Origin of the sequence: uncultured Mailhella sp., from assembly GCF_963931295.1 — a bacterium.
GTDB lineage: Bacteria > Desulfobacterota > Desulfovibrionia > Desulfovibrionales > Desulfovibrionaceae > Mailhella.
Map to the genome: position 1 here is coordinate 2,125,001 of NZ_OZ007001.1, position 56,602 is coordinate 2,181,602.

A 56,602-nucleotide genomic window follows, 5' to 3' on the forward strand; every position below is an offset into this window, starting at 1 on the left:
GACTATATTGTTTTGTTTGATTTTTTGCTTTTGAATGCTGCGCATGCCGTGGAAGGCAAAATGGCCATCTTGCGTTTTTTTGTATAATAACGTAGTCTGATTGTTTAGATAAAGTAAATATTTCATGACGTTACAAGTCGGTAGGAGGACGGATGCTTGCTTATTTGGAAGGGCGGGTGCTGGAGCGCACCGAGAACGGCTGCGTGCTGGTAACGGCCGGCGGCATAGGCTACGAGATTTTTCTGCCGGAACATGCGCTGACTCAGCTTCCTGCCCAGGGCGGCTCCGCGGCTTTTTATACGAGCTTCATCGTGCGCGAGGACGCGCAGGAACTGTTCGGCTTTCCTTCCTGGGACGAGCGGCAGACCTTCAATCTTTTGACCGGCATCAATCGTGTGGGCGCGCGCACGGCTCTCGCCATACTTTCGCGTTATCGCCCCGATGATCTGCGCCGTATCGTTGCCGACGATGACGCCGCCGCCCTGACGCAGGTTTCGGGCATCGGCAAGAAAACGGCACAGCAGATTTTTCTGGAGTTGAAATATAAGCTGAAGGGCGAGGCTCCCGTTTCCCTGTCCGCCGCGGCGGCGGGGCGGCCTTCCGTGTATCGCGACGCACTGACGGGCCTGGCCAATCTGGGATATGACGAGGACACGGCCGGGCAGGTGCTCAGAAAGGTGCTGGAGAGCGATCCGGAGCTTGACGTGGGCGAAGCGCTGCGCGCCGCATTGAAGGCGCTGGCCAGAGGAAAGAAGTAAATGGCAGAATTCGTACCCAAGAGCATGGCGCAGGACAGCGCCGATGAAAATATCCGTCCGCAGCGGCTGGAAGACTTCATAGGTCAGGAAGAGCTGCGCGCCAATCTCCGCGTGTATCTGAACGCGGCGAAGGAACGCGGTCAGTCCATGGATCACGTGCTGTTCTACGGCAATCCGGGACTCGGCAAAACCACGCTTGCCCGCATCATGGCGGCGGAACTCGGCGTGAATCTTGTGGCCACGTCCGGCCCGGTGCTGGAGCGCAGCGGCGATCTGGCCGCCATTCTGACCAATCTTTCCCGGCATGACATCCTGTTTGTAGATGAAATCCACCGCATGCCCATCAGCGTGGAAGAAGTGCTGTACCCGGCCATGGAAGACTTCACGCTGGATCTCATCATTGGTCAGGGCCCTGCTGCGCGCACGGTGAAGCTCAACATCGAACCCTTTACGCTGGTGGGAGCCACGACCAGACTCGGTCTGCTCTCTTCGCCGCTCCGGGATCGCTTCGGCATCATCAGCCGTCTGGAATTTTATTCGCCGGAAGAACTTGCCCGCGTGGTGCAGCGTTCAGCGCGCATTCTCGGGGTGCAGGTGACTGAGGAAGGCGCGCTGGAAATCGGACGCCGTTCCCGCGGCACGCCGCGCATCGCCAACCGGCTCTTGCGCCGGGTGCGGGATTTTGCCGCCGTGTACGGAAACGGCGTGGTGGACGGCGAACAGGCCCGGGCCGCGCTGGTGCGCCTCGACGTGGACGAAGCCGGGCTCGATGAAATGGACCGCAAAATTCTTACCGTGCTCATCGATCACTTCAACGGCGGGCCCGTGGGCGTGAAGACGCTGGCCGTGGCCTGTTCCGAGGAAATCCGCACCATCGAGGACATCTATGAGCCCTATCTCATTCAGTGCGGATTCCTGAATCGTACGCCTCGCGGTCGCGTGGCCACGCCCAAGGCCTATCGTCATCTTCATCGTCTGTACGGAGGCACCGCGCAGGGAAGCCTTCTGTAGGCTCTGCCGCCTCCATCCGAATATTTTGTGCTTTGCGCGCGTCAGCGCGCCGTCCGTCGCGTCCGACGGGCGAGGAGGAAAACATGTCCGAAGTCAAAGCCCGCGTCGAGCTTCTGGCGCATACGCCCGAGCCGCTTTCCCTCATTTATGCCGCCTTCCGTCAGTGCTATCACGCCGGCGACGTGGCGGACATGTGGCCGCGTCTGCTGGCCGGGGACATATCGCGCGAAAAGCAGGCCGCCTTTGTGGAAAACATCATGGCGTCCGGCCACGCCAGCCCCATTGAGCACGTGAGCTTTACGTTTGCGCTTTCGGGCGTGTCGCGCGCGCTGACGCATCAGCTCGTGCGTCATCGCATTGCGAGCTATTCGCAGCAGAGTCAGCGTTATGTGGACGCTTCCGACATGAATTACGTCATGCCGCCCGCCATTGCCGCCAATCCGAAGGCGCGGGAGCGTTTTTTGAACTTCATGGATGAGGTGGGCAGCGCCTATCGCGATCTGAAGGCCATGCTTGAAGAGGATGGCCGCGGTTCGTCTTCCTGCGAGGACGCGCGTTTCGTGCTGCCGCAGGCGGCGGCGTCCAGCATTGTGGTGACCATGAACTGCCGCACGCTGCTCAACTTCTTTGAACATCGCTGCTGCACCCGCGCGCAGTGGGAGATCCGGGGCGTGGCGCGGACCATGCTGAGCCTCTGCCGCGAGGTGCTGCCGGAAGTGTTTCGCCACGCGGGCGCGCGATGCGAAAGACTCGGCTACTGCCCGGAAGGGGAAAAGTTCACCTGCGGGCGTTATCCTTTGCCGGAACGCCGCTCGTAGCGATTTGAGGGGGAGTTTTTCCCCTCTTTTTTTAGCGGCGTCGTGTTCGGAGCATCGCCGTCCCGGCCTCAGAGGCTGCTTTCGGGGCGTCTCGCGCGCTTTTGACGCGTGAATCGGGAGAGCGACGCGGCAGGGGCGGAAAGTCTGGAAACGCTGTCCTGCGCGCTGGTTGCGGCACGAAGGAACGGGCGCGGAACGTCTTGCCACTGGCGGCGGGAGCGCCTTGCGGCAGGCGAAGGGATGGCTTCGGAAGAGGCAAGGCCGTGGTCAGCGATGTACGGCATCGTTTTTTCATGGTTTTCCGCAGGCGGAAAGTCCGTGACGCGTGTAACGCATGTCTCCGGGAAAGAAGCGCATCGTGCGCACAATCCAGCGTGGGAACGGGCGTTTGCGCGAGAAAAGGCGGTCAAGGTGCGTTTTTTGCGGCGCAACACGCTCGGGACGTGAAAGCGGGCGGGCAAACCGTTGTCTGATGGTGTGGACATGCCGGACGCGTTGCGCGTTCGCGTGGCGTTTGCCCGGCGTTGACGGGAGTCTTGTCCGGACCGGAACCGCGAGCCGGAGGGGGCGAGGAATGACGGCGTCTTTTGCGGCGGCCTGCGCGGAAGCGGAGCAGGAGTTTTTGCCGTTTTGCGGAAAGTGGCGAATCGTCGGGAACATGTGTCTGCGGGGCCTCGTGCGTAACGAGGTGCGTCGGAAGTCATGTGCGGAGCGCGACGCCCCGATGCGCGACGGAAAAAATCGTTGAAAAAATCAGACGTGCTTTTTGCGGGGCGTTCCGGAACGCATAAAAGCGCGCGCAAGGCTGTTATTCGGCGCTTTCAGGCGCGTTTTTCAATTTTGTGTATAATGTGTCGCACGGCGGGAAAACGTGCGGCAGAAGGCGTGCAGGACATAAGTTTACTCTTTCTCACATAAGTTCACCGTATTGCTTCCGACAAAGACGGAAGACTCGGCCGACGCCGATGGTGCGCGCATTCATAAGCGCCTGTTTCCGGCAACGCAACGGGAGCGTTCATTCTGTACGCTCGGCGCTTCAACGGAGCCTGGTTCTGAAATATACTCGTCATGTTCTGCACAAGTGCGCGCTCTTGCAGAGAGGAATTCTTTTTAGAATGAAGGCGATGAACGGGAAATCGACAGGCGTTTTGTCTTGATCGTTTCATTGCATGGAGGCCTCTTTGCGCCGGACGTCCTTTTCTCTGAATTCCTGATGCCGACATCGTTTTTCTCATTTTTTTTCTGGCACAGATTTGTGAAATCTGTGCCTGTGAGAGCTCGCATTCCATTGCGGGACTAGGCAAAGCGGAATCACGGCTCTGTTATTTTGCAAGCCACGCTTTTTTCTTTGCTTCATTTGACAGACGGAGAGATTGCGTTTACATATGAAATATTATTTTCTTATAAGGAGGCCCCGATGGAAGATTATCTCAAGCATGCTATAGAACTGGTCAAGGCACAGGCGTCCGTCCGTGTCATGTCCGAAGATGAAATGGCGGAAATGATTTCTTCGCTGGCGAACAAGCTCAAGAAGCTCGACTGCTGCGAAGAGACTGAGGAAGCCTGCCCCGCTGCGGAAGCTCCCGCCATTGATCCCAAGCGCTCCATCAAGGAAAAGAGCATCGTCTGCCTTGAGTGCGGCAAGACCTTCAAGGTCATTACCAAGAAGCATCTTATTCTCCACGGTCTTGACGCCGCTTCCTATCGCGCGAAATGGGGCTTCAAGAAGGGAACGCCTCTCACCTGCAAGGAACTGCAGCGTGCCCGTCGTCAGAAGATGAAGGACATGAAGCTTTGGGAAAAGCGCGCCATGGCTCGAGAAGCGGCGGCGAAGTAGGGCAACGTCCCCATGCATTTCTTTCATCATTCCTTTCACAGGAAGGCCGACTTCGGAAGGAGCCGGCCTTCCTTGGGGAATCGGGCGGAAGCGGAAACCGGCTTGGCGCGTCGGCTTTCGGCATGACGACGCAAAGCCGCAGTCCGCGTTTCGCAGCCCGGCGTTTCAGGACGCCGCAAATTCAGTCGCAGGATCGAAAGATCGGCGGCTTTTTTTGTCTTTGCTGCGTGTCGCAGGGGCGGTGGAATTCAGTGTCGGGAAAGGTGCGCCGCAAGACTGTGCGTGAGGGTAATGCAATATTGCGCGCGGGGGAGAGGCAAGATTGAGTCTGTGAACGGCAGACGCGCAGCAACGAACGCGGTTCTGTGAGGACGTGTTGCCTGCGCGCATGCCTGACGGCATTTCGGGTGGGCTTTTTTTTGCGCGCCTTGCGTGCAGGACGCTCTTTCAGAAGTGGCGGCGCTGAGCGTCTGTCCCGGACGCGCCGGGCTCTGCGCCTTCTGGAGCGCATCCGGGCGCGGCTAGGCTCCCGCGATGAGGTCGGCGGCTTTGTCGAGAAGGAAGGAGAGCGCCGCGGCCAGGGCGTTCAGCACGTCCTTTGCCGCTTCCTGGAGCACGGGCAGACCGGCCTTTGCGCCTTTTTCGGCGGCGCCTGCCAGCGATTTGGCCATGTCCGCCGAGCGCTCCGCCAGCGTTTTTCTGGGGAAGAGATCGGGCGCGATGGCGTGTCCGGCCTTGTTCACGGCGTCGGTGGCCTTGTCGCCGAGCGCCTGTCCTATGGTTTCCAGCTTGTCGAGAAACTTGTCGAGTTCCTCCCGCGTGAGACCGCCGTTGCGGTTGCGGGTGATGACGGGCTGAATGTCCTTTTCAAAGATGACGGCGGGAAGTTTGCCCTTCAGGCTCTGAAGCGCGGATTCGTCCACCTTGCGGAACGCGGAGGCGGGCACGGGAACTTCCGTCTGCTGCTTCTGATAGACGTAGAGCGCGCAGACGGCGATGACGATGACGATGAGTATGTTTTTCAGCATGCGCATCCTGAAAAAAGGCCCCGACCTCGAACGGAGGCGGGGCCTTTGCTGTTACTTCAGCCGGATTTCTATGTGTACCCCGTATTTTTCCTCAAGGGCCGCTATGCGGTCGCGTTTGCGGTTGAGCAGGTACAGGGCGAGTTCCGTATCGCTTTCGTAAATGAAGGTGGAAGGTTCGGAAGACTTGTCGTTCTTCTTGTTCTTGCCGCTGTCGAGGCTGCGGCACAGCTTGCTCTGCAGGTCGCGCAGGGCCTGGAGCGACTGCCATTCCATGTTGCGGCGCACGCCCGTGCCGTGACAGTAGGGGCAGGGCTCGCAGGAAATGGAAATGGCCGAGGTGCCGGTGCGCTGACGCACGAGTTCCAGAAGTCCGAAGGAACTCATGTGGCCCACGTCGTGACGGGCGCGGTCCTTGCGCATGGCGTTTCTCAGGGTGCGTTCCACTTCGCGGCAGTGGTTCTTGTCGCGCATTTCGATGAAGTCGATGACCACCTGACCGCCGATGTCGCGCAGGCGCAGATGACGGGCGATGGCTTCGGCGGCTTCCATGTTGGTGCGGAACACCATGGCCTCGAAGTTGGTTTTGCCCTGCGTCTTGCCGGAGTTGATGTCGATGGCCATGAGGGCCTCGGTCTGATCGAACACGAGGCGACCGCCGGAAGGCAGCACCACTTCGCGGCTGGTCACGGTTTCGAGCTGCTTGAGCAGATTGAAGCGTTCCCACAGGCTTTGACGCTGATCCTTGTGCAGCTTCACGATGTCTCCGGCGCGATCCGGGAAGATGAGTCCGGCGATTTCTTCCACGCGGGCCTTGGTGGCTTCGTCGTCCGTCCAGATTTCCACGATGTCGTCGGAGAGGTAGTCGCGCACAGAGCGGGTGGCGAGGTCGGCTTCCTGATAGATGAGGCAGGGCGACTTTTCCGTGGGAGCCTTTTTCTGGATGTCTTTCCAGAGCTTTTTGAGGTACTGCAGATCCTGCTGAATGCTGGCCTTGCTTGCGCCTTCGCTTGCGGTGCGGATGATGACGCCCATGTTTTCGCCGGGCTGAATGCCGTTCAGCAGATCCTTGAGACGCGCGCGCTCTTCGGGATCCTCCACCTTGCGGGAAACGCCGATCTGTTCCTGACCGGGAGTGAGCACGAGGAAGCGTCCGGCAATGGAGATCCATGTGGTGAGGAACGCGCCCTTGGAGCCGGAAGGTTCCTTGACCACCTGCACGAGCACTTCCTGACCGACCTTCAGCACCTTCTGGATGGGCGGATACTTGGGGCCGTGAGAGGCGTCGTGCGGCACGAGATAGTATTCCGGATGCACTTCGTCGATCTGGAGGAAGCCGTTCTTGCCGTTGCCGAAGTTGACGAAGGCGGCCTGCAGATTGGTGTCGATGTTGTTGATGACGCCCTTGTAGATGTTGCCGCGGATTTTCACCTGATGGGCCATTTCCACGAAGTATTCGGTAACCTGCCCGTCTTCGGTGATGACGACTTCCACCTGTTCGTCGGGCACGACGCTCACGTAGAGCACGCGGCGCGGATGCGCGGTCTCTTCAGTTTCGGTCTTTTCGGCCTTTTTCTCGCTCTTGGCGGCGGGAGCGGGGAGGTCCTTCTGATTTTTCTTGTTCTTGCGGTTCTGGCGGCCTTCCTTCTGCGAGGAGGAAGAGGGCATGTCGATGCGGTTGCCGTTGACGGCGGCGTCGAGCGCGGCCAGATCCTCTTCGGCCATGTCACTGGAGGAGAGGGGCAGCGCCACGGGCTGACCGGGCAGGGCGGGCTGCGGACCGTCGTCCTCGGGAATGAATTCTTCCTCGCGGTTGCCGAGGGCCACGCCGAGCACGCTGTCGTTCAGCATGGCGGCGTTGAAGTCAAAGTCGTCCGGAATGACGGGAACGTTCTGCTGATTGCGGCGATTGTTGCGGTTCTTACGGTTCTTACGGTTGCCGAAGGGATTGTCGGAGGTCATGGCCTGCGGCTGATCGTAGAAGCCCTGCTGATAGGAGCCGGGCAGATAGGGCGAGCCGTTGAAGGCCGGCTGGGCGTCGCGGTTCTTGCGGTTGCGTCGCGAACGGGAATAGGGACGTCCGTCTTCGGAGAATTCTCCGGGATAGGGCAGAATGTTGGTCACGATGTCGTCGTCGAACCATTCGGGCTGGGGCTGCCCGGTTGCGGCGGGTTCGTCGGCGCGGTTGCCGATGTTGTCGTCGTCGGTGCTTTCGGGTTCGGCGTTCCGGCGGGGCTTGTCAGCGCGGTTGCGGCGCTGCCGACGGGTGTGCTCAGCTCGTTCGGCCTTCTCCTCGGCTTCGGTTGCCGCGGTTTCGTCGTCGGCATTTTCGGGCGTCATGGAGAAGGGGGGCAGCATGTCGTCGAGCACGAGCGCGGAGCCCAAATGAATGATCTGTTCGTCTTCATCGGGCGTCTGATCGGCCTTCTTTTCCGCGTCGGCGCTGCGGGCGCTTCTGCGGGGAGAGCGGCGGGAGCGGCGCTTTTTTTCGGCGGAATCTTCGGCATCGGCCTTTTCGGACGAGCCTTCGGCAGGCTTTTCGGAGGCAGCGGCGGCAACGTTGTCTTCCGCGCCGACTGCGTTTTCCCGGGCCGGAGCCGCGGCGCTTTCCGCCTCCGGAGTCGGGGCGGCCGTGAGCGGAGTTTCCGCAACCGGAGCTTCAGATGTCGGAACGTCGGAAACCGGCGCTTCGGCGGGAACTTCTGCATCCGCAGCCTTGGCGGCCGATTCGGAGATCGCGGCGCGGGGTTTTCTGGTGCGGCGCTTTTTCTCGGGCGCAGCGGTTTCGGCGGCGTTTTCGGGCGTCATGGAGAAGGGGGGCAGCATGTCGTCGAGCACGAGCGCGGAGCCGAGATGAATGATCTGTTCGTCTTCGGCAGGCGTTTCGGCCTTCTTTTCCGCTTCGTCGCTGCGGGCAGCGGCGCTCTTGCGGGTGCGGCTCTTGCGGGCGGCAGGCCTGGTTTCGCTTGTTTCCTCGCTCTGTGCCTCGGAAGCGGCGGCCTTCTTCGTCGTGCGGCGACGGGGCTTTTTTTCTTCCGTGGCTTCGTCCGCAGCAGTTTCTTCCGCAGCTGTGCTTTTGCGGGTGCGGCGGACGGTCTTTTTTTCTCCGGCGGCCGGCTTTTCTTCGGAAGCGGCGGCCTTTCTGGTGCGGCGGGTTTTTGTGGTCTTGATTTCTTCGTTATTCTCTTCGGGAAGAACGGGGTTCTGACTCATGTGATCCTCAAAAAATGTGATACGGCGTCAGCTCTCCAGTCTGCGGAGTGCGACCCTTACGCCCGGGCGTGCAAGCGTAAGCAAGGCGTAGCCCCCGGCGGAAAAGGGGCCGGGATTGGCGACGATGGTGCGTCCGACGCGCTGTATTCCTGCTGATTCGTGGATATGCCCGCACAGGCAGGCGGCGGGCTGATATTCCTCTATGAAATCCCGTATGGCGGTGGAGCCGACGTGACGGCCGCCGTCGATACGGTCACAGACCGTGTTGTACGGAGGATTGTGGGCCACGAGCACCAGCTCTCTGTAGCTGGCGGCGCGGCGGGCCAGATCCTCCAGCCATTCCGAAAAACGTGCCTCTGGAAATTCCGACGGCGTTCCAAAGGGGCTGAACGTAGAGCCGCCCACGCCGAGGAGGGCGACGTCCGGGCTCAGTTCCCGCACGTTGCGGTGCAGGTTGATGCCCTTGGCCTCAAGCCAGTCATTCACCTCGGCGCGATCCATGTTGCCTATCTGGGCAAGAATGACGGGATGCACGGCCTGAAAGGCCTCGATCACCGTGCGGGCGGCGGCAACGCCTCCCAGCGTGGTCAGATCGCCGGTGAGAATGACTCCGGCCGCTTGTTCCAGTTCGGGGATTTCCCTGACACGGCGGATGCAACCGTGGATGTCGCCGAGCACGATCCAGAGCTGTCCGGCATCGGGCTGATCTCCGGCGTTCGCGGAGTCGGCAAAACGCGTGAAGCGCGCCGACGGAGAGCAGCAGCTCGGAATGTACGGAGCTGATTCCGGAACGGGGCTTGGCATGTAGGGAAGGTCCTTTTCCGCTGGAGCGGACGAAAATACCCGCAGAACGTTTCTGCTGGACGCAATATAGACTATTTTTTTTCGTTTGACAAAGGGGGAGGAGAGGGCAAATGCATGAAAATGCGCGGCGCGCGGCGTTTTTTCGCCATTTACTCTGGCAGGTTATTAATGTTGTATTTTCTTCGGAACGGGCGGATTAAAAAAGCGGAAGGCGTATTTTCGGGAACAGAATCCGCATGGAATCTGCAACTTCTTTTTCCCGCGGACGTTTTTCCGGAAACGTTTTCAGTGGCGAGAGCGTCCGCGGCATGCCGGGCGCGGGAGAGAACAGGATCAGCGCCTGCTGAAACGCCCGGAAAGCGCGTCGGCTGTTCGGGCGGAATGCGCACTGCCGGAAACTTTTGGAGAACCGCATGGATGTCGAACACATGAACAAGGATGAGCTGCGCCGGGCGATACGGCGTCGGCGCGTCGAGCTCTCCTGCGGAGAGAAGGGGGCCGCGCGCTCAAGGCGCATGCAGGAGCGGCTGCTTGCCGACGAGCTCTGGCGGCAGTGCCGCCGCGTGGCGCTGTTTGTTTCCGTCAAGGGCGAACCCGACACGTCGCTGCTTCTCGACGAGGCGTGGAGAAGCGGCAGAACCGTGTTTCTTCCGCGTTGTCGGAAGGGCGAGAAGGGCGTCATGGATTTGATTGCCTGCGCCGGAGCGCAGGAGCTTGAAACGTCCGGCTTCGGCATTCCCGAGCCGGTCATGACGGAGCGCTCCCGTCTGCTTTCCGCCGCAGATCTGGCGGACGGGCCGCGGACGTTGATCGTCGTGCCGGGCCTGGCCTTCGACAGGCAGGGATTCCGGCTGGGCTACGGCGGCGGCTATTACGACAGGCTGCTTGCCGAAGCGCGCTGCGCCAGCGTGGGACTGGCCTTTCACGAACTTTTGTTGAACCGTCTTCCCCACGACGAGTGGGACAGGCCCGCACGGGCCGTGTGTACCGAGGAGGAACTGCTTTGTCTCTGACCATGCTTCCCTTTCAGTTTCCGGGCGTGCCCGGCGTGGGCTGCGCGTTCAGCACGCGCGGCTTCGGCACGGTGTCCCTTTCCGGCGGCGATGCCTCGTCCGCGTCGCGTCGCGCGTCGATTCCCGCGCTTCTCGGCGTGGAAGCCTTTGCGGAGGTGCATCAGGTTCACGGCGTGCGCACAGTGTTCGAGCCGAAGGCGCAGAATCCCCATGCCGTGCCCTGCGAGCAGGCCGACGGCATGGCCACGTCCCGCCCCGGACTTGCGCTCATGATTAAGACCGCGGACTGTCAGCCCATTCTTGTGGCGCACGAGTCCGGTCGCTTCGTCATGGCCGTGCACGCGGGCTGGCGGGGCAACAGACAGGAGTATCCGCGCCTTGCGGTGGAAGAGTTCTGCGAGCGCTACGGCCTTGATCCTGCCGAGCTGTGGGCCGTGCGCGGGCCGAGCCTCGGACCGGAGGCCTCGGAGTTCGTGAATTTCGCGCAGGAATGGGGGCCGGAGTTTCTGCCCTGGTACGATGAGGCGAGGCGCACCGTGGATTTGTGGATGCTGGCGCGGCATCAGCTGGAAACGGCGGGACTCCGGCCCGGCCGCATTCTCGGCATTGACCTGTGTACCTTCGACAATGCGGAACTGTTCTTTTCCTACAGGCGTTTCAGACGATTCGGCGTCGAGGACGGCAGACAGGGCAGCTTCATCTGGATACGCGCCGAATGACGTGGACGCGCGCTGAATAACGCGTCGTTTTTGCTCCGTTTCCGGTCGGATGTTAAATTTTTTTGCTGTGCCTTCGGCGCGGCGATGAGATTTTCGGCCGAAACGGCAACGATGCGCGGGAGACGGCTTCCGGCATGCGGCGTCCGAAATGTTTTGCCGCGCAGAATATTTCACGCCGCGCCCCTGTTCCACAGCTCGAAGTTCCGGCAAAATGACGGATAATCTATCAAAAATATGATGGAAAATCTTATAATCTACCGTTAAATAGAGGTTTATTTTTTTTACAAAGCACGATACCCATACACCGACGCAGTATTTCCGTTGCCGGAGAGAGGCCGGCTTCGGGGGACGTTTTGTCGTCTTTCGGGCGGAATGCGCGTCCCATTCCGGCGCAGCCGGAAAATCCATCTCCTTGCTGAGGATTTCATGAACGTATCTCTCAATGTGATGCGCGGGGTCTTTTGTGCCGTGCGCAGTCAGGCCAGAGTTGCCGCCGCAGTCCTGCTTTCGTTCGGACTGGTGGCGGGTTCCGTGTCCGGCGCTCATGCCGAAGGTTTTGCCATTACCGAATGGAGCGCGCGAGGCATGGGCCTCGGCGGCGGCGCTGCCGGCGGCATGGTGGCCCGTGCCGACGATCCTTCGGCCGTGGCCTACAACCCCGCGGGCATTACGCAGATTCCCGGCACCGCCACCCAGATGGGTCTTGCCGTTTCTGCGCTGAACTTCGACATCAGCCGCGCCGACACCGGCAGAACGGTGTCCAGCTCCGATCAGGTGTGGCCCATTCCGCATTTCTATCTTACGCATCAGATCAGCGACAACTGGTGGTTCGGCGTCGGCACCTTCACCCGCTACGGCTTGGGTTCGCAGTTCCCGGACAACTGGGCGGCCCCCGGCAGCAAGACGCCTGCCACGTATCCCGTGATGACTCCCCGAGGCCTGATGCGTGTTCCCGCCGCCAGCGGACTCAAGTCCGTCACGCTGCTTTCGAGCACCATCAACCCCAACATCGCCTACAAGATCAACGACGTGTTCTCCGTGAGCGCGGGCGTGAGCTACACCTGGGGCTACCTCAGCCTGAACCAGCAGTATAATGTCAATGCCGGGATGCTGGGTTTTGGAGTAGGCCAGGCCGACGCCCGCATCCACTCCGAAAACGGCTACGCCTTCGGCTACAACTTCGGCCTGCACGCCCGCTTCAACGATCAGTGGAGCGCGGGCCTGACCTATCGCTCCAGAGAAGACATGACCTTCAAGGGACAGACCCGCTTCCGCTTCTCCGGAAGTCCGGTCGTGACGGGGCTCATGGGACAGAGCCTGCAGACCTGCAATGCCGACGGCAAGCTCACCATTCCCGACGTGGTCACCCTGGGCGTGATGTACAAGCCCCTGCCCAACCTGAGCTTTGAAGGCGACGTGGCCTACACCGTGTGGAGCCGCTTCCGCAACCTCACCATCAACATGCACAGCGACCGCACGCCGCAGTTCTTCGAGCAGAAGAACTGGCGCGACACCTGGGCCTTCACCTTCGGCGTGGAATACGCGCCCATCGACTGGCTGACCCTGCGCGCGGGCTTCACCTACGAAACCTCGCCTCTGCAGGACGACAACTGCTACGACTATCTCGTGCCCTCCAACGGCCGCAACTACTACACCCTCGGCGCGGGCTTCAAGTATGAAAACTGGACACTCGATCTCGCCTACATGTACATCGACGTGCGCGACATCAACTACAAGCAGCGCGTCGATGGCCACGGCATGACGGCTGCTTACGAAGGCAAAGCGCACAACAGCTACGCCCACAACTTCGGCGTGACGCTGGGCTACCGCTTCTAGCCTTCGCGACAGGACGCTTTTCAGGCTCCCTTCCTCGGAAGGGGGCCTTTTTCATGCGTTATCGCCCTCTGGCCTTTTTGCGCCGTTCAGGTAGAATGGCCCGGCGTCGGCGGCTTTTGCCTCCTTCGCCTTCTGCACCATGGCCGCACTCGGAACTTTTCCATGGTCAACCTTTTCCCCCGGAGTCGAGCATCCGGGAGTTTCCATGGAGGAATCCGATGAAGGAACGTTCAACGATTCAGGACAGGCCCTTTGTCGTCTGTCACATGTCCATGTCGCTGGACGGCAAGGTGACGGGCGATTTTCTGCGCCTTCCGCGCTGCCGGGCCGCTGTGCAGGCTTACTACCGCATTCACCGCGACTACGGAGCCAGCGCCTTTGCCTGCGGCCGAGTGACCATGGAGGAGAGCTTCACGGGCGGAGTTAGGCCCGATCTTTCCCGTTTCGACGGCTCCGTCGTGCTTCCCATGGATCATGTGGCCGACGAGAACGCGTCTTTTTTTGCCGTGGCCTTCGACAGGCACGGAAGTCTCGGCTGGAAGGGGTCTTGCATTGAGGACGAGGATCCGGGCTACGACGGGGCGCACATCGTGGAAGTTCTGTGCGAGAGCGTGCCGCAGGCATGTCTTGCCTGTCTGCAGGAGAAGGGCGTGTCCTACATTTTTGCGGGCAAGGACGACATCGACATTGCGCTGGCGCTGTACAAGCTGAAGAGCATTTTCGGCATACGCCGCTTGCTGCTTGAAGGCGGCAGTCTGCTGAACGGCGCGTTCCTCCGCGCCGACGTCGTTGACGAGCTGAGCCTTGTCATGATGCCGGTCACGGCGTCGGCCGGGGACAAAAGTCTCTTCGACTCCGGCGTGACTGCGGAATTCCGCCTTGAAGACGCGCAGACGCTGGACGAAGGAGAGGTCTGGCTGCGCTATCGGCGGACGCGCTGACGCTGCGCTCATGCCGTCGGCATTTTTGGGCCGACGACGTTTTTCGGCGGCTGCGGGCGCGTGTTTTGTTGCGCCCGGGCGGCCTCCGGCAGGACGCGCTGCCGCTTCAAGTCGACAATCAAGGATTCGGGGAGAAGGAATGCTTCTGGAAATGGGTCTTATTGCGGGGGGCATTCCCGCAGGGTGGGCGCTGCGCCGTCATGCCGCGGTGGTGCGCGTGGTGAACGCGGCCCTCGGCTGGACCGTGCGCATCATGCTGTTTCTGCTCGGTCTTTCCATCGGTCTCGACGACGCGCTGCTCGGGCAGCTGCGGAGTCTCGGCCTGTACGCGGTGCTCATCAGTACCTTTTCCGTGGCGGGCTGCTTTGCGGCGGCGCGTTTTCTCGGCAGGCACGTGTTTGCGGAGTATGCCCCCGGCGAATCGGGAGGCAGGGCGTCGGAAAAGGGCGGAAGCGCGGGTTCCTTTGTGGCGCTGGGCTTTTTTCTCGCCGGAGCGCTTGTCGGCTGGCTGCGCGTTCTGCCGCAGGGCCCGGCCGCCGGAGAGGCCGCGGTGTGGGTGCTGTACCTGCTTCTTGTGCTTGCCGGCATGACCGTGGGCTTTGATCTGAAGGCTCTCGGCATCATCCGCGAGCTTCGCTACCGCATTCTGCTCATTCCGCTGGGCGTGGTGGTCGGCACCTTGTGCGGCAGCGCTCTGGCCTGGCTTGTCCTGACCCGTTTTTCCGCGCTGTCTCTGCCCGAAGCGCTGGCCGTGGGCGCAGGATTCGGCTACTACAGCCTGGCGACGGTCATCATCACGCGTCTTGGAGATCCGGCGCTCGGTTCCGTGGCGCTGTTGTCCAACATGATACACGAGGCGCTGGCCCTGCTGCTGCCGCCGCTTCTTGTGCGGCTGACCGGGCGTCTCGGGCCGGTGCTGGCGGGCGGCGCGGCGGCCATGGACACCTGTCTGCCGGTCATTGCGCAGGTGAGCGGCGAACGCTGCGCCGTGCTCGCGGTGTTTTCCGGCATGTGCCTCACGCTGTTTGTGCCGATCATTGTTCCGCTGCTCATGGCGTTGCGCTGAGGCTGATGGCGTCAGGTCAGGGCGCGACGTTTTCTGCAGGGCCGTAATGTTCTGCAACTCGGCAGCATTCCATGAGAAAACAGGACGAAAAAAGGTCGTGCGTTTGAACGCGCGACCTTTTTTCATGCTGTTTGGAAGATTACAGAACGTCGATGAGCATCTTGGTGGCCACCACGTACAGGAAGCAGGCAAAGAACTTCTTGAGCTTGGGCACGGGCAGTTTGTGCGCGATGCTCGCGCCGACGGGAGCCGTGAGCATGCTGATGGCCACAATGCCTACCAGCGCCGGGAGATAAAGATAACCGAAGGCGTAGGGAGGAAGTTCGGGGTTGTTCCAGCCGTTGGTCACGAAGCCGAGGCAGCCGGCAAAGGCGATGGGAAAGCCCATGGCCGCCGAGGTGCCCACGGCGCGGCGCATGTCCATGTTGTGCCACACGAGGAAGGGCACGGAAAGCGTGCCGCCGCCGATGCCCACAAGGCTGGAGACCGCGCCGATGATCGCGCCTGCGCCCGTCATGCCGGCAAATCCGGGCAGGCTGCGGCTGGCGCTGGGCTTTTTGTTGAGCAGCATGTTGGTGGCCACGTAGTAGAGGAACACCACGAAGAACATCTGCAGGTAGCGCGCCGGAATGCGGGCCGCCACAAAGGAGCCGCAGTAGGTGCCAACCAGAATGCCGAGGGCCACGCAGCGGAAAACGTGCCAGTCCACGCCGCCGTGCCGGTGATGCGCCATGGCGCTGGATACGGACGTGAACATGATGGCGCCGAACGAGGTGCCGATGGCCATGTGCATGGCGACTTCCGGCGAAATGTTCAGCCATTGAAAGGAAAAGACGAGCATGGGCACGACCACGGCCCCGCCGCCGATGCCGAGCAGACCGGCCAGCAGGCCGGCAATGGCGCCGAGGACGCAGTAAAGGAGTATTGCGGTTATCATATCTCTCTCCTGATGATAAGGACGAGTTATCATAACGGCTTGGGGCGGGACGTCAATGCGTTTTCCCTGCTGCCTGTCCGCCGGGAGAGGGAAGCATCGTCGCTTCGTTCATGGGTGAAAGCGCGGCGGTCGAGGCGTTTTGTCTGCCGGTCGGCTTTTTCGCGATACGGCGCCGAGCGCCCTTTCTGCGGTGAAAGACCGCCCGAACGTTTTCCGGACGGCGCAGGCGCAGCCCTGTTCAGGATTCGAGAAGAGCGGCGACGATGCCGAGGGCCCGGGCCAGATCCTTGCGCCGCAGAACGCCGCCGAGCGCCAGGCGCACGCCGTTTTCCCGGGGCGCGTGGCCCATGAGAAAATGCTCGCCTTCGGCCACGAGCACGCCTTTTTCGAGCGCGGCCTTGGCAAAGGCCCTGCCCGTCCAGGAATCGGGAAGTTCAAGCCAGCAGAAGAATCCCGTGGCGCGGGACACGAGCGGATACCCGTCCAGAATTTCGCGGGCCGCGGCGTTGCGCGCGGCGGCTTCTTCGCGTTTGGCGGCGAGGGTTCTGTCCGCCGTGCCGTCGGAGATCCACTGGGCGGCGAGCTCGGCCATGAGCGGCGGCACCATGGATATGGTGTAGGAGAGGGTGCGTTCCAGTTCGTCCAGGGTGTGCTGCGGCGGGCACAGATAGGCCACGCGCAGCCCGCCGCCCAGAATTTCGCTGGTGGCCGCAATGAAGCAGGTTCTTTCCGGGGCCAGCGCGGCAAAGGGAAGCGCTGGCGTCGGCGGATTCAGGGCCAGGGCGTACACGTCGTCCTCAATGATGAACACGTCGTGCCTGCGGCAGACTTCCACAATGTCCTTGCGGCGGGATTCGGGCATGCGCGTGAGCGTGGGATTGCGGCAGGAGGGCATGAGATACACGGCCTTCACGCCTCCGGAGCGGCAGGCGCTCTCCAGCGCGTCCGGCAGCATGCCGCACGCGTCGGTGCGCACGGGCGCAAGCGGCAGACGCAGCCGCCAGGAGAGTTCGCGCAGCAGCGGATAGCTCAGGTTTTCCACGGCTATCCTGTCGCCGGGCGTACACAGGGTGGCGAGTATGGTCATGAGCGCGTGCTGAGAGCCTGCGCACACCAAAAGATCGCGGCCCGAGGCTGGCACGCCGTAGCGCCGCGCCCAGAGCGCGCCTGCCTCGCGGTGTCGATCCATGCCCGCCGGGCGATGGTAGCTCTGAAGCTCCGCAAGTTCTCTGTCGCTCAGGCGGCGCAGAAGGTTGCCGAGCGCCTTGTGCAGCGAAGGATTCAGCGACTCGAACGGCGCAATGAAGCCGAGATTCCAGCGCGGCTCCGCGCTGGAATCTCCGTCGGACGGCGCGGCGGCCTCGGCGTCCGGCCACTGCGTGGACGGCGGCAGCGGCGCCGGAGGCGGCATGACGTCCACATCCGAGCCTGTGGAACTCACAAACGTTCCCCGCCCCGTCACGCCGGCCACGAGTCCTCGGCGCGCCGCTTCGGCATAGCCGTGGGTGGCGGTTCCCGTGGTGACTTTAAGCTCTGCGGCAAGGGCCCGCTGCGTGGGCAGAGCGTCGCCGGGCTTGAACAGCCCTTCGCGGACGGCTTCTTCCAGCGCCGCGGCCACGCGCTGATAGCGGCAGGGCGCGTCGGCCTCGTCGTAGAGCGTGCGCAGTCTGCGCATTTTTTCTTCCTGCATCCTGTTCTCCCGGTTGCGCCGGACGGCGTGACGGCGCTGAAATGTAGCAATGTTTTTTGTATGCATGACAATATTAATTGTCACCGTATTGCCGCATTTTCTGGAAAACGGCAAGTCGGAAGCGTAGTACCGGATCTGCCGAAAGGCGGAAAAGCGCAGCTTTTTCCGCGCTGACGTTTATTCAAGGAGAATCATCATGGAAAAGAATACGTTTCGACTCAAGAGCGGTCTTGCGGAAATGCTGAAGGGCGGCGTGATCATGGACGTCACCACGCCGGAACAGGCGGTGATCGCCCAGGAGGCGGGTGCCTGCGCCGTCATGGCGCTGGAAAAGGTGCCGGCCGACATCCGCAGGGCGGGCGGCGTGGCGCGCATGGCCGATCCGGCCGTGGTGAAGAGCATCATGGCCGCGGTGAGCATTCCCGTCATGGCCAAGGTCCGCATCGGACACATCGCCGAAGCGCGCATTCTGGAGCAGCTCGGCGTGGATTACATCGACGAGAGCGAAGTGCTCACGCCCGCGGACGAGAATTTTCATCTGAACAAGCGCGAATTCAAGACGCCCTTCGTGTGCGGCGCGCGCAATCTGGGCGAAGCGCTGCGGCGCATCGCCGAGGGCGCGGCCATGATACGCACCAAGGGCGAACCCGGCACCGGCAACGTGGTGGAAGCCGTGCGGCACATGCGCATGGTCACGGGCGAGCTGAGACGCCTGCTTTCGCTGCCGGAAGAGGAAGTGCCGGGCTTTGCCAAGGAAATCGGCGCGCCGCTGGAACTGCTTCACATCGTGCGCGAGAAGGGCGCTCTGCCCGTGGTGAACTTTGCGGCGGGCGGCATATCCACGCCTGCCGACGCCGCGCTTATGATGCAGCTCGGCTGCGACGGCATTTTCGTGGGCTCGGGCATTTTCAAGTCGTCGGATCCGGCGCGCTTTGCCAAGGCCATTGTGACCGCCACCACCAACTACAACGATCCGGCCGTGCTTGCGGAAGTGTCGGAAGGGCTCGGCGAGGCCATGCCCGGCCTTGAAATTTCGACCATTGCCCCGGAACAGCGCATGCAGGAGCGGGGATGGTAGACGAACTTCACATCGGCGTGCTGGCGCTCCAGGGGGCGTTTCGGGAACACTGCGCGGCGCTGGAGCGCTGTGGGGCGAGGGTGACGCAGGTGCGTCGGCCGCTTTCTTCGTCGCCGCTCGCCGGGCTTGAGCAGTTCGACGGAATGGTGCTGCCCGGCGGCGAGAGCACGACCATGGGCAGGCTGCTTGTGGATGAAGGCCTGCTGGAACCCCTGCGGCTCTGCGGAGTTCGGGGCATGCCCGTGTACGGAAGCTGCGCGGGACTCATTCTGCTGAGTCGCGAGGTGGAAGGGCCGGACGGCGCGCTTCTGGATCAGCCCCGGCTCGGCCTGCTTGACGCCCGGGTGAGGCGCAACGCCTTCGGACGGCAGACCGACAGCTTTGAAACCGTGCTGAACGTGTGCGGCGTGGCCGACGATGAGGAGGCGGTGTTCATACGCGCGCCGATCATCGTGTCCTGCGGGCCGCAGGTGGATGTGCTCGCCCGGGTGGAAGGGCCGCTCGGCATGAGCCCTGCGGCAGTACGGCAGGAAAATGTGCTCGCCACGTCGTTTCATCCTGAGCTCACGAGCGATCTTCGTTTTCATGCGTACTTTCTGAGCCTGTGCCGCGCATGGCGGGAGTCCGGCGGCGCAGTGTAAGGCGTTTCTCTCGCGTAAGGCCCCGGGAAATCCGGGGTCTTTTCGTTTGCGAAAGAAGGGCAAAGGGCATACAAGAGAAGGAGGCTTGAAACGGCAAAACATTTCAGGAGTTTCCCATGCCCGTGATAACCCTTCCCTTCGGACCTCTGGAAGCGAACTGCTACATCGTGCACAACGGCAAGGACGCCGTGGTGTTCGATCCTTCCATTGAGACCGATCTTGTGCTGAAGAGCATTTCCGACAACGGCCTCACGCTGCGCGCCGTGGCGCTCACGCATCTGCACTGCGACCACTGCATCGGCTGCGCGGACATGACCCGCGCCACGGGCATGCTGCCGCTGGTCGGCGCGGAAGACTGGGCCGAGCGTTCCCTGCTGCTGTGCAAGGGCATGTGCTTCGGCATGAATCTGAAGCCCTTCGAGGCCGAGGTGCTCGCTCCCGGCGAGGTGACCTGGGGCAGTCTTTCGTGCCGCGTCATGCACACGCCCGGTCATTCGTCGGGCAGCCTCTGCTACTATTTCCCCGATCTCGGCCTCGTGCTCACGGGCGATCTTCTGTTCTTCCGTTCCGTGGGGCGCACCGACCTGCCCGGCGGCAACGGCGACGATCTGGTGAAGTCCCTGCGCGAGATCATCTACAAGCTGCCCGGCAACGTGATGGTTTATCCCGGTCACGGCCCGGAAACCAGCGTGGGCTACGAAGCCGCGCACAACTGCTACTGCACGCTCTGAGGCTTCGCCCGCTGCGCCGGGCGTTGCGTCCGGCGCTGCGCCGAAAGCCCCGCGTTTCGCCCCGAGCAGGGGCGGCGCGATGCGCTGTGCCGGGCGCAAGGCGCATGTCGTCGCAACGCGTGCTGCTTTGAGAAAATGGCGTCCTGATTCCGGCCGGTAGCGGCGCATTCAGGCGAAGGCCCGTCTTTTGGGCGAGGAAGTCGCCGTTCTTGCAACGTGCGGCGGAGCCTTGGCAGAGAGCAGGAAAAGGGAAGGGGAAAAGGTATGATCGAGCCGGTGTTTCTGGCGTCGTGCAGTCCTCGCCGGGGCGGCAACAGCGATGCCGCCGCGCGTTTGGTGCGGCAGGCTCTCGGCGCGCCGTGCAGGGATTTTCGCATTGCGGACGAGGGCGTTCGGCCCTGCGTTTCCTGCGGCTTCTGCGACGCGCATCCCGGCCTCTGCGCGCTCGACGCGCCGGGCGACGGCGCAGGGGCGCTTTTTGACGCCGTGTGCCGCGCGCCTTTGAGCGTGCTGGTTTCGCCCGTGTATTTTTATCATCTGCCGGCGCAGGCCAAGGCGTGGATCGACCGCGCGCAGCGCTTCTGGAAGTGCGCGGACAAGCCCGGAGGCGGACGCCCGGTCACGGCCGTGCTCATCGGCGCGCGGCCTCGCGGCGACAAGCTCTTCGAGGGCGCGGAGCGCACGCTGCGCTACATGGCCCTCGCTCTCGGGCTGGAATGGGTGGAGCCGCTTCGTCTCTACGGCCTCGACGGGCCGGATGATCTGGCGGGCCATGCGGAGGCTTCGGCGCGCGTGGTCGAATTTGCCGCAAGTCTTTCCCGTTTTGTGCTGCCGTGAGGGGCGCGAATTTTTTTCATGCGGCCGACCGGGCGCTGCGATTTCTGGGGCTTTTGGAGCGGCGCTGCGCGGCCTGCCGCGAGCCCTTTGAACCGCCTTCGGCTCCGGATTGGCCCGTGCCTGAGGTGGAAGACGTTCTGGCGCAGCTCTTCTGCCCCGACTGCCGGAAAAGACTGCGCCCGCGCACCACGGGATTCTGTCCGTACTGCGGAGAGCCCTCTCTTCTGGAGGATGCGCCCTGCATGCCCTGCGATCACTGTCTGCGGACGCTGCCGCCGTGGCAGGAATTTCTTTTTTTCGGCGTGTACGACGATCTTTTGCGCGATCTGGTGCTGCGGGCGAAGTTCGGCGGATCGCTGGCCGTGCTCGACGCGCTCGGCCGGGTGTTTGCGGCCGTATGCGCGAATCACTACGCGGTGACGAGCAGGCCGGACGTCATTGTGCCCATGCCGCTGGATCGGGCCAGACTGTGCAGCCGGGGTTTCAATCAGTGTCGGGAAATGGTCAGGCGCGCGTCTGCGGCTCTCGGCGTGCCGGTGCGCGTCGATCTGCTCGTGAAAACGATTTCCCTCACGCCGCAGTCGCTGCTGAACAGGGAGCAGCGCAGTCTCATGAAGCAGCCCTTTGAAGCCTCGGACAAGGTGAAGGGGCTGCACGTTCTGCTTGTGGACGACATCTGCACCACGGGAGCCACGATGGAACGGGCCGCGGAACGGCTTCTGGAAGCGGGAGCGAGACGCGTGGATGCGGCCGTGCTGGCGCGCGCCTCCCGCCATGCGCGAAGCGTTGCCGGGCCCGCCTTGCCATGAGGGCCTTCGCCTGCTATGCATAACGCCGGAAAACGCCGCTTGTTTAAGGATATCCCATGTCAGAACTTCCCATTCGCCCCGACGCCCCGTGGCTGGCTCCGCTGGCCGGCTGGTCCGATCTGCCCTTCCGGCTGCTCTGCCGGGAAATGGGCGCCGCCGTGTGCTGCACGGAAATGGTGAGCGCCAAGGGACTGGTCTATGGAGGGCGCAATACCGAAGAGCTGCTTGCCACCACGCCCGAAGAGGGCGATGCGCTGGAAGACGGCAGCACGGCGTGCGATCATCCGCTGGTGGTGCAGATTTTCGGCGCGGAAGCGTCGTTCATGGAACAGGCCGTGCGCATTCTGCGCGAGCGGGGATTTTCATGGTTCGACGTGAACATGGGCTGTTCCGTGCCCAAGGTGACCAAGACCGGCGCGGGCGCGGCCATGCTGCGCGACGTGCCGAACGCTCTTTGCGTGGCCGAGGCCGTGGTGCGGGCCGCCGGAGCGGGTCGCGTCGGATTCAAGATCCGCCTCGGCTGGGATGCCGAGCATGAAGTCTATCTGGATCTGGCCCGTCGTCTTGCCGATCTCGGCGCAGGCTGGATCACGCTGCATCCCCGCCACGCAACGCAGGGATTTTCCGGCTCTCCCCGGCATGAGGCCGTGGCCGAGCTGGCCGAGGCGCTTTCTGTTCCCGTGATTGCCAGCGGCGATCTTTTCACCGCGGCGGACGGCATACGCGTGCTGCGGGAAACCGGCGCGTCGTCGGTCATGTACGCCAGAGGCGCGCTCAAGAATCCGGCCGTGTTCGCCGAACACGCCGCCATGATCCGCGCCGGAGCCATGGAAGGGGAACTGCCTCCTTCTTCCGGCATCGTCTGCGACAGCTCCCGGAAGCTCGACGCGCAGCACGCCTGCGACGTGCTCGACGATCTGCCCGCGGACCGCGCCTCCCTGGCCCGGGTGATACGCCGTCATGCGGCGCTGGCCCGCCGTTACGCGCCGCAGCATGCGCTTTTGAAAATGCACACCTTCGTGCCGCGCTACGTCAAGAATCTGGACGGCGCGCGGGCTCTGCGGCAGGAAATCGTGACCTGTCGCGACTGGGATGCGCTGAACGACATTCTGGAACGGCATCTGGGCGTTGTCTGCGCCGATTGCTGAAGGCGGTCGTCGGCCGCACAGGCGCGTTTCGCGACGCGCTCCGTTGTCCGGCCCGGCCGGAAATAACATCGTCAAGGAAACTGACCGCGCTGCGGCCGAGGATTGTTCATGTCCGATGCAAGCAAAGTGAATCTCTGCGATCTTCCGTATCCCGCCCTTGAACGTTTTGTGGTGGAGCGGCTCGGCTTCAAGAAGTTCCGCGCCGTGCAGATATGGCAGTGGATATGGGTGAAGAACGTGTCCGGCTTCGACGCCATGACCGACATCTCCCAGAACGACAGGGCCCGTCTTGCGGAAATCGCCGACATACGCTGGCCCTCCGTGGCCGACGTGCGCGTAAGCTCCGACGGCACCACCAAGTTTCTTCTTGAGCTCGCCGACGGCGAACTTGTGGAAACGGTGCTCATTCCCAGCGATGCGCCCAAGCGCCCCAACGATCTTTCCGTGCGCATGACGCAGTGCGTGTCCACGCAGGTGGGCTGCGCCATGGCCTGTTCCTTCTGCAGTACGGGCAGGCTCGGCTTCCGGCGCAACATGACCATGGGCGAGATTCTCGGTCAGGTACAGGTGGCGCGCGCCTACGTTCACGACACGCAGCCCGAGAGACCCATCATCCGCAATCTTGTGTACATGGGCATGGGCGAGCCTCTGCTCAATCTGGCCACGGTCATGGATTCGCTGCGCACGCTGGAACATCCCAAGGGCCTCGCCTTCTCGCCCCGGCGCATCACGGTGTCCACCTGCGGCATCGAATCCGGCATGCGGGAATTCGGCGACAGCGGACTTGCGTTTCTCGCCGTGTCGCTGCATGCGCCCAATCAGGAGCTGCGCGAAAAGCTCATGCCCCGCGCCGCGCACTGGCCGCTTGAGGAGCTCATCAGCGCGCTGGAACAGTATCCGCTCAAGACGCGGGAACGCATCACCCTGGAATATCTGGTCATCGCCGGGGTGAACGATCAGCCGGAACACGTGAAGCAGCTCGCCCGCATCTGCGCGAGACTCAAGGCCAAGCTGAACCTCATTCCCTACAATCCCACGCCGGGCACGCCCTATCGCGCGCCTTCGCCGGAAGAGCTTCTGCGCTTTGAAAAAGCGCTCTGGGCCAAGGACATCACGGCCATCGTGCGCAAGAGCAAAGGGCAGGACATCGAGGCGGCCTGCGGACAGCTCCGCGCCGCCCACGAGGCAAAACTGGCCGGAACCGACATGTAAAAGCAAGACCGGAAGCAGCCCAGCGGGGAACTTCCGGTCTTTTTTTGCCTTGATGCTGCGAAAATGCGGGGCTACTTGCGCATGGCCGTGGAACTCCAGCACAGCAGGGAGCCGAGCACGATGACGGCCACGCCCTGCCAGAACGCGCCGTCGAGCTTTGCGCCTATCCACAGGGTGGCGAACAGGCAGGAGAGCACCGGCGTGAAATAGGAGGCGATGGCGAGCACGGTGATGTTGCCCCTGGTGACTCCGTAGCTCCAGGCGGCGTAGGAGCCGCCCATGGCCACGGCGCCCACCGCCACGCTCACCCAGCCCATGATCGAGGCGTGCGACAGATCGCCGAAGCCCGCAAGCCAGATGGCAGTGAACACGCACGAGTCGATGGCGAACACGATGAGCGTGGGATTCTGCCCGTTGGACCACGCCCGCGTGAGATTGGAATAGGCGGCCCAGGCCACGGCTCCGCAGAAGGCCAGCAGGTAGCTCCACGGATTGTTCTGCACGTGAAGCCATATCTGGCCGGGTTGAATGCCCTTGTCGCCGCCGAGCACGAGCATCACGCCGAGAAAGCTCACCACGACGCCGGGAGCGATCCACCAGCGGGCCTTCTGACCGTTGAAGAGCACGGCGAAAAGCACCACGAGGCAGGGCCAGAGATAATTGACCATGCCTACTTCCACGGTCTGCTGTCCGCCGTCGGAAAGATAGAGCGACAGGCAGAAGCACAGAGAGCAGACGTTGGCCGTCGGAATGCCCAGAAAGAGATATTTTTTTGAATAGTTCTTCAGCTTTGGCAGGCCGAGAAGAAAGAACAGAAACACGCAGGTGGAGAGGTAGAGCACGGAAAGACCGGCCGCCAGGCCGAACTCTTCCGTGATGCTTCGCACCAGCCCGACGGACATGCCCCAGCAGACGGGGGCGGTCAGGCCGATCAGCGTGGCTTTGCTGCTTGCGGAGGGAAACAGGGACATGGAGGAGCCTCGAGGAAAAAGAAGTGCGGATTTTTTCTGACATCTTTTCTTTTTTTGTCAAGGCGTGGCAAAATAGTCAAAGGATCATCGATAGTTGAGTGGGGATAGCCCGGCGAGGAGAAGAGGGGCTGGCTGCGCCCTGACCGGCGGCGTGATTTTTGACTTGACAGAAGCGGGGGAGTTGTTCAAATTCAAATTTAGATTTGATCTTGCTGGAAACAGCGCTGGCCCGTTTCGACGGGACGAATTTCGCTCGTGGTGCGCGCAGGAATACAACCTCTCCATTCCTTTGTCGCGCAGGTCGCCTTCTGGGGAAGGACGGCGAGACGTCATGAAAGAGATACGCGTGACGTTTGCCACCCCTCGGCGTCCATGAAGGTTCTGGGGCATGGCCGTCCACGATGCCCCAGCCTTTTTTTATGCTTTTCCCCTGCTGCGTTCCGGGGCAGACCGTTGCGGCCCGCCCTTTCCTGCCGTATGCTGCGCGCAGCGTTCCGTGACGAGAGGATCCCCCGTATGCTGTTTTTTTCCCGCAAGAAGAACTCGCGCGAAGACGGCGAAGCCACGCGCCGTCAGATTCTCGGCACCGCCGTGCGGCTGTTTGCCGAACACGGCTACGCCGACACCACCAGCAAGATGATCTGCCGGGAGGCGGGCGTCAACATCGCCGCCGTGAACTATCACTTCGGCAGCCGCGACGATCTGTACCGCGCCGTGCTCGACGAGGTTCACGAGCACATCGTGAACGAGAGGCAGATGGAGCTCATCACGTCTGCGGAACTTCCCGTGGAGGAAAAGCTGGAGCGGGTGCTTGACGCCTACATCGGCGCGGCCTACGACGGGCAGAGCTGGTACGCCAGAATCTGGGCGCACGAGCTCATTGCGCCCTCGCCCCTGGGGGGAGTGGCGTTTTTGACGAGCACGCTTTCCAAGGAGCGGAGCATCGGTTCGCTTCTTTCGGAAATGACGGGCATTCCGCGCGAGAATCCCGCGCTGCAAAGCTGCATCATCACGGTCATGGCGCCGTATCTGCTCATGCTCTGCGTGCAGCGCGACATGGCCCGCGCTCTGACCACGGTGTTCGACTACCGCAAGGAAGATGTGAACCGTCATTTCAAGCTGCTGCTTTTTGAGGCCCTCCGCGCCTTTGCCGAACGCTACGCGAAGGGGGAACTTCCTTCCGTGGCGAAACGGGAGGACAAAGAGGAGGACGAAGGTTCCCGTGCATAGATTTCTGGTGGTCGTTCTGGCGCTTGTCTGTATTTTTCCGCATCCGTGCGCGGCGGCGCAGAACGAACCTTCCCTGGAAGAGATGATCGGATCCATGATCATGGTGGGTTTTCGCGGTCTGGAAGCGCCGCAGTCCGTCATCGACGCCGTGGCCGCGGGACGGCTCGGAGGCGTCATTCTGTTCGACAGGTCGCCGAAAAAGAGCGGATTGTACAACATTGAGTCGCCGTCGCAGGTGAAGAAGCTCGTGTCTTCGCTGCAGAAGGCGTCGCCCCGCACGCTGCTCGTGGCCGTGGATCAGGAAGGCGGAAAGGTGCGGCGCCTGAAGTCGGAGCGCGGTTTTCAGCCGCTGCCTTCGGCCGAACAGATGGGCCGCATGTCGCCGGATAACGTGCGTTCGCTCGGCTTCAGGGCCGGGCGTGAGATGGCAGAGCTCGGCATCAACGTGGATCTTGCTCCCGTGGTCGATCTGCGCCGCTCGGCGAAAAGCCCGGGACTCGGCGACGCCGGACGCTTGTTCGGCGCCGATGCCGCGCAGGTGACGCCGCGGGCTCTGGCCTTTGCCGAGGGCCTGTACCGTGCGGGCGTGCTGCCCGCGCTCAAGCATTTTCCCGGACTCGGCAGCGCGGGCAAGGATTCTCATCACGAACTGCCGGACGTCACGCAGACATGGAGCCGGGAAGAGCTTGCGCCCTATGCGGAGGCCTTCCGCCGGGGCTGGCCCGGCATGGTGCTGGTGGCGCACGTGTATCATCGCGGCCTCGACGCGAATCTTCCCTCTTCGCTTTCGCCCGCCGTGGTGGATCAGCTGCTGCGCCGCGGGCTCGGCTGGCAGGGCGTGGTCGTGAGCGACGATCTGCAGATGGGAGCCGTGGCCGGGAGCTCGCTGGAAGAGCGGGTGCGTCTTGCCGTGCTTGCCGGCAACGACATTCTGCTTTTCGGCAACAATCTGTCCTATGATCCGCTGCTGCACGACAAGGTGTTTCAGGCGCTCGCCTCGCTGGTGCGGGAAGGGCGCGTCAGCCCGGAGCGGCTGAAGGCGTCGTGGCGTCGCATTGAGGCCATGAAGCGCGGACTGGCGCAGTCGCGCGGGTAGTCCGCGTCCGGCGCGTGGGGGCCTGCCCTCGGGCGTGAGCGCAACGCGCCGCGCAGGCGCTTTGCGGGAAAGAGAAGAAGAAAAACGTGTGCGCGGCGTGCCTTTGCGCACGATGTGCCGCGTGCCGCGGAGTCTTTTGCGCCTTGAGGCGCTGCGCAGGCGGGACAGAGCCCGGACGAACCGGCAACGGCGCGTCGGAGGCGTGAGTTTTTTGTGCCGCGCGCCGTCTGTGCTGCGAAGGACGACAGCGCGCTTTTTTGCGCGGCCCGGAGTGTTCTGCGGCCGTCGCGTCGAAGCCGGGAAGGAAGGCCCGGCCGGAGCGCTTATTTCCAGTAGGCCGTGTGCGGCTCGGCGGCGGCAAGCTCCCGGAGGGAGAGCGTGACGGTCACCACGCCTTCCGACCACGGCCCCACCTGATAGGGGCTGAAATACAGGGTAAGGCCGTCCTTTTCCAGCAGAAAGATCTGAAAGTTTTCCTGATCGGGCGCGGTTCCCGCTTCCACCATGTCCTGCGGCAGATCGCGCTGCGCAAGCTTCTTTCTCGAAAGCTCGCTGAACAGTGTCAGCGCCTTGTCAGGCCTGCGGAAGAGATCCTGAAGCCGCACCTCCCTGCCGTCCGAGCGCGTGTAGTTGCGGCTGCTCAGCGTCAGGCTTCCGTGGGCTCCGCCGAGGTACTGATAGTCCTTCCAGAGTATGCCCGCCACCTTGTCGTTGCCGGAAATCACGCCTTCCAGATCCATTTCGTACGGGTGTTCGGGCGCGTCGGGATCGTCGGCATGGAGCGAGAGCATCTGTTCCCGCTCTTCGGCGGCCATGCTGCGGAAGGCGGCCACGGCGCTGCGCACCGTGTCGTCGGAGGCGTTGTCCGGCCGTGTCAGACCGAAGCGCTGCCAGGTGGCGCGGATGCTGACGGAAGGCGCTTCTTCGGTGTAGGTCGATACGGAGCTCTGCGCGGCGCAGGCGGCGTGCGCGCCCAGCGTCACGGCCAGGGAAACGATCAGAGAGAGCAGTTTCATGATTCCTCCGAAAGAGGGGCCCGGCGTTCCGGATGCGCCGCCTCGACGCCGCGCATGACTTCGGAAAAGCGCGGACAGTCCGGTTCGTGATCGTTGACGACGCCGCAGGCCTGAAGCAGAGAATAAACGGTAATGCTTCCCACATAGCGGAAGCCGCGTTTTTTCAGCGCCGCGCTGATGCGGTCGGAAAGCTCGTTGCTGGCCGGAACGGACGCGGCGTGACTTTCGTACACCAGCATGCGCCCGTCGGTAAAGTTCCACAGCCAGGCGTGAAAGGAGCCGAATTCCTTCTGCACGGCGAGAAAGGCGCGCGCGTTGGCGGCTACGGCCTCCACCTTGCGCCGTGAGCGTATCATGCCGGGAACGGCGAGGGCGGCGTTTACGTCGTTTTCCGTGAAGGCGGCAAGGCGCGAAGGATCAAAGCCCGCCAGCGCCTGCCGGAAAATTTCCCGCTTTTTCAGCATGAGCAGCCAGTTCAGGCCGCACTGCATGACTTCCAGCGTCAGATGTTCGAAAAGCAGTCTGTCGTCGCGTACGGGAACGCCCCATTCGGTGTCGTGATAGCGGCGCAGAAGAGCGTCGTTTCGGCTCCATGCGCAACCGGCGTTTTCCATGACGGAATCCTCCTTGCGGCATAGTGCCCTGTTTCTTCGGCGAAGTACAGCGCCGCGCTTGACAGGGCTGCCGGTCCTGCCGATACCCTTCTCGTCGAGACCGGAACGACTTTCGTTCCGATCCCGTGTTTGATTTCATGAAAGCCCGCCGGAAAACGGCGGCAAGGGGCGTCATGCATTTTCCGGTTGTAGGGCCGCGCTGGGCCTGTTCCTTTTTCTTTGCCGTTGCGGGGCTTGCCTACGGAAGCGTGATGTCCCGCATGCCCGCCATCAAGGCGCGGGCGCTGCTGAGCGACGCCGATGTGGGCGTGATGCTGCTGTGCATGGGGCTCGGCGGTCTGGTTTCCTTTCCGCTGGCGGGATGGGCCGTTTCCCGCATGGGCTGCCGCGCCGTGCTGACGCTGGCCGGCGGTGCGCTCATTCTGCTTTTTCCCTGCATGGGACTGGCCTCGGGATTTTTTTCGGCGTGTCTGCTCTTTGCGCTTCTGGGTTTTGCCATCGGCGTGAACGACGTGGGCATCAACGCCGGTTCGATTCTGGTGGAGTCGGCCATGCGTCGTCCCGTCATTTCCTCCATGCACGCGCTCTACAGCTCGGGCGGCCTTCTCGGGGCGCTCGGCGGATCGGTCATGGCCGCGTGGGAAGTTTCCCCCTTCGGTCATTTTGCCGGAGCGGCGCTGATTCTTCTTGTTCTTCTTCCTTTTTTCGCCCGGCAGCTTCTGCGCGACGCGCCGCGTCCCAGGGAAAAGCGGGAGCGCCTTTCGCGGCCGCCGCTCTGGGTGCTGGTGTTCGGCGTTCTCATGCTCTGTTCCTATTCCTCGGAAGGTTCGGTGGGCGAGTGGGGCGTGCTGCTTCTGCATGAAGTGAAGGGCGCGTCGGAGCAGACGGCCGCGCTGGCCTACGCGTCGTTTTCCGTGGCCATGGTGGCCATGCGCTTTTTCGGCGACCGGCTGCGCGAACATTTCGGCGACGCCAGGCTTCTGCGGGTCTGCTGCGGATGCGCGCTCTGCGGCATTCTGACGGCGCTTCTTTCTCCGTGGCCGGCGCTCTGTCTGCTGGGATACGCGTTCATGGGACTGGGCCTTTCGGTCAGCGTGCCCATCATTTTCAGCGCTGCGGGACGCCGTCACGACATGCCCGCCGGTACGGTGGCGGCCATTCTTTCCATGCTCGCCGCGAGCGGACAGCTTTTCATTCCTCCGCTCATCGGCATGCTGGGATCGCTGGTCGGTCTTCAGGAGGCCATGGGCGTGGTGGTCGGGCTGTGCGCCGTCATGTTTCTGGGGGCGGGCGCGGTGCGCGACGCCGATCCCCGCGCCTAGCGTGAAGGCGACGGCGCGCCGGACAGGGACATTAAAAAAGAAGGCCGACTCCTCGGAGTCGGCCTTTTTTCGAGTCCTGTCGCCTGAGGGATCCGGCTTTCTCCCGGAATGACTGAGAGGAGAAAGGCGGGGACGGCAGGACCAAAAAACGGGCTAGAAGCGGTAGCGGAAGTTCAGCGCGGCGCGCCAGGCGTTGGAGAAGTCTCCGCCTTCGCCCGCGGCGTTCTTCCACACGCCGCCGTCAAAGTCCTGGAAGGCGTAGCTGAGTTCCAGAACGGAGACGAAGTTCTTGTAGATCTGGTAGGAGGTGTCGAAATCGAGTTCCACAACGTGGTCCTTGGTGGTGAGGTAGTTGGCGGGAGTGACGGAGCCGCCGTACACGTTGTTGATGATGTTGGGCATGTTGCTGCTGTTGGTGCCGCGGAAGTAGGTGACGCGCAGATCGTGCGAGAGATTTTCGATGAAGCTGATGTCGTTGAGCTGTGCGCTCACGCCCCAGGTGCCGCCGGCGCTGCCGTTGTCGATGGTGTTGGCGATGTTGAAGCGGCCCTTGAAGTAGGAACTCGCGCCGGGCTTGAAGCCGCCGGAGAGGTACAGGGGCTGTTCGGAGCCGTTGGTCACCTTGCTGTCGTCGCCGGAAGCGTACCAGGCCTTCACCGCGGGCACGAACCAGGGCAGACGGTATTCGGCGAGGGCGGCGAGGTACCAGCCTTCGCGTTCCGTGGAGGCGCTGTCGTTCTTGTTGCCGCTGTAATAGAAGTCGAGGGCGAGGCGCAGCGGATCAAAGAAGGTGAATTCGCCGCCGAGGCCGGCGAACCAGAGCGTGGAATCTGAACCGTCGGGCGTGGCGGTGAGCGTGCCGTTGTTCCAGCTGAGGCGGTTCATGCCGTTGAAGGGCAGCAGGCCGGAAGGCGTGGGGCCGGCGTTGGACACGTCGCCGAAGTTGCTGCCGCCGTGACCGATCATGCCCCAGGGGGTCACGCGGAAGTAATCGTACTTGAAGTCGCCGATGAGGCCGAAGAGATCGACGTCGGCGTTGTCGTATTCGTATTCGCCGTAGGAGTTCTTCAGCGGATCGGATACGGCGCGCATCCAGAAGGCGTTGGCCGAGAAGGTGTCGGTCACGGGCGCGGAAATGAACACGCCGGTGGCGGGATCGTCGAGAATGGGGCTGCCGGCCACGTAGTTGGGAAGCAGCACTTCCTGCTGGCCCATGCGGATATGAATGTCGGTCTGAGGAATCATCCAGTCGAGGTAGGCGAGGCGGGTGGTGATGTTGGTGGCGCGGGTGCCGAGAGCGCCGCCGTCGTTTTCCATCTTGCTCGCGCCCTTGTAGGAGCCGCCCCAGTTGAAGATGCCTATCTGCGCCTGATAGAACGCGGAAAGCTGCTCGGACATGATGAAGTCCATGCCGAGACGCAGACGCTGATACACGTCGAAGTGATGCTGATTCAGCTCTCTGCCGGTGTTGTGGCGATAGTCGGAATCACTCATGAAGGAGTTGTCGCCGTTGAGATTGTCGGAGCCGCTGAAGGAAAAGTCGTAGGTTCCGCTGACCTTGACGTCCACGGCCTGCGCGCCGTTCGCCGCAGCGAGCGTCATTCCCGCCGCCAGCATGAGGGTAAGAAGCTTTTTCATATCATACCTTCCCACTGTTTTGCCTGACCGCCTTCCGCATGGATAACGTTCCATGACTGATGCCGAAGAAAGAAGTCAGGATTGTGGCCTTTGATGAAAGGCATGGAAAAGGTATAGTTTCTTTTTTATGACGAAAACAATATGATAATGATTAGAATGTTCAGTTTTTTACACGTTATTATGCGCTTATGTATGAGTTTTATTAGAGCAGAAATGTGTTTTTTTACATGTGTATTATAATGCTATGATAATACTTTCATGCTTGGATTGATTATTGCATCATAAATATTTTTTGATGCTGTCGTTGCCAGTTTTGCGGGGAAAATGACGCGGATGTGCCTTGCGGATGGCGTTTCCGGCAAGTGTTCTGCGCTGCGGCGGGACATGTTCTGCGCCGGAGAGAAGGGCCGTCGCTCCGGTGTCTGTTTTGCAGGTGTTCGGCGGGCGCATTTGTCTCGGCGAGGGGGGCTAGTCTGTGTTCGCGGGCGGCAGGTTTCGCCTCGGGGAAGAACGATTTTTCCGCAGGAGTTCTTGCGGCACATGACGGAAAAGGGGAAAGTCGGCGGGTGGGGCGAACATTTTTGAGGGGAAAACTGCCGTCGGAGATGAGGAGCGCCGTCTTGCCGCAGCAGCTTTTCTGCGCCGAAGGCAGGAGCCTTATCCGGTTCCTGCGCAGGATGCCTGCGGCGCGTTGCGGACAAAGAAAAACCCCGGCGGGCATCCCGTCGGGGTTCGTTCATGGTTTGTCGGTGCGCGGCGAGCCCGGAAGACCGGGCCGGGCGTCTCGGCGTTCAGCTACAGGCGGCTGCGGAAGTCCTCGTAGCCGAAGGTGCGGGTGACGCGGCGCTGATCGGTTTCCGAATCCCAGATGGCGATGGAGGGCAGGCGCAGACCGTTGAAGGTGGTGGTCTTCACCATGCTGTAGATGGCCATGTCGAGAAACACCAGTCTGTCGCCGCTCTTGAGCGGTTCGTCGAAGGAGTATTCGCCGATGACGTCGCCCGCGAGGCAGGATTTGCCCGCCAGGCGGCAGGTGAAGTTCTTTTCGCCGGGCTCGCCCGCGCCGATGATGTTCGGCCGGTAGGGCATTTCCAGAACGTCGGGCATGTGGCAGGCGGCGGAGGTGTCGAGAATGGCCACGGGCATGTCGGCCTGCACCACGTCGAGCACGGTGGCCACGAGCACGCCCGCGTTGAGGGCCACGGCCTCGCCGGGTTCGAGATAGACCTGCACATGGTAGGCGTCGCGCACGTGCTCGATGCAGCGGCACAGCAGCTCAATGTCGTAGTCGGCGCGGGTGATGTGGTGGCCGCCGCCGAAGTTGATCCACTTCATGCGGGAAAAATATGCGCCGAAGTGCTTTTCCACGGCGTCCAGCGTGCGGGCCAGACTGTCGGCGTTCTGTTCGCAGAGGGTGTGGAAGTGCAGACCGCTTATGCCGTCCAGCGCGTGCGGATCCTTTTCGAGCTCGGCGTGGAAGGCGGCGGGACGAATGCCGAGACGGGAGCCCGGCGAGCAGGGATCGTAGATGGGCACCGCGCCTTCCGAATGTTCGGGATTGAGGCGCAGACCGCATTCAATGCTCAAGCCGCGTTCCTGCTCGGCCTTCTGCACCAGCGGGCGGAACTTCTTCCACTGCGCGAAGGAGTTGAACACGATGTGGTCGGCGTAGCGCAGGGTTTCGGCAAGTTCCTCTTCGCTCCAGGCCGCGGCAAAGGCGTGAACTTCGCCGCAAAAATCCTCTTTGGCCAGTCTGGCTTCGTCGGGCGAGCTGGCGCAGCAGCCGTAGAGGGGGCCGCGCATGGCGCGCGAAAGCACGGGAAAGGTCATCCACTGGGAAAAGCACTTGAGCGCAAGCATGATTTTTGCGCCCGTGCGCTTCTGCACGTCGTCGAGAACGGCGACGTTCTTTCTCAGCATGGCAAGATCGGTGACGAAGCAGGGGGAAGGCCACGCTTCGGGACGGAGTTTGGCAAGATATTCGTTCATGGCGCTCGGAGGGTTGAAGGATGGGCGGGACGGATCGGCAGGCTGTCGCTTGAGGCGCGCGGCAAAACGCGGTCGCGCAGGGGGAGGCTCAGTCTTTCGGGCCGGCGCATGCGCAGGTATTCCGCGCTGTGGGGGCCGTGCTGCCGGGGCGCGGGGCACAGGGCTTTCCCGCTGGCGGGCCGCGCCGCGCAGGCGGGGGGCCGCGGTGTCCGCGGTTTTCCGGGGCGCTAGTAGCGTTCCGGCATGTAGTGCGGAGGCAGCGTGTTGACCGGGCCGTCCTGCGCGTTCATGAGGGCGGTCACGTTTTCTTCCAGCTCGGCAAGGCGTTTTTCCAGCATGTCGAGCTGCTTCTGCTGACCGGTCAGGGCCTCGTTGAGCTGCGAGAGCAGTTTTTCCTGAAAATAGGCCAGTTCTTCGAGTCTGGCTATCTGTTCTTCGGCCGTCATGGCAACTCCGGGAACGAAAAAGCGGACGGGCGTGTCCCGGCCGCTTTCGTTGTGCAGTCAAGGTTCGGAGCCCCGGAGACGCGCGGCGTCGGCCGGAGGCGCGGCAGGGCCGCGGCAAGGCGTCGTCGGCGTTCCGGGCTCCGCCGTCAATCAGAGGTCGGGTTCGGTGACCTTCCAGGGCAGACCGTACTTGCCGAGTTCTTCCAGGAAGGGATCGGGATCCATCTGTTCCATGTTCCACACGCCGGGCTTGTTCCACTTGCCGGTGACCATCATCATGGCGCCGACCATGGCGGGCACGCCGGTGGTGTAGGAAATGGCCTGCGAACCGAGTTCGCGGTAGCATTCCTGATGATCGCAGATGTTGTAGATGTACACGGTGCGCTTCTTGCCGTCCTTGACGCCGTGCATGAGGCAGCCGATGCAGGTCTTGCCCACGGTGCGCGGGCCGAGGGACGCAGGATCGGGCAGGAGCTTGGCGAGGAACTGCAGCGGCACGATGTCGTGCCCCTGGAACTTCACGGGCTCGATGCCGATGAGGCCCACGTTCTTGAACACCTGCAGGTGGTTCAGGTAGGCGTCGCCGAAGGTCATCCAGAAGCGGGCGCGGCGGATGCCCTTGAGGTTCTGCACGAGCGATTCGAGCTCCTCATGATACATGAGGTAGCAGTTGCGCTTGCCGATGCCTTCGGGGAAGTCGAAGTTCATCTTCCAGGAGAGGGGATCGGTTTCCACCCACTCGCCGCGTTCCCAGTAGCGGCCCTTGGCCGACACTTCGCGCAGGTTGATTTCGGGGTTGAAATTGGTGGCGAAGGGCAGGCCGTGATCGCCGGCGTTGGCGTCGATGATGTCGAGCACGTTGATTTCGTCGAGAAGGTGCTTCTGGGCGTAGGCGCAGAACACGTTGGTCACGCCGGGATCGAAGCCGGAGCCGAGCAGGGCGCAGAGACCGGCGTCCTTGAACTTCTGCTGATAGGCCCACTGCCATTTGTATTCAAAGTGGGCGTCGTTCGGCGGTTCGTAGTTGGCGGTGTCGAGATAGTTCACGCCGGCTTCGAGGCAGGCGTCCATGATGTGCAGATCCTGATAGGGCAGGGCGATGTTCATGACCAGATCGGGCTGCACGCGGCGGATGAGCGCCGTGAGTTCGGGCACGTTGTCGGCATCGACCTGAGCGGTTTCGATGTCGCGGCCGCAGCGTTCCTTGACGCTCGCGGCGATGGCGTCGCATTTGGCCTTGGTGCGGCTCGCGAGCACGATGTCGGTAAAAACGTCAGCGGCCTGTGCGCACTTGTGCGTGGCGACGGAGCTGACGCCGCCGGCGCCGATGATGAGTACCTTTGCCATGTTCTTGCTCCTTGCGGCATGAAGGGTTCAGAGGCGGAAAGAGACCGTGTTCCGAACGCCTTGATTGATAAAGGGGGGAGAACGAGGTTCTCGGCCGTGGGACGGAGGCCGGAGAAGACTCCGGCGCTCTGCTAGCGTTCAAAGTAGGTGTAGCCGCGCAGGCCGTCTTCAAAGGCCTGCATGAGCTGATAGCGCTGCGTGGGCGTGATGCGGTTTTCGCGCACGGCGCGTTCCGCGGACTTGCGAATGCCCACGAGCACGCGGTGCGGATCGTATTCCACGTAGGCGAGAATGTCGGAAACGGAGTCGCCGTCGAGTTCGCGCACGAAGTCGTAGGTGCCGTCTTCCTGAATGCGCACGGAGACCACGTTGGTGTCGCCGAGCAGGTTGTGCAGGTCGCCGAGGGTTTCCTGATAGGCGCCCACGAGGAAGGTGCCGAGATAGTATTCCTCGCCTTCCTTGAGCGGATGCAGTTCCAGGGTGGTCTTGAGGCCCTGCGGATCAATGAAGTGGGAGATGCGTCCGTCGCTGTCGCAGGTGAGGTCGGAGAGAATGCCCTGCCGTTCGGGGAATTCATTGAGCCGGTGAATGGGCATGACCGGGAAGAGCTGATCGATGGCCCAGCTGTCGGGCAGCGACTGGAACACGCTGAAGTTGCAGTAGTAGATGTCCGCGAGCATGGAGTCGATTTCGTTGAGCTCCTTGGGAATGTACTTCACGCGGTTCTTTTCTTCGGAGAGCACGCGCATGATGGCCCAGTAGAAGCGTTCGGCGAGCGTTCTCTGACGCAGGGTGACGCGGCCGGTGATGAAGAGCTGACGCATTTCGTCATAGTAGTAGATGGCGTCGTTGTAGGCTTCCTGGAGGTTGCGCGGATTGATGTTCTGAAGGGTTTCCTTCAGGTTGCGCACGGGCTCGGGAGCGTCTTCGGGGAGCTCTTCGGGCAGGCTTCCCACTTCGATGAGGCTCACGTCGAGCACGTTGAAGAGCAGAATGGAATAGTAGGCCACGGTGGCGCGGCCCGATTCCGTGACGATGTGCGGATGCGCGATGCCCTGCGCGTCGAGAATGGTCATGACGGCTTCCACCACGTCGGTGCAGTATTCGAGCATGGTGTAGTTGCGGGAGCTCACGTAGTTGGTGTGCGAGCCGTCGTAGTCCACGGCGAGGCCGCCGCCGAGGTCGAGATAGCCCATGGCGGCGCCTTCCTGCACGAGGCTTGCGTAGATGCGCGTGGCTTCCATGACCGCGGCGCGGATGTCGCGGATGTTGGGCACCTGCGAGCCGAGGTGATAGTGCATGAGCTTGAGGGTGTCGAGCATGTCGTGTTCCTTGAGGATGTCCACGACGTCCACGATCTGGGCGGAGGTGAGGCCGAAGGCGGAACGTTCGCCGCCCGATTCCGACCAGTGACCGCTGGCCTTGGTGCTGAGCTTCACGCGCACGCCGATCTGCGGGCGGATGTTCATGCGCCTGGCCTCTTCGAGAATGACCTCGAGTTCGCCGGGCATTTCGAGCACGAAGATGACGTTGAAGCCCATGCTGAGGGCGTGCAGGCCGAGATCGATGAATTCTTCGTCCTTGTAGCCGTTGCAGATGAGGCAGGCTTCGCGGCTCTTGAGCTGGCTGATGGCCGCGATGAGTTCGGCCTTGGAGCCGACTTCGAGGCCGTGATGGTAGGCCGCCCCGTACTGGGCGATTTTTTCCACCACCTGCTGCTGCTGATTCACCTTGATGGGAAACACGCCGCGGTAGTCGCCCTTGTAGCCGAGCTCGCTGATGGCGGCGCGGAAAGTCTGATGAAGAAGGGATATCTGGGAGTCCAGAATGTTTTCGATGCGCAGCAGCACGGGCAGGTCGTACCCGCGTTCCTTGAGCTCGCGGATGATTTCCAGAACGCTGACTTCCGGGCCGCCTTCGCGGCCGAACGGGCGGATGACCACCTCGCCCTTTTGGGAGATGTCGAAATATCCGGAACTCCAGTTGCGGATGCCGTACAGATCAACGGAATCCTCCACGGTCCACTTCTGCATAGATTTCTTTCTGGCCAACGATCCTGACTCCTTATGGGATGGGAAAAGAGGGGCGGCGACGCCCCGGTAGGTTGCCCTTTTCAGCGCGCAAGGGCATGATGACGACAGGTACTTCTTCCTTAGAGAGAGCGCCCCCCCTTGTCAAGGACAATCCTCGGAAAGGGGCCTTCTGTAACGATATTGTCATACTTGGCCGCGGCCTTTTCGGGAGGATGAGGGTGTCGCCTTCGCAGCGCTGGATCATGCATATGGACATGGACGCCTTTTTCGCATCCATCGAGCAGCTCGACAACCCGTCGCTGCGGGGTCGGGCCGTGGTGGTCGGGGGCGATCATCGGGGCGTGGTGAGCACGTGTTCCTATGAGGCGCGCCGTTTCGGGGTGCATTCGGCCATGTCCATTGCGGAGGCGAAGAGGCGCTGCCCGCAGGCTGTGTACGTGCGGCCGCGGATGCGCCGCTATGCGGAGGTGTCGGCGCTTGTGCGCGAGACGCTGGAGCGCTTTTCGCCGAAGGTGGAGATGGCGTCGGTGGACGAAGCCTATCTGGACGCCACGGGTCTTGAGCGGCTGTTCGGCCCGGTGGAGGAGATGGGGCGTGCGCTCAAGGCGGCGGTGAAGGAGGCCACGGGCGGCCTCACCTGTTCCGTGGGCATTGCGCCGGTGAAGTTTCTGGCGAAGATTGCGTCGGAGCAGCGCAAGCCCGACGGTCTTTTTCTGCTTGCGCCGGAAAAGACGGCCGATTTTCTGGCCGCCCTTTCGGTGACGGCCGTGCCCGGCGTGGGACGGCGCTTTTCCGAGGAGCTTGCCAGGCTCGGAGTGAAGACGTGCGGCGACGTGTCGCGCTACGGCGAGGAGTTCTGGCGGCGGCGCTACGGCAAGGCCGGAGTCGTGCTCTGGGAGCGGGCGCACGGGGAGGATCCGCGCGAGGTGGTGCCGTGGACGCCGCCCAAGTCGGAGAGCGCGGAATCGACGCTCGATGTGGACACGCGCGACAGGGAGGTGCTGCGCACCTGGATTCTGCGCCACGCGGAACGGGTGGGAGCGTCGCTGCGGCGTCAGGGGCTGGCCGGGCGCACGGTGACGCTCAAGATAAAGTACGCGGATTTTCATCAGATCACGCGACAGGTCACGCTGGAGCGCCGGATATGCAGCACGGAGAGCATTTACGAGACGGCCTGCGCCGTGCTGGACGGTCTGGATTTGACTGACAGGGTGCGTCTTGTGGGCGTCGGGGTGTCGGGCTTTGAGGCGGGCGCGCCGAAGCAGCTTTCGCTCATGCCGGCAAAGGAGCCGGAAAAGGACGAGGCCAGACGCGGACGGCTGAACATGGCCGTGGACGCGCTGCGTTCGCGCTACGGCGGCGGCGCGGTGATGCGGGGAAGGCTTTTTGAGGCGCAGCAGGAGGAGGATCCCGCGGAGACCGAGCGCCGCAGGGATCGTGCCGAGGGTCGGAGGCTGCGGGAGAAGCACTGATAAAAAGAAGAAGCCGGAACGCCCGCGCGCCCGCAGGTCTGCGGAGCCTTCCGCGGTCGGCCAATTCTTAGTTATTGAGTGATGATAGCGCCGGGCGTTTGTCGCGTCCGAAGGATTGCTATTCCGCAATCACGAACAGGCCCCGGTAGCGGAGACTCAGCGAGCGCGCCGTTTTCTCGGCGATGGAACGGGAGTGATAGGGGCCGAGCTGCACGAAGTTCAGATCGTTGCCGTCGTGCCGCGCGATGCGGCAGCCGTAGCCCTGCGTGCGCATGAAGTCCGCGAGGTTCACGGCGCGCGGCCGCTCGCGGAACGAGCCTATCTGCACGTAGAACAGGCCGAGCATGTCGCCGTCCGGGGTGAAGAGAGAAGGTTCGCCGCCGCGCTCAAGCGATACGAGGCGCACGCGCGCCGTGCCCTTGCCTATCATGCCGAGGTCGCGCGCCGCCGCGCGGGAAAGGTCGATGATGCGGCTGTCCACAAAGGGGCCGCGGTCGTTGATGCGCACTTCCGTGGTGCGGCCGTTGTCCAGATTGATGACCTTGAGGCGCGTGCCGAAGGGCAGCAGCTTGTGCGCGGCCGTCATGGCGTTCTGATTGTAGCGTTCGCCGTTGGACGTGGTCTTGCCGTGAAAGCCCGGGCCGTACCAGGAGGCTACGCCGGTTTCCACGAAGTTGCGCGCCGACTGCAGCGGATAATAGGTTTTTCCGCGCACCGTGTAGGCCTTGGTTCCCCGGTAGCGGCCGTTCTGATAGCCGTTTTTGGAGGAACAGCCGCCGACAAGAGCGGCCGCGACGAAAAGGCACACAAGCACGAAAAGCGATCGACGTATGTTGAGCATGGGCATCTGTTGAAGCGGCCCCGGAATCCGGCACACCATGTGCCCGGCTACGGGCGGCGTTTCGGCCATCATGAGGCATGCGCGGAAATTTGTCCAGAGCGCTTGTGCGCAGCGGCATCGTCTTTGCCCCGGCAGACCGCCTGTTCCGGCGTTTTGCCGCCGCATGGAGGAGAGATTCGGAGCGGCTCGCCGCGTTGCCGCAGGCGTTTTTTCCGCGCTCTGGCGCGTCCTGCCGCCTTCTTTGATACGTTGAAGGTTCCGACGCTTTTTTGGGGCGCGCCCTCGCGCGTTCCTTCGTGCGTTTCTGCCGCCGCCTCTGCCGGACGAGGGGCGGAAGAAAGGAGCCTCGCCGGAAAAATATGCGGAAAAGGGGGCGATGACCATTTGCCAAATACAAGGCCTTGACTTATCTTCTGCCTTGTTCCAACGACATTTTCTGGAGATACCCATGATCAAGTTCCTGATCGGCAAAATATTCGGCACCCGTAACGAACGCTACCTTCGTTCCCTGCGACCCAAGCTGAAGAAGTGCAACGCCCTTGAACCTCAGATGCAGGCTCTCACCGACGAGGAGATTCCCGCAAAGCTCGCGGAATACCGCGACCAGGTGCAGAACGGCGGCCGCTCGCTCGACGACGTTTTGCCCGAAGTGTTCGCGCTGGTGCGCGAAGCCTCTTCGCGCGTGATGGGCATGCGCCATTACGACGTGCAGCTTGTGGGCGGCATGGTGCTTCACGCCGGCAAGATTGCGGAAATGAAGACCGGCGAAGGCAAAACCCTTGTGGCCACGCTTCCCGTGGTGCTCAACGCGCTTTCCGGCAAGGGCGTCCACGTGGTCACCGTGAACGACTACCTCGCCCGCCGCGACGCGGAATGGATGGGCCGTCTGTACAACTTCCTCGGACTGAGCGTGGGCGTCATCGTGCAGGGCCTCACCGACGAGGAGCGCAAGGCCGCCTACGCCTGCGACATCACCTACGGCACCAACAATGAATTCGGCTTCGACTACCTGCGCGACAACATGAAGTTCTACGCCGAGCAGCTTGTGCAGCGCGGCCACAACTTCGCCATCGTGGACGAAGTGGACTCCATTCTCATCGACGAAGCGCGCACCCCGCTCATCATTTCCGGCGCGAGCGACGAGTCCACCGAGCTGTATCAGGCCATGGACGCCGTGGTTCGTCAGCTCAAGGCCGAGGAAGACTACACCATCGACGAAAAGTCCAAGACGGCCATGCTCACCGACGCGGGCGTGGCCAAGTGCGAAAAGATTCTCGGCATCGAGAACCTGTTCGATCCTGCGAGCATCGCCTATCAGCATCACATTCTTCAGTCGCTCAAGGCGCATCACTGCTTCAAGCGCGACGTGGACTACATCGTGAGCGACGAGGGCAAGGTGGTCATCGTGGACGAGTTCACGGGCCGACTCATGCCCGGCCGCCGCTTCAGCGACGGTCTGCATCAGGCGCTCGAAGCCAAGGAAGGCGTGAAGGTCGAGGCCGAAAACCAGACGCTCGCCAGCATCACCTTCCAGAACTACTTCCGCATGTACGACAAGCTCGCGGGCATGACCGGCACGGCCCAGACCGAAGCCGTGGAATTCGACCAGATCTATCATCTGGAAACCATCACCGTTCCCACGAACAAGCCCATGATCCGCAAGGATCTGCCAGACCTCATCTTCCGCACGCAGAAGGAAAAGTATCACGCCATCATCGAGTCCATCAAGGAACTCTACAAGACCGGGCAGCCCGTGCTTGTGGGCACGATTTCCATTGAGACTTCCGAACTGCTTTCCGCCATGCTCAAGAAGGAAGGCGTGCCGCACAGCGTGCTGAACGCCAAGCATCACGCCGAAGAAGCCGCCATCGTGGCGCAGGCCGGTCAGAAGGGCCACGTGACCATCGCCACCAACATGGCCGGCCGCGGCACCGACATCGTGCTCGGCGAGGGCGTGAAGGAACTCGGCGGCCTGCACATTCTGGGCACGGAACGTCACGAAAGCCGCCGCATCGACAATCAGCTGCGCGGCCGCGCCGGTCGTCAGGGCGATCCGGGTTCCTCCCGCTTCTACCTGTCGCTGGAAGACAACCTCATGCGCATTTTCGGTTCGGAACGCATTTCCGGCCTCATGGAAAAGCTGGGCATGAAGGAAGGCGAGCCCATCGAGAACCGCATGGTGTCCAAGGCCATCGAAAACGCGCAGAAGCGCGTGGAAGGCCACAACTTTGAAATACGCAAGACCCTGCTCGACTACGACAACGTCATGAACCAGCAGCGCGAGGTGATCTACACCCTGCGCCGCGATCTCATGCAGCTGCCCGACGTGGAAGGCGTACTCTTCGACTTCGTGGACGAGGTGCTGGACAATATCTATCAGCCCGTGGAAGCGCACAAGGAAGCGCCCGACGCGCAGATGTGCGCCGAGGTGAACAGCCGCCTCATGGAAACGCTGAACATTGCGCGCGCCATGCCCGAGCTGACCATGAGCGCCATTCCGTCGCGCGAGCAGTCGCTTGAGGCCGTGAAGAAGATATTCCAGGAGCTGCGCGAGGAAGCCGGCCCCGTGTACAACGACATTCTGCGCTACTTCCTGCTGGAATCCCTGGACCGCTGCTGGAAGGATCATCTGCGCGCCATGGACTACCTGCGCGAAGGCATAGGCCTGCGCGGCTACGCCCAGCGCGATCCCAAGCGCGAGTACCAGAGCGAAGGTCTGGCCATGTTCAAGGACATGCTGTTCCGCATCCATGAGGGCGCGCTGACCTCGCTCACGCACGTGCGCATGAAACGGGTGGAAGCCGAAGAAGCGGCCCCCGCCGAAGGCGCGGAAGGCGAAGCCGGAGCGCAGGCTGCCGAACAGGCGTCCGCCGAAGCCTCTGCCGAACAGGCTCCTTCTCAGGAGGCCGCGCCGGAGAGCGCGCCTGCCGAGCCCCGGCAGCCGGAACCTGCCGCGGAAGCGGCAGCCGAGACTGAACCTCAGCCCGAGGCCAAAGCCGAAGCGGAGCCCCAGAAGGCCGAGCCCGTGCTGAACCTGCGCCACAAGACCGATCCCGCCGCTCTGGGCGACGGCGGAGCCTCCGCCGAGAAGGAGGAACATCACATGTACAATGGCGTGAAGGTCGGACGGAACGATCCCTGCCCCTGCGGCAGCGGCAAGAAGTTCAAGAAGTGCTGCGGCAGAAACCTGTAGCGCGCTGACCTCTTCCCCGCGGCGTCTTCGGATTCCGCGGGGAGTTTTGTATCCTGCGCAGGCGGGGAAGGGCGCGCATTGCCCGATCAGCTGAGGGCGCATGTGTTTGCGCAGGTGCGACCGGGCGTCGTGAAGCCGGAAGCGCGGCAGAGCCGGGAAACGCTTTTCCGATCGCCCGGCAACGGAACTGATGCCGGGCCGCGGAAGCGGCGGACGCTTTGGGTGCGACGCTTCGCGCAGAAAAGGGCTCGGAGGACGCTCCGGAACCTGCCGCCCGGCGGATGCGTCCTTGCGGGCGCTGCCGTGAAAAAAGGCTGGGCCGTGTGCATGCGCTGTGCAGTTTTGCAGACGCAGAGCATGAGCGGAAACTCCCCCTGCAGGGCAAAGACAAACGGCGAAAAGAAAGAAGGAGGCGAGGCAATGATACGCAGAGCGACGGAGAGCGACGTTGACGCGGTGGAGCGCCATTACACGGAGCTGCTGACTTTTGAGCAGGAGCACGGCAGCAGCACCAACTGGGAGCTTGGCGTGTACCCCACCCGGGCCGTGGCGGAAAAGGGAGTGAAGGATGGCACGCTGTACGTGCTGGAAGAGAACGGCGAGGTCTGCGCCAGCATGATTCTCAACCATGTGCAGCTCGACGCCTACGCCTCGATACCCTGGGAGCACGCGGCGGAGCCGGACAAGGTGCTGGTCATTCACACGCTGTGCGTGCCGCCCTCGCAGGCGGGGAAGGGGGCCGGAAAGCGCATGGTGTTCTTTGCTCTGGAAGAGGCGGCGCGGCGCGGCTGCGAGGTGATGCGTCTCGACACCTGGGAGAACAACAGGCCCGCCGCAAACCTGTACCTCAAGCTGGGCTTCCGCTATGCCGGAAAGGCAGAGGTGCTGTTTGAGGGGGCCATTTCGGAGAATCTGATTTTTCTGGAAAAGCGCATCTGACGGCGCAAGGCCGCGTTTTTTGAAGCAGCCTGTTCCGACGGGCTTGCCGATGGCTCCGAACAGAACAGACTCGAAGGAATTGCCGCAAAAAAAGCGGGGAGGAACGTGCGTTCCTCCCCGCTTTTTTTGCGGCAATGAGAGCCCCGGATTACTTCTTCTTGGACTGTTTCACCGCAGCGGCGATGAAGTCCTTGAACAGCGGATGCGCGTGCATGGGACGGGACTTGAATTCAGGATGGAACTGGCAGCCCACGAACCAGGGATGGTCGGGCAGTTCCACGATTTCCACGAGCGTGCCGTCGGGCGAGGTTCCGCTGAACACCATGCCGTGCTGGCTGAGGGTTTCGCGGAAGGCGTTGTTGAATTCGTAACGATGACGATGACGTTCGGAGATTTCTTCCTGCTTGTAGGCTTCGGCGGCCTTGGTGCCGGGCAGCAGGGCGCAGGGATACGCGCCGAGGCGCAGGGTTCCGCCCTTGTTGCTGGCTTCGTCGCGCACTTCCACGGAGTTCTTGCGGAAGTCGTACCATTCGGTCATGAGGTAGATGACCTTTTCATCGGTGAGCGGATCGAATTCCTCGGAATTGGCCTTGGAAAGACCGGCCACGTGACGGGCGAATTCGATGACGGCGCACTGCATGCCGAGGCAGATGCCGAAGAAGGGAATCTTGTTTTCGCGGGCGTAGCGGATGGCTTCGATCTTGCCTTCCACGCCGCGGTAGCCGAAGCCGCCGGGCACGAGGATGCCGTCGCAGCCCTTGAAGATGTCGCGGGTGTTGTCGGCGGTGACTTCTTCGGAATTGACGTACTTCAGATTGACGGAAACATGATTGGCCACGCCGGCGTGAACGAGGGCTTCGTGCAGGCTCTTGTAGGCTTCCTTGAGGTCGACGTACTTGCCCACGATGGCGATGTTCACCTTGCTCTTGGCGGCTTCGTCGAAGTCGTTCATGAGCTTGATCCAGCCGGAGAGGTCGGCGTTGCGCGCAGGCAGGCGCATCATGATGGCCACCTTCTGGTCGAAGCCTTCCTCATAGAACTTGAGCGGCACGCCGTACACGTTCTTCACGTCCACGGAGGTGAACACGGCGTCTTCGTCCACGTTGCAGAACAGGGCGATTTTCTTCTTGAGTTCGGAAGGAATGGTCTGTTCGCAGCGGCAGAGAATGATGTCGGGCTGAATGCCGATGGAAAGCAGTTCCTTCACGCTGTGCTGCGTGGGCTTGGTCTTGTATTCGCCCGCGGCGTGCAGATAGGGCACGAGAGTGAGGTGAATGTTGAGGCAGTTGTTGCGGCCGATGTCGGAACGGAGCTGGCGGATGGCTTCGAGGAAGGGCAGACCTTCGATGTCGCCCACGGTGCCGCCGATTTCGATGATGGCCACGTCGGGGGGATTGTCGCCTTCGGTGAGGCTCAGGATGGTGCGCTTGATTTCGTCGGTGATGTGCGGAATCACCTGCACGGTGCCGCCGAGATAGTCGCCGCGGCGTTCCTTGTTGATGACGTTGTAGTAGATGCGTCCGGAGGTGGTGTTGTTGCGCTGGGAGAGGGAAACGTCGAGATAGCGCTCGTAGTGGCCGAGGTCGAGGTCGGTTTCCGCGCCGTCGTCGGTCACATAGACTTCGCCGTGCTGGAAGGGATTCATGGTGCCGGGGTCGACGTTGATGTAGGGGTCGAGCTTCTGGATGGTCACGGAAAGACCGCGGGCCTTCAGCAGAGCGCCAAGCGAAGCCGAGGCCAGTCCTTTTCCGAGAGAGGAAAGCACACCGCCGGTAACAAAAATGAATTTGGTTTTCATGAATGAGCCCTTCTATGGAAAATTGATGGGAAATTTAAATAATAAACGTACCTTCCTGCCCTGTTTTCAGCGGAAAGGCACCCCGATGACGCATTGCGCTCTTGTCCCTTATACTTGATAGCCCCCGGGAAAGAAAGCACTAAATCATGCCTTCGGAAAATTTTTCCTTCGTGCCCGGAGAGGGACGCGGCCGTGGCGAACGCCGGATGTCCTGCGCCGTGCACGGGGAGCGGAGCGCCATGTTCCCCGTGACTGCCAAAGAGGCTCTCCGGCCTGCGCCGGAATTTTTCCTTTTGCGCTTTCAAGTCGCAACCTTCCGTTTTTCCACGAAAAAACGAAACGCTGCAACGCGTTGTCATCCGTTTTGCCCGAAGGCGGAAAGGCCATGTTTCCGCCGTTCTTCCCGCTGACAAGGAGGAGGCGGGCGCTGCATTCGCGCATCATCTCGACGCGGCCTCTTCCCAGACTTTCCGGCTTCTGTCAATCTTTTTTCTTACGCCGGCCCAGGTTTTCCCCGTGAGGAAGGAGCGGGGAAAGGCTTCCTGCATGGCGAGCAGCACGTCCGCCGTTACGGTAAAGGAAAGTTCGTCCACGCCCATGAAGGGGCGGCATGACGGATCGGATCCGCCGACCACGGCCTTTTTGAGCCCCCGCCGCCGCCAGTTGAGCGGCCAGGCGAAAATGTTGGCGCACCCGGAGCCGAAGGGCATGACCACGGCGTTGTGATCGTCGAGGGCGAATCCGGCGAGCATGGAAAGACCGGTGAGCGCCTCGCCCCGGCAGCGGAAGGTGACGAGCAGCGGCTCTTCGCCTTCGGCAAACTGAGAGAGGGGGCGTGCTGCGCAGAAGGGCGCGGGAGCGGGCTGCACGTCGATGTCGCGGAAAAAGCGGCGCATGGAATCGGGCGAGGGGAGATAGCGTTCGCCTTCTCCGCCTTCCCATCCGGTGGTGACGAAGTGGACGATGCGCTCCGGCGCGGGAAGCCTGTAGCCGAGATAGACCCATCCGCCCATGCAGGTGCATGCGTCGGCGGCAAAGTGGACGCAGATTTTCCGATCAAAGGCCATGCGCAGATAGTTGATGATGCAGGCGTGTCCCCTGTCCGGCGGGGGAGTGAGAGAGTCGGTTGGTGCCTTTTCGGCGTAGAAAACGCCCAGCGGCTCTTCGCAGCCGAGCAGCTCAAACATGTTCTGAAGGCGTGAGGTGTCCAGCATGTCGGCTCCTCTGTGACAAGGTGCGCGGAATAATAAAGCGTACAGGACGGAAGATGCCGTGTCAACGCAGCGCCCCGGCTGCGTCGCGCCGCCCTTTGTCTTTCCCTGCCTTCATAAAAAAAGAAGCCGGCGCGACCGGAAACCTTGTTCCGAAGCCGTGCCGACTTCCTGATGAAAAGTTTTGAAAGGAAGGATGGTGGCCCGGGGGAAGGAGGGAAAACTTTTTCAAAAGTTTTCCCTCCTTCCCCCGCCTCCTACTCTTCCATCTGAAAATCCACGCGGATCTTGAACAGCTTTTCCGCGGGGAGGTTCATGATGCTGACGCCGGTGCGCTCTTCGATGCCCCTGATGGTTTCGCACACGCTGTCCCAGGAGGGGCCGATGAGGGTGAACCACACGTTGAAGTCGTGGTTGCGCAGGTAGTTGTGGGTGACGCCTGGCAGGGCGTTCACGTCGGCTATGAAGGCGTCGAGCTTGTCTTCGGGCACATGGGCTCCGCAGAGCGTGGAGCGGAAGCCGAGCTTGGCCGACTGGAAGTTGGCTCCCAGGCGGCGGATGATTCTTTTTTCCTTCATGGCCTTCACGCGGTCGAGGGCTTCTTCTTCGGAAATGCCGAGCTGTCTGCCCAGCGCCTCGTAGGGGCGGGGAACCAGCGGAAAGGCCGTCTGGATGATGTCCAGCAGTTTTCTGTCGATGGTGTCCAGAGCGTCGATCTGAGCCATGATGCTTCCTTGGGCGGGAAGGCGGAGCCTTGCCCGGAGAAATGTGGGCCCGCCCCGCAGGCGCGGAGCGGGCGCGGAAGGGGAAATCCCCGTTATTTTGCCGCCTTGGGCTTGTACAGGCACAAAGGTTCCTGAGCCATGGGGTCGTCGGTCATGCTGTAGGCGCGGGCGCGGCAGCCGCCGCAAACCTTGTGGTATTCGCACACGCCGCACTTGCCCTTGTAGGCGCTCTGATCGCGGAACTTGAGGAACCACGGCGTCTTTTTCCAGAGCTCGGGGAAGGGGGTGTCGCGCACGTTGCCGCAGTCGAGGGTGAGGTAGCCGCAGGGCTGGAGCTGTCCGGTATGGCTGATGAAGCAGAAGCCCGTGCCGCCGAGGCAGCCGCGCGTCATGGCGTCCATGCCGAAGTTTTCCATGTTCACGGTTACGCCTTCCTCGCGGGCCTTCTGCCGCATGATGCGGTAGTAGTGCGGGGCGCAGGTGGCCTTGAGATGCATGGAGGTGGTTTTGCGGAAGTCGTAGAACCAGTGCAGCACTTCTTCGTATTCTTCGGCGGTGATCACCTCTTCCTGAATTTCGGCGGCCCGGCCCATGGGCACGAGCAGGAAGATGTGCCAGGCCACGGCGCCGATTTTCTCGCACAGGTGGAAGATATCCTTGAACGAGTGCAGGTTGCTCTTGGTCACCGTGGTGTTGATCTGGAATTCCACGCCTTCGGCCTTCAGGTATTCGATGCCGCGCATGGAGGCGTCGAAGGCTCCGGGCACGCCGCGGAAGGCGTCGTGGCTTGCGGCGTCGGCTCCGTCGATGGAGATGGAGCAGCGCTGGAAGCCGGCTTCCTTTATCTTGCGGGCGGACTCGGGCGTGATGAGCGTGCCGTTCGGCGACATGACGCAGCGCAGGCCCTTGTCGCGGGCGTAGGCGGCGAGTTCATAGACGTCGGCGCGCATCATGGGATCGCCGCCGGTGAAGATGATGATGGGCTCGCCGACTTCGGGGAAGGTGTCGATGAGGGCCTTGGCTTCCGCGGTGGAGAGCTCGCCCGGATAGGGTTCGGGATGAGCTTCGGCGCGGCAGTGCTTGCAGGCCAGGTTGCAGGAACGGGTGACTTCCCAGGCGATGAGGCGGCACTTGGGAGAGCCGTCGGGCAGGAAGCGGGGTTTTGCCGTGGCGGGATGCCCGCCGGGGGCTCCGTCGGGAACGCGACCCATGGGATGCCCGCCGGGATGGCAGGCCCCCAGCGAGGAGAGGGCGGAGTCGTGGCCGTTCATCAGCGAATCCATCCTTCGCGGAGGGCTTCCACGGTGAAGTAGGTGATGATCATCTTGGCGCCGGAACGCTTGAGGCCGATGAGCGATTCCATGATGACGGCCTTGCGGTCGATCCAGCCGTTCTGGGCGGCGGCGCAGATGAGGGAGTATTCGCCGCTCACCTGATAGGTCACGAGCGGCACGTCGAAGGTGTCGTGCATGAGGCGGATGATGTCCTGATAGGGGCCCGCGGGCTTGACGATGAACATGTCCGCGCCTTCGTCGATGTCGGCCTGCATTTCACGCAGGGCTTCCTGCGCGTTGCCGGGATCCATCTGATAGGTGCGGCGATCGCCGAAGTGGGGGGCGGATTCCGCTGCGTCGCGGAAGGGGCCGTAGTAGGCGGAAGCGTACTTCACGGCGTAGGACATGATGGGCGTTTCCTCGAATCCGGCCTTGTCGAGAGCGGTGCGCAGGGCGAGCACGCGGCCGTCCATCATGTCGGAGGGAGCCACGATGTCGGCGCCGGCTTCGGCCTGGGAAACGGCGGTTCTGGCGAGCAGGTCGAGGGTCTGGTCGTTGAGCACGTGGCCGGTCTTGTCGCCGTCGGCAATGATGCCGCAGTGGCCGTGCGAAGTGTATTCGCACAGGCACAGGTCGGTGATGACGACAAGGTCGGGCCAGTTCTTTTTAATCATGCGGGTGGCGCGCTGCACGATGCCGTCCCTGGCGTAGGCGCCGGAGCCCAGCGGATCCTTTTCGGCGGGAATGCCGAAGAGCAGCACGGAGCGCAGGCCGAGCTTCACGGCTTCGCCGATTTCCTTTTCGAGTTCGGCAAGGGAAAGCTGGAACTGGCCGGGCATGGAGTTGATGGGCTGACGGAAATGTTCGTCGGGGGTGTCCACCACGAAGTAGGGCATGATGAGATCGGCGGCGGAAAGGGAGGTTTCGCGCACCATGTCGCGAAGAGCGGGAGTGCGGCGCAGACGGCGGCCGCGATGGAAGGAAAGTTCGGTCATGACAATATCCTTTGCGCCGGAAGGGCGCGTCAACGGTCCAATGAAAACGACAAGGAAGATAACACCGGCCCCGGCCTTTGAAAAGGGCCGGAGTCACGGTCGGGGCAGTAGAACTTTTATGAGAGCGGAAGGCGTCGGGAAGGGCGCGGCGGGAGATGTTGCGCGGCAAAGGGCGATGCGGGAGGAAGCCCGCAGCCTCCGGCGGGAATGGTTTCGAGACACGCGCAACGATGAGAACGTTGCCCTGCCGCGGGAACGGACGCTGCGTCAGAGCTGGAAGAGGAAGACCATGACGGGCATGGTTATGACGCAAAGCAGGGTGGAGACCACGTTGATGAGGCTCGCGTATTCGCCGTTGTGTCCGTAGAGGTGGGCCATCTGGGTGACGGTGGAGGCGCAGGGCGCGGCGGCCGCAAGAAAGCTGATGAGCAGAATGGTGGAACCGTCTGCGGTACAGGAGGCAAGGCCGCTGACACGGAAGACGAGAAGGGTGAGCAGCGGCAGCACGAGCAGACGCAGGGCGACGATGAGGGGCAGTTTTTTGTAGGCGAGAATGCGGCGGAAGTTCACGGAGCCTATGAGCATGCCCGTGACTATCATGCACAGGGGTCCTATCATGCTGCCTACGGCGTGTACGGCAAGGCGCGGCACTTCAGGGAAGTGCAGCCCGGAAACAAAGAGCAGCGCACCTGCGAACATGGCCAGTATGTTGACGTTGAACAGAATGTTGCGCAGATGGAACTGTCCGTGCTTATGGAGCAGCGTATAGCAGTGCGTCCAGAAAAGCGCGGTCTGGCCGATGAGAAAGCCGCTGGTATAGAGTACCCATTCGGGGCCGAACACATAAATGACTATGGGAATGATGAGGTTGCCGCCGTTGGAATAGATGGCGGAAGCCTGTTCCACGGGATCGAGCCTGAGCGGACGCCGTACGAGCATGTTGAACACGATGGCCAGCGACTGGGAAATGGCGGCAGCTACGAGCGAGAGAAAAAGGCCCTGCAGCTTTTCCCCGGAGAATTCCACCTGAAAGGCGTCGAGCATCATGCACGGGCCGACGATGTACAGGGCCACCGCGGCCAGAGGCGCGCTGTCTTCGGCCTTGAGCAGGCGCAGCCGGACCACGGCATAGCCCATGAGAACCATGAGGAGCATGGCGGCTATCTGCTTGCCGAGAAGAAGAGAAATAATCATGGAAAGGCTCTTGGGGAAAATGCGGAAAGGCGGGATGCGGGGGCCGGAACAAAGGAGCGAACGCGACGCCCGGCGCGCGGCCTTGGGCTTCATGCGGCGCTGTTCGGGCTCAACGCCGGAATTTCGGTGGAACTGCCTCACCGCGCGACGCATGATGTCGTGCGTTTCTCCGGAAGGGAGGAGCTTGCGCTCACGCGGCGGCAGACCGTGACGGGGAAAACGCGGAAGCGATACATAGAAAACGGGGAAGCTCCGCGGAGCCTCCCCGTTGTGGTGAGCGATGTGCTACTTGATGCCGATTTCTTCGTCGGTGAGGTAGCAGGCCGGATCTTCGGCCCATTCGTCGCCGTAGTAGGCTTCGGCGCGGGAGCGGAAGTTGCCGCCGCAGATGTTCAGGAAGCGGCACTTGGCGCAGCGGCCCTTCACGTAGGGCTTCTTGTCCTTGAGCTTGTGCAGCAGTTCGATGTTCGGGTCGTCCCAGATTTCGGAGAAGGGACGTTCAAGCACGTTGCCGAACACGTGATGACGCCAGAACTGGTCGGCGGAAACGTCGCCGTTCCAGGAAATGCAGCCTATGCCGCGGCCGGAGCTGTTGCCTTCGTTGAACTGCAGCAGCTGGAACACTTCTTCGGCGCGCTTGGGATCTTCCTTGAGCAGGCGCATCCACACGTAGGGACCGTCGGCGTGGTTGTCCACGGTGAGCACTTCCTTGGGAGTGCCGGCGTCGAAGCATTCGCGGGTCTTGTCCATGATGAGATCGACCACGGCGCGGGTTTCCTGATGGTTCAGGTCTTCATTGATGAGCTCGGTGCCGCGGCCCGAGTACACCAGGTGATAGAAGCACACGCGGGGAATGTTGCGTTCGCGCAGGATGTCGAAAATCTTGGGTATTTCCACGGCGTTGCGCTTGTTGATGGTGAAACGCAGGCCCACCTTGATGCCTTCTTCGCGGCAGTAGTCGAGGCCTTCGAGTGCCCGGCGGAACGCGCCCTTCACGCCGCGGAAGTGGTCGTGGACCTCTTCGCCGCCGTCGAGGGAAACGCCCACGTAGGAAAGGCCGACTTCCTTGAGCTGTCTGGCCATGGCGCGGTCGATGAGCGTGCCGTTGGTGGAAATGACCGCACGCATGCCCTTGCTGGTGGCGTAGCTGGCAAGTTCGGGCATGTCCTTGCGGATGGTGGGCTCGCCGCCGGAAAAGAGCATGACCGGCGCGCCGTAGGCGGCGAGGTCGTCGATCATGACCTTGGCCTGTTCGGTGGAAATGGGATCGACGCCCTTGTCGGTTTCGGCCTGGGCGTAGCAGTGGACGCATTTAAGGTTGCAGCGGCGCGTCATGTTCCAGACGACGACCGGCTTCTTGTCGGCGGAGAACTGGAGAAGGTGAGAAGGCAGCTTGCCGGACTGGCGACCGTAACGCAGGGCGTCGGAGGGTTCCACCTGTCCGCAGTAAAGCTTTGAAATACCAATCATGTAGTGTCCTCACTGGGCGTTGTATGGGAAAGACGGAGCGGAATGCGCCGCTTCGTCGCCATGTTGCATGGAAAACGTTGGTTCTGCCGCATTTCGGCGGCAGACCGGGCCACATCATAGCCGCACCGGCTCCGGGAATCAAGTGACGCCGGCAACCTAGCGCGAAACTTCGGAAGAAAACGCCGTGCTGTCCGGCACGCGGAGGCGCTTTGTCCGGCGCTCGTTCCGTAGGGGGCGGCCTGCCGGATTCACCAGGCGCTCTCCTTGGAAGTAGAAGCGCGGGGATTGTCGGCGCGGTCGGGCTTGCTCTGCGCCATTCTCGCGGAGCAATGAAGCGCCGGTTTCGGCAACGGAGCCGGGGATTTTCGTTTGTGCAGGCGGGACGCCCCGTTCTCCGTCAGGGCGGCGAAGGTCGGGCGGAAGGGCCTCGACGGGGCCGCTTTCCTGCGGCGCTAATCCAGAATGCCGCCTGCAAGCACGAAGCCGTCCGCGTCGTACACGGCGGCGATCTGTCCGGGGGCCGGAGGCTGCTGGGGAGTGTCGAAGGTTATGGTCATGCGGTCTTCGGCCACGCTCACGTGGGCGGGCGTCGGAGCCTGATGGTAGCGCACGCGCACGAAGAGCCGTTCCGGCCAGAGGTCGGGGGAGACCATGAGATTCAGCGCTCCGGCGGAACACGTGGTTGCGGGAAGCATGTTCTTAGGCCCGACCACGAGGGTGTTGGAATCCCGCAGACGCCTCAGCACGTAAAGCGGCTCCTTCCAGGGAATGCCGAGTCCGCGGCGCTGGCCTTCGGTGTACTGCCAAAGTCCCCGATGCTGCGCGATGACGCGGTTTTCTCCGGCGAGAAGCACGGGGCCGGGGCCGGGCAGACGCAGGCCGCGGGCGCGGCGCTCTTCGAGCCAGGCGTAGTGGTCGTCGCCCGGAATGAAGCAGATTTCCTGACTTTCGGCGGGCACGGGCGGCGTGATGCCGCGCTCGGCAAGACTGGCCCGGATGTCGGATTTTTTCCATTCCGCGAGCGGAAAGAGGCAGCGGCGCAGGCGCTCGACGGGCACCAGCGCGAGAAAGTAGCTCTGGTCCTTGGTGCCGTCGCGTCCTGCGCGCAGCGTCCGGCCGTAGACGGGGTGCTCCGTCACGGCGGCGTAGTGACCGGTGGCGAACGCTTCGCCGTAGTTCATGGCGCAGTCGAACAGGCGACCGAACTTCATGGTCCGGTTGCACAGGGCGCAGGGGTTGGGGGTGCGCGCCCGGGCGTGTTCTTCGGCAAAGGGAGTCATGACGCAGCGGCGGAACTCTTCGGAAAGATCCACCACGTGCAGGGGAATGCCGAAGGAACGGCAGAGGGCTTCCATGGCGGGAACAGCTTCGGTTCCGGCCGCTCCGGGAAGAAAGCGCGCGTGCAGAGCCGTGACAGCGTGTCCCTGTTCCCTGAGGCTGAGCAGGGCGAAGAGGCTGTCGGTTCCGCCGCTTATGGCAACTGTGACGTTCATGGGCTTCAGTGTGCCATCGGCGGACGAAGAGGGCAAGACCGATTCTCCGCCCTCAGGCCGAATCTCTTCCCGTTGCCAATCCGCAGGGAAGGATTTATGCTGATACTTCCTGATATTCGGGAAATTCGGACAACCCATCGAAACGAGGTGTCTCCATGAAACATATTCTGGCCTGCGCGGCGCTCTGCGTCGTGACGCTTCTCGGCGGATGCGTCGGCGCTCCCATCTACAGAGGTCTGGACGCCGCCACCGGCGATTTCGTGTCCACGTCGTCCCCCACGGTGAGCGTGAAGGCCGCGGAAGGATATGCCAACGTGCTTTCCGGCTACACGCTGTGCCGCGTGCCCTACGAGAACAGCTTCATGAACAGCGTGTCCGCCAACGTGTGGTTCTCGCTTCAGGAACGGGAAGGCTCGCAGCTCGCCGTCATGCTGGCCGAGTGCCCCACCGGACTGATCTGGGAAGTGCGCGCCGTGGGCGTGGAATATCAGAAGCTGAAGGTGTTTTACGAGAGCAACGGCGTCGGCCCCAACGACGCTACCGTGCGCGTGTATGTGCGTCCGGCCTCCATGGATCCGTGGACGCCCCTGTTCCTCGGCGCAGGAAAGACGGCCTGGAAGGGCGACACGCTGGTGGCGCGTTATGAATGGACGAGCACCACGCAGAAGGACAAGCTGGTGGTCGAATACCGCGAACCGGCGCCCGAACTGCTGGCCGGCATGAATCCGCGCGTGACCGATATTTCGGCGTTCATCGCTCGCTCGCAGAAGGCGTTTACGCTGGAAGGCGTGACCGAGCCCGTCTCGCCCGTCGCCCGCGTGGGCGTCGGCATTTCCGACAGTCTCCTCGCGCCCGTGGTGGGGTCGGTGAGCACCAATCAGATCATTCTGTTCTGATCGAAGTGAAGCGGAAGCGGTGCGTCCGGCTTTTGCCGGCAAGGGGTGCTCGTTCGACTTTCCGCAGCTTGAGGCCCGCAGGCCCGAAGCGCCGGGGACTCGCCGCACGGATGCCGTGAGTTTCGGCCTGAGTCCGGGCCCGACGCTCCGGCCTGATGATCGCCGGTCGCTTCTTTATTGATGATGTGGCGATGCCGGTGCCGCCTGCGTCAGGCGTCGGCGCATCGCGGCTTCTTCTCCGAAGCGAAAGGCCGCCTGCTGACGGGGCTGGGCGCGGTGATCGCGCGAGCATTCCCGCGGCCCGGCCGCACCGTCCGTGCTCCTTTTTTGACTTGACAGAAGCGCGGCGCCCTAGTAAATACGATAGTTCACCTTGTTCGCCGTATGGTTTTTCCGGCAGGAAGTCGGAAGCGGCGGACCTCTGACCGTAAGGAGATATCCTACATGCGCAAAATGGAAACCCTGCTGCTCCTTTCTCCGGAGCTGTCTGTGGAAGAGCGCGAAACCGTCCTGAAGACCATGGACGAAGTCATCACCCGCGAAGGCGGCAAGATGCTCGTCGTGGATCAGTGGGGCATGCGCGACCTGGCCTATCCCGTCCGCAAGCAGATGCGCGGCTTCTATGTTCGTCTTGAATATGCCGCTCCTTCTCAGCTCGTGGCTGAACTGGAACGCATCATCCGCATCACCGACGGCGTGTTCAAGTTCATGACCGTCAAGCTGGCCGACTCCGTCGAAGCCACCGAGGAGGTCGCGTAATGGCTTTCCGTAAGAAGTTTGCTCCTCGCCGCAAGTTCTGCCGCTTCTGCGCCGACGCCGAACTGGCTCTCGACTACAAGCGTCCCGACATTCTCCGCGACTTCATCACCGAACGCGGCAAGATCGTCGCCCGTCGCATTACCGGCACCTGCGCCAAGCATCAGCGCGCTCTGACCACCGAAATCAAGCGCGCCCGCCAGATGGCCCTGCTGTTCTACACTTCCGCTCATTCCAGCGAACTCAAGAAGAAGACCAACATCTAACGGCATAGGAGACAAAATGAAAGTTATTCTTCGTGCCGACGTTGAAAAGCTCGGTCACCTTGGCGACATCGTCAATGTCAAGCCCGGCTACGGCCGCAACTATCTGCTTCCTCAGCAGCTTGCCAGCCTGGCCACTCCCGCCAACATCCGCGTGTTTGAACTCGAACGCAAGAAGCTGCAGGCCCGCATGGACGCCCTCCGCGCCGCTGCCGCCGACCTCGCTTCCAAGCTCGAAGGCGTGGTGGTGACCATC

General features: G+C 62.3%; 48 protein-coding genes and 1 pseudogene (1 of these 49 only partly in view). 27 read left to right on the top strand and 22 right to left on the bottom strand.

Translation table 11 applies throughout. The features are described from left to right. Nucleotides 1–152 precede the first annotated feature (152 nt). From ruvA to ABGT79_RS08910, 4 genes are all read left to right on the top strand, one after another. Nucleotides 153–758 carry a Holliday junction branch migration protein RuvA gene (gene ruvA, locus ABGT79_RS08895; RefSeq protein ID WP_346665882.1) on the top strand — a complete coding sequence of 202 codons (606 nt, stop codon included), beginning with the start codon at nt 153–155 and terminating at the stop codon, nt 756–758. Between the two features lie 24 nt (nt 759–782). Continuing rightward, entirely contained in the window at nt 783–1,769 is a 987-nt protein-coding gene (ruvB, locus tag ABGT79_RS08900) for a Holliday junction branch migration DNA helicase RuvB (RefSeq protein ID WP_346666660.1), read from the top strand. An 83-nt stretch (nt 1,770–1,852) separates the two neighbouring features. Then, on the top strand, nt 1,853–2,587 hold the full coding sequence (gene thyX, locus ABGT79_RS08905; protein WP_346665883.1) for an FAD-dependent thymidylate synthase: 735 nt from the start codon (nt 1,853–1,855) through the stop codon (nt 2,585–2,587). 1,417 nt (nt 2,588–4,004) lie between these two features. Continuing rightward, nucleotides 4,005–4,424: a MucR family transcriptional regulator gene (locus ABGT79_RS08910; RefSeq protein ID WP_346665884.1), complete on the top strand. Its 420-nt coding sequence runs from the start codon at nt 4,005–4,007 to the stop codon at nt 4,422–4,424. Between the two features lie 521 nt (nt 4,425–4,945). Here the strand turns inward: ABGT79_RS08910 and ABGT79_RS08915 are convergent. Genes ABGT79_RS08915 through ABGT79_RS08925 form a run of 3 tightly spaced genes read right to left on the bottom strand, consistent with a single transcriptional unit; the run spans nt 4,946 to nt 9,466 of the window. Further along, nucleotides 4,946–5,452 carry a hypothetical protein gene (locus ABGT79_RS08915; RefSeq protein WP_346665885.1) on the bottom strand — a complete coding sequence of 169 codons (507 nt, stop codon included), beginning with the start codon at nt 5,450–5,452 and terminating at the stop codon, nt 4,946–4,948. 51 nt (nt 5,453–5,503) lie between these two features. Next, nucleotides 5,504–8,662 carry an Rne/Rng family ribonuclease gene (locus ABGT79_RS08920; RefSeq protein WP_346665886.1) on the bottom strand — a complete coding sequence of 1,053 codons (3,159 nt, stop codon included), beginning with the start codon at nt 8,660–8,662 and terminating at the stop codon, nt 5,504–5,506. Nucleotides 8,663–8,689: 27 nt separating this feature from the next. Next, nucleotides 8,690–9,466, bottom strand: a complete 777-nt coding sequence (locus ABGT79_RS08925; protein WP_346665887.1) for a metallophosphoesterase — start codon at nt 9,464–9,466, stop codon at nt 8,690–8,692. Nucleotides 9,467–9,879: 413 nt separating this feature from the next. On the opposite strand from ABGT79_RS08925, the gene ABGT79_RS08930 reads away from it, so the two are divergent. The 5 genes from ABGT79_RS08930 (at nt 9,880) to ABGT79_RS08950 (ending at nt 15,041) form a co-directional block, all read left to right on the top strand. Beyond that, on the top strand, nt 9,880–10,479 hold the full coding sequence (locus ABGT79_RS08930; protein ID WP_346665888.1) for a 5-formyltetrahydrofolate cyclo-ligase: 600 nt from the start codon (nt 9,880–9,882) through the stop codon (nt 10,477–10,479). Continuing rightward, nucleotides 10,470–11,198: a laccase domain-containing protein gene (locus ABGT79_RS08935; protein ID WP_346665889.1), complete on the top strand. Its 729-nt coding sequence runs from the start codon at nt 10,470–10,472 to the stop codon at nt 11,196–11,198. Before ABGT79_RS08930 ends, ABGT79_RS08935 begins: the two co-directional genes overlap by 10 nt. 426 nt (nt 11,199–11,624) lie before the next feature. Next, on the top strand, nt 11,625–13,034 hold the full coding sequence (locus tag ABGT79_RS08940; RefSeq protein ID WP_346665890.1) for an outer membrane protein transport protein: 1,410 nt from the start codon (nt 11,625–11,627) through the stop codon (nt 13,032–13,034). 218 nt (nt 13,035–13,252) lie between these two features. Further along, nucleotides 13,253–13,975 carry a dihydrofolate reductase family protein gene (locus tag ABGT79_RS08945; RefSeq protein WP_346665891.1) on the top strand — a complete coding sequence of 241 codons (723 nt, stop codon included), beginning with the start codon at nt 13,253–13,255 and terminating at the stop codon, nt 13,973–13,975. A gap of 139 nt (nt 13,976–14,114) precedes the next feature. Continuing rightward, complete coding sequence (locus ABGT79_RS08950; protein ID WP_346665892.1) at nt 14,115–15,041, top strand: lysine exporter LysO family protein; 927 nt, start codon at nt 14,115–14,117, stop codon at nt 15,039–15,041. Nucleotides 15,042–15,180: 139 nt separating this feature from the next. Here the strand turns inward: ABGT79_RS08950 and ABGT79_RS08955 are convergent, their stop codons facing one another. Both ABGT79_RS08955 and ABGT79_RS08960 read right to left on the bottom strand, forming a co-directional pair. Further along, nucleotides 15,181–15,978: a sulfite exporter TauE/SafE family protein gene (locus tag ABGT79_RS08955; protein ID WP_346665893.1), complete on the bottom strand. Its 798-nt coding sequence runs from the start codon at nt 15,976–15,978 to the stop codon at nt 15,181–15,183. Between the two features lie 238 nt (nt 15,979–16,216). Beyond that, nucleotides 16,217–17,734 carry a PLP-dependent aminotransferase family protein gene (locus ABGT79_RS08960; protein WP_346665894.1) on the bottom strand — a complete coding sequence of 506 codons (1,518 nt, stop codon included), beginning with the start codon at nt 17,732–17,734 and terminating at the stop codon, nt 16,217–16,219. A gap of 130 nt (nt 17,735–17,864) precedes the next feature. Here ABGT79_RS08960 and pdxS point away from each other — a divergent pair, with 130 nt between their 5' ends. The 7 genes from pdxS (at nt 17,865) to rlmN (ending at nt 24,124) form a co-directional block, all read left to right on the top strand. Next, nucleotides 17,865–18,746, top strand: coding sequence for a pyridoxal 5'-phosphate synthase lyase subunit PdxS (pdxS, locus tag ABGT79_RS08965; RefSeq protein ID WP_346665895.1), 882 nt, complete (start codon nt 17,865–17,867; stop codon nt 18,744–18,746). Beyond that, on the top strand, nt 18,740–19,387 hold the full coding sequence (gene pdxT, locus ABGT79_RS08970) for a pyridoxal 5'-phosphate synthase glutaminase subunit PdxT (protein ID WP_346665896.1): 648 nt from the start codon (nt 18,740–18,742) through the stop codon (nt 19,385–19,387). Before pdxS ends, pdxT begins: the two co-directional genes overlap by 7 nt. A gap of 116 nt (nt 19,388–19,503) precedes the next feature. After that, on the top strand, nt 19,504–20,118 hold the full coding sequence (locus tag ABGT79_RS08975) for an MBL fold metallo-hydrolase (protein ID WP_346665897.1): 615 nt from the start codon (nt 19,504–19,506) through the stop codon (nt 20,116–20,118). A gap of 264 nt (nt 20,119–20,382) precedes the next feature. Beyond that, nucleotides 20,383–20,955 carry an NAD(P)H-dependent oxidoreductase gene (locus tag ABGT79_RS08980; RefSeq protein ID WP_346665898.1) on the top strand — a complete coding sequence of 191 codons (573 nt, stop codon included), beginning with the start codon at nt 20,383–20,385 and terminating at the stop codon, nt 20,953–20,955. Continuing rightward, entirely contained in the window at nt 20,952–21,764 is an 813-nt protein-coding gene (locus ABGT79_RS08985; RefSeq protein WP_346665899.1) for a phosphoribosyltransferase family protein, read from the top strand. Before ABGT79_RS08980 ends, ABGT79_RS08985 begins: the two co-directional genes overlap by 4 nt. A gap of 56 nt (nt 21,765–21,820) precedes the next feature. After that, nucleotides 21,821–22,912 (top strand): tRNA-dihydrouridine synthase family protein, encoded by a 1,092-nt coding sequence (locus ABGT79_RS08990; RefSeq protein WP_346665900.1) that lies wholly within the window; start codon nt 21,821–21,823, stop codon nt 22,910–22,912. 108 nt (nt 22,913–23,020) lie between these two features. After that, nucleotides 23,021–24,124, top strand: a complete 1,104-nt coding sequence (gene rlmN, locus ABGT79_RS08995) for a 23S rRNA (adenine(2503)-C(2))-methyltransferase RlmN (RefSeq protein WP_346665901.1) — start codon at nt 23,021–23,023, stop codon at nt 24,122–24,124. A 71-nt stretch (nt 24,125–24,195) separates the two neighbouring features. Here rlmN and yddG read toward each other — a convergent pair whose 3' ends face one another. Then, nucleotides 24,196–25,095 (bottom strand): aromatic amino acid DMT transporter YddG, encoded by a 900-nt coding sequence (yddG, locus tag ABGT79_RS09000; protein ID WP_346665902.1) that lies wholly within the window; start codon nt 25,093–25,095, stop codon nt 24,196–24,198. A 516-nt stretch (nt 25,096–25,611) separates the two neighbouring features. Between yddG and ABGT79_RS09005 the strand changes: the two genes are divergently transcribed. Further along, entirely contained in the window at nt 25,612–26,325 is a 714-nt protein-coding gene (locus tag ABGT79_RS09005; RefSeq protein WP_346665903.1) for a TetR/AcrR family transcriptional regulator, read from the top strand. Continuing rightward, nucleotides 26,318–27,421, top strand: a complete 1,104-nt coding sequence (locus ABGT79_RS09010; protein ID WP_346665904.1) for a glycoside hydrolase family 3 N-terminal domain-containing protein — start codon at nt 26,318–26,320, stop codon at nt 27,419–27,421. Before ABGT79_RS09005 ends, ABGT79_RS09010 begins: the two co-directional genes overlap by 8 nt. 323 nt (nt 27,422–27,744) lie before the next feature. On the opposite strand, the gene ABGT79_RS09015 is transcribed toward ABGT79_RS09010, so the two are convergent. After that, on the bottom strand, nt 27,745–28,437 hold the full coding sequence (locus tag ABGT79_RS09015) for a DUF3298 domain-containing protein (RefSeq protein ID WP_346665905.1): 693 nt from the start codon (nt 28,435–28,437) through the stop codon (nt 27,745–27,747). Then, the gene (locus ABGT79_RS09020; RefSeq protein WP_346665906.1) at nt 28,434–29,051 is read right to left on the bottom strand and encodes a DNA-3-methyladenine glycosylase I; all 618 of its coding nucleotides are present in this window, start codon (nt 29,049–29,051) and stop codon (nt 28,434–28,436) included. The genes ABGT79_RS09015 and ABGT79_RS09020 overlap by 4 nt, the downstream gene beginning before the upstream one ends. A gap of 173 nt (nt 29,052–29,224) precedes the next feature. Between ABGT79_RS09020 and ABGT79_RS09025 the strand changes: the two genes are divergently transcribed. Further along, entirely contained in the window at nt 29,225–30,373 is a 1,149-nt protein-coding gene (locus ABGT79_RS09025) for an MFS transporter (RefSeq protein WP_346665907.1), read from the top strand. Between the two features lie 153 nt (nt 30,374–30,526). Here the strand turns inward: ABGT79_RS09025 and ABGT79_RS09030 are convergent, their stop codons facing one another. The 5 genes from ABGT79_RS09030 to speA form a co-directional block, all read right to left on the bottom strand. Continuing rightward, nucleotides 30,527–32,011, bottom strand: a complete 1,485-nt coding sequence (locus tag ABGT79_RS09030) for an outer membrane homotrimeric porin (protein ID WP_346665908.1) — start codon at nt 32,009–32,011, stop codon at nt 30,527–30,529. A 795-nt stretch (nt 32,012–32,806) separates the two neighbouring features. Next, nucleotides 32,807–34,000 (bottom strand): carboxynorspermidine decarboxylase, encoded by a 1,194-nt coding sequence (nspC, locus tag ABGT79_RS09035; protein ID WP_346665909.1) that lies wholly within the window; start codon nt 33,998–34,000, stop codon nt 32,807–32,809. Nucleotides 34,001–34,227: 227 nt separating this feature from the next. Next, complete coding sequence (locus ABGT79_RS09040) at nt 34,228–34,446, bottom strand: SlyX family protein (RefSeq protein WP_346665910.1); 219 nt, start codon at nt 34,444–34,446, stop codon at nt 34,228–34,230. Between the two features lie 150 nt (nt 34,447–34,596). Then, a complete protein-coding gene (locus tag ABGT79_RS09045; protein WP_346665911.1) occupies nt 34,597–35,793 on the bottom strand; it encodes a saccharopine dehydrogenase family protein in 1,197 nt (398 codons plus the stop codon). Between the two features lie 131 nt (nt 35,794–35,924). After that, nucleotides 35,925–37,844 (bottom strand): biosynthetic arginine decarboxylase, encoded by a 1,920-nt coding sequence (speA, locus tag ABGT79_RS09050; RefSeq protein WP_294488048.1) that lies wholly within the window; start codon nt 37,842–37,844, stop codon nt 35,925–35,927. Nucleotides 37,845–38,044: 200 nt separating this feature from the next. Between speA and dinB the strand changes: the two genes are divergently transcribed. Continuing rightward, nucleotides 38,045–39,298 carry a DNA polymerase IV gene (gene dinB, locus ABGT79_RS09055; protein ID WP_346665912.1) on the top strand — a complete coding sequence of 418 codons (1,254 nt, stop codon included), beginning with the start codon at nt 38,045–38,047 and terminating at the stop codon, nt 39,296–39,298. Nucleotides 39,299–39,416: 118 nt separating this feature from the next. Here the strand turns inward: dinB and ABGT79_RS09060 are convergent, their stop codons facing one another. Then, entirely contained in the window at nt 39,417–40,139 is a 723-nt protein-coding gene (locus ABGT79_RS09060) for a septal ring lytic transglycosylase RlpA family protein (protein WP_294488045.1), read from the bottom strand. A 448-nt stretch (nt 40,140–40,587) separates the two neighbouring features. On the opposite strand from ABGT79_RS09060, the pseudogene secA reads away from it, so the two are divergent. The 3 genes and pseudogenes from secA to ABGT79_RS09075 form a co-directional block, all read left to right on the top strand. After that, nucleotides 40,588–42,945: pseudogene (gene secA, locus ABGT79_RS09065) on the top strand (preprotein translocase subunit SecA); the annotation flags it as partial. Between the two features lie 297 nt (nt 42,946–43,242). After that, nucleotides 43,243–43,332, top strand: coding sequence for an SEC-C metal-binding domain-containing protein (locus tag ABGT79_RS09070; RefSeq protein WP_346666661.1), 90 nt, complete (start codon nt 43,243–43,245; stop codon nt 43,330–43,332). Between the two features lie 420 nt (nt 43,333–43,752). Next, on the top strand, nt 43,753–44,271 hold the full coding sequence (locus ABGT79_RS09075; protein ID WP_346665913.1) for a GNAT family N-acetyltransferase: 519 nt from the start codon (nt 43,753–43,755) through the stop codon (nt 44,269–44,271). A gap of 148 nt (nt 44,272–44,419) precedes the next feature. Here the strand turns inward: ABGT79_RS09075 and ABGT79_RS09080 are convergent, their stop codons facing one another. The 8 genes from ABGT79_RS09080 to ABGT79_RS09115 all read right to left on the bottom strand — a co-directional run bounded on the left by ABGT79_RS09080 (nt 44,420) and on the right by ABGT79_RS09115 (nt 54,431). Next, a complete protein-coding gene (locus ABGT79_RS09080; RefSeq protein WP_294488032.1) occupies nt 44,420–46,069 on the bottom strand; it encodes a CTP synthase in 1,650 nt (549 codons plus the stop codon). 440 nt (nt 46,070–46,509) lie between these two features. Beyond that, the gene (locus tag ABGT79_RS09085; RefSeq protein ID WP_346665914.1) at nt 46,510–47,283 is read right to left on the bottom strand and encodes a DUF169 domain-containing protein; all 774 of its coding nucleotides are present in this window, start codon (nt 47,281–47,283) and stop codon (nt 46,510–46,512) included. 254 nt (nt 47,284–47,537) lie between these two features. Beyond that, nucleotides 47,538–48,005: an AsnC family transcriptional regulator gene (locus ABGT79_RS09090; RefSeq protein WP_294488027.1), complete on the bottom strand. Its 468-nt coding sequence runs from the start codon at nt 48,003–48,005 to the stop codon at nt 47,538–47,540. A gap of 92 nt (nt 48,006–48,097) precedes the next feature. Next, the gene (gene ahbD / locus ABGT79_RS09095; RefSeq protein WP_346666662.1) at nt 48,098–49,216 is read right to left on the bottom strand and encodes a heme b synthase; all 1,119 of its coding nucleotides are present in this window, start codon (nt 49,214–49,216) and stop codon (nt 48,098–48,100) included. Nucleotides 49,217–49,275: 59 nt separating this feature from the next. After that, the gene (gene hemB, locus ABGT79_RS09100) at nt 49,276–50,274 is read right to left on the bottom strand and encodes a porphobilinogen synthase (RefSeq protein WP_346665915.1); all 999 of its coding nucleotides are present in this window, start codon (nt 50,272–50,274) and stop codon (nt 49,276–49,278) included. 267 nt (nt 50,275–50,541) lie between these two features. Continuing rightward, a complete protein-coding gene (locus ABGT79_RS09105; RefSeq protein ID WP_346665916.1) occupies nt 50,542–51,468 on the bottom strand; it encodes an AEC family transporter in 927 nt (308 codons plus the stop codon). A gap of 285 nt (nt 51,469–51,753) precedes the next feature. After that, complete coding sequence (gene ahbC / locus ABGT79_RS09110; protein ID WP_294488017.1) at nt 51,754–52,938, bottom strand: 12,18-didecarboxysiroheme deacetylase; 1,185 nt, start codon at nt 52,936–52,938, stop codon at nt 51,754–51,756. 452 nt (nt 52,939–53,390) lie between these two features. Beyond that, nucleotides 53,391–54,431, bottom strand: coding sequence for a tRNA-specific 2-thiouridylase (locus ABGT79_RS09115; RefSeq protein ID WP_346665917.1), 1,041 nt, complete (start codon nt 54,429–54,431; stop codon nt 53,391–53,393). A 155-nt stretch (nt 54,432–54,586) separates the two neighbouring features. Between ABGT79_RS09115 and ABGT79_RS09120 the strand changes: the two genes are divergently transcribed. The 4 genes from ABGT79_RS09120 to rplI all read left to right on the top strand — a co-directional run. Continuing rightward, nucleotides 54,587–55,327, top strand: a complete 741-nt coding sequence (locus ABGT79_RS09120) for a DUF4851 domain-containing protein (protein ID WP_346665918.1) — start codon at nt 54,587–54,589, stop codon at nt 55,325–55,327. Between the two features lie 444 nt (nt 55,328–55,771). After that, nucleotides 55,772–56,086 (top strand): 30S ribosomal protein S6, encoded by a 315-nt coding sequence (gene rpsF, locus ABGT79_RS09125; protein WP_294486971.1) that lies wholly within the window; start codon nt 55,772–55,774, stop codon nt 56,084–56,086. Further along, the gene (rpsR, locus tag ABGT79_RS09130) at nt 56,086–56,349 is read left to right on the top strand and encodes a 30S ribosomal protein S18 (protein WP_294446488.1); all 264 of its coding nucleotides are present in this window, start codon (nt 56,086–56,088) and stop codon (nt 56,347–56,349) included. The genes rpsF and rpsR overlap by 1 nt, the downstream gene beginning before the upstream one ends. A 16-nt stretch (nt 56,350–56,365) precedes the next feature. After that, a protein-coding gene (gene rplI, locus ABGT79_RS09135) for a 50S ribosomal protein L9 (protein WP_346665919.1) crosses the window boundary here: on the top strand, nt 56,366–56,602 show its start. The gene runs 282 nt beyond the window's last position; 237 of the gene's 519 nt are visible here — the first part of the coding sequence; its start codon is at nt 56,366–56,368; the stop codon falls past the right edge of the window.

Excerpts from the sequence above, each read along its gene's own strand:
- ruvA (WP_346665882.1), top strand. The coding sequence starts at position 153 with ATGCTTGCTTATTTGGAAGGGCGGGTGCTGGAGCGCACCGAGAACGGC.
- ruvB (WP_346666660.1), top strand. The coding sequence starts at position 783 with ATGGCGCAGGACAGCGCCGATGAAAATATCCGTCCGCAGCGGCTGGAA.
- thyX (WP_346665883.1), top strand. The coding sequence starts at position 1,853 with ATGTCCGAAGTCAAAGCCCGCGTCGAGCTTCTGGCGCATACGCCCGAG.
- ABGT79_RS08910 (WP_346665884.1), top strand. The coding sequence starts at position 4,005 with ATGGAAGATTATCTCAAGCATGCTATAGAACTGGTCAAGGCACAGGCG.
- ABGT79_RS08915 (WP_346665885.1), bottom strand. The coding sequence starts at position 5,452 with ATGCTGAAAAACATACTCATCGTCATCGTCATCGCCGTCTGCGCGCTC.
- ABGT79_RS08920 (WP_346665886.1), bottom strand. The coding sequence starts at position 8,662 with ATGAGTCAGAACCCCGTTCTTCCCGAAGAGAATAACGAAGAAATCAAG.
- ABGT79_RS08925 (WP_346665887.1), bottom strand. The coding sequence starts at position 9,466 with ATGCCAAGCCCCGTTCCGGAATCAGCTCCGTACATTCCGAGCTGCTGC.
- ABGT79_RS08930 (WP_346665888.1), top strand. The coding sequence starts at position 9,880 with ATGGATGTCGAACACATGAACAAGGATGAGCTGCGCCGGGCGATACGG.
- ABGT79_RS08940 (WP_346665890.1), top strand. The coding sequence starts at position 11,625 with ATGAACGTATCTCTCAATGTGATGCGCGGGGTCTTTTGTGCCGTGCGC.
- ABGT79_RS08945 (WP_346665891.1), top strand. The coding sequence starts at position 13,253 with ATGAAGGAACGTTCAACGATTCAGGACAGGCCCTTTGTCGTCTGTCAC.
- ABGT79_RS08950 (WP_346665892.1), top strand. The coding sequence starts at position 14,115 with ATGCTTCTGGAAATGGGTCTTATTGCGGGGGGCATTCCCGCAGGGTGG.
- ABGT79_RS08955 (WP_346665893.1), bottom strand. The coding sequence starts at position 15,978 with ATGATAACCGCAATACTCCTTTACTGCGTCCTCGGCGCCATTGCCGGC.
- ABGT79_RS08960 (WP_346665894.1), bottom strand. The coding sequence starts at position 17,734 with ATGCATACAAAAAACATTGCTACATTTCAGCGCCGTCACGCCGTCCGG.
- pdxS (WP_346665895.1), top strand. The coding sequence starts at position 17,865 with ATGGAAAAGAATACGTTTCGACTCAAGAGCGGTCTTGCGGAAATGCTG.
- pdxT (WP_346665896.1), top strand. The coding sequence starts at position 18,740 with ATGGTAGACGAACTTCACATCGGCGTGCTGGCGCTCCAGGGGGCGTTT.
- ABGT79_RS08975 (WP_346665897.1), top strand. The coding sequence starts at position 19,504 with ATGCCCGTGATAACCCTTCCCTTCGGACCTCTGGAAGCGAACTGCTAC.
- ABGT79_RS08980 (WP_346665898.1), top strand. The coding sequence starts at position 20,383 with ATGATCGAGCCGGTGTTTCTGGCGTCGTGCAGTCCTCGCCGGGGCGGC.
- ABGT79_RS08990 (WP_346665900.1), top strand. The coding sequence starts at position 21,821 with ATGTCAGAACTTCCCATTCGCCCCGACGCCCCGTGGCTGGCTCCGCTG.
- rlmN (WP_346665901.1), top strand. The coding sequence starts at position 23,021 with ATGTCCGATGCAAGCAAAGTGAATCTCTGCGATCTTCCGTATCCCGCC.
- yddG (WP_346665902.1), bottom strand. The coding sequence starts at position 25,095 with ATGTCCCTGTTTCCCTCCGCAAGCAGCAAAGCCACGCTGATCGGCCTG.
- ABGT79_RS09005 (WP_346665903.1), top strand. The coding sequence starts at position 25,612 with ATGCTGTTTTTTTCCCGCAAGAAGAACTCGCGCGAAGACGGCGAAGCC.
- ABGT79_RS09015 (WP_346665905.1), bottom strand. The coding sequence starts at position 28,437 with ATGAAACTGCTCTCTCTGATCGTTTCCCTGGCCGTGACGCTGGGCGCG.
- ABGT79_RS09020 (WP_346665906.1), bottom strand. The coding sequence starts at position 29,051 with ATGGAAAACGCCGGTTGCGCATGGAGCCGAAACGACGCTCTTCTGCGC.
- ABGT79_RS09025 (WP_346665907.1), top strand. The coding sequence starts at position 29,225 with ATGCATTTTCCGGTTGTAGGGCCGCGCTGGGCCTGTTCCTTTTTCTTT.
- ABGT79_RS09030 (WP_346665908.1), bottom strand. The coding sequence starts at position 32,011 with ATGAAAAAGCTTCTTACCCTCATGCTGGCGGCGGGAATGACGCTCGCT.
- nspC (WP_346665909.1), bottom strand. The coding sequence starts at position 34,000 with ATGAACGAATATCTTGCCAAACTCCGTCCCGAAGCGTGGCCTTCCCCC.
- ABGT79_RS09040 (WP_346665910.1), bottom strand. The coding sequence starts at position 34,446 with ATGACGGCCGAAGAACAGATAGCCAGACTCGAAGAACTGGCCTATTTT.
- ABGT79_RS09045 (WP_346665911.1), bottom strand. The coding sequence starts at position 35,793 with ATGGCAAAGGTACTCATCATCGGCGCCGGCGGCGTCAGCTCCGTCGCC.
- ABGT79_RS09060 (WP_294488045.1), bottom strand. The coding sequence starts at position 40,139 with ATGCTCAACATACGTCGATCGCTTTTCGTGCTTGTGTGCCTTTTCGTC.
- ABGT79_RS09070 (WP_346666661.1), top strand. The coding sequence starts at position 43,243 with ATGTACAATGGCGTGAAGGTCGGACGGAACGATCCCTGCCCCTGCGGC.
- ABGT79_RS09075 (WP_346665913.1), top strand. The coding sequence starts at position 43,753 with ATGATACGCAGAGCGACGGAGAGCGACGTTGACGCGGTGGAGCGCCAT.
- ABGT79_RS09080 (WP_294488032.1), bottom strand. The coding sequence starts at position 46,069 with ATGAAAACCAAATTCATTTTTGTTACCGGCGGTGTGCTTTCCTCTCTC.
- ABGT79_RS09085 (WP_346665914.1), bottom strand. The coding sequence starts at position 47,283 with ATGCTGGACACCTCACGCCTTCAGAACATGTTTGAGCTGCTCGGCTGC.
- ABGT79_RS09090 (WP_294488027.1), bottom strand. The coding sequence starts at position 48,005 with ATGGCTCAGATCGACGCTCTGGACACCATCGACAGAAAACTGCTGGAC.
- ahbD (WP_346666662.1), bottom strand. The coding sequence starts at position 49,216 with ATGGGTCGCGTTCCCGACGGAGCCCCCGGCGGGCATCCCGCCACGGCA.
- hemB (WP_346665915.1), bottom strand. The coding sequence starts at position 50,274 with ATGACCGAACTTTCCTTCCATCGCGGCCGCCGTCTGCGCCGCACTCCC.
- ABGT79_RS09105 (WP_346665916.1), bottom strand. The coding sequence starts at position 51,468 with ATGATTATTTCTCTTCTTCTCGGCAAGCAGATAGCCGCCATGCTCCTC.
- ahbC (WP_294488017.1), bottom strand. The coding sequence starts at position 52,938 with ATGATTGGTATTTCAAAGCTTTACTGCGGACAGGTGGAACCCTCCGAC.
- ABGT79_RS09115 (WP_346665917.1), bottom strand. The coding sequence starts at position 54,431 with ATGAACGTCACAGTTGCCATAAGCGGCGGAACCGACAGCCTCTTCGCC.
- ABGT79_RS09120 (WP_346665918.1), top strand. The coding sequence starts at position 54,587 with ATGAAACATATTCTGGCCTGCGCGGCGCTCTGCGTCGTGACGCTTCTC.
- rpsF (WP_294486971.1), top strand. The coding sequence starts at position 55,772 with ATGCGCAAAATGGAAACCCTGCTGCTCCTTTCTCCGGAGCTGTCTGTG.
- rpsR (WP_294446488.1), top strand. The coding sequence starts at position 56,086 with ATGGCTTTCCGTAAGAAGTTTGCTCCTCGCCGCAAGTTCTGCCGCTTC.